The 57,671-nt window shown below is 51.4% G+C and carries 49 protein-coding genes and 1 pseudogene (2 of these 50 cut by a window edge); 29 read left to right on the forward strand and 21 right to left on the reverse strand.

Annotation, left to right across the window (positions count from 1 at the left end):
* Positions 1 to 304: the 5' portion of a PspC domain-containing protein gene (locus tag SE18_RS26835; RefSeq protein WP_083469974.1), read on the reverse strand. Its footprint begins 134 nt before the window's first position; 304 of the gene's 438 nt are visible here — the first part of the coding sequence; the start codon lies at positions 302 to 304; its stop codon lies off the left edge, out of view.
* 447 nt (positions 305 to 751) lie between these two features.
* Between SE18_RS26835 and SE18_RS17175 the strand changes: the two genes are divergently transcribed.
* Positions 752 to 1,345, forward strand: coding sequence for a TetR/AcrR family transcriptional regulator (locus SE18_RS17175; RefSeq protein WP_054535690.1), 594 nt, complete (start codon positions 752 to 754; stop codon positions 1,343 to 1,345).
* A 51-nt stretch (positions 1,346 to 1,396) separates the two neighbouring features.
* Complete coding sequence (locus SE18_RS17180; RefSeq protein ID WP_054535691.1) at positions 1,397 to 2,200, forward strand: MBL fold metallo-hydrolase; 804 nt, start codon at positions 1,397 to 1,399, stop codon at positions 2,198 to 2,200.
* A gap of 388 nt (positions 2,201 to 2,588) precedes the next feature.
* On the opposite strand, the gene hisB is transcribed toward SE18_RS17180, so the two are convergent.
* Positions 2,589 to 3,179, reverse strand: a complete 591-nt coding sequence (gene hisB / locus SE18_RS17185; protein ID WP_054535692.1) for an imidazoleglycerol-phosphate dehydratase HisB — start codon at positions 3,177 to 3,179, stop codon at positions 2,589 to 2,591.
* Between the two features lie 189 nt (positions 3,180 to 3,368).
* On the opposite strand from hisB, the gene SE18_RS17190 reads away from it, so the two are divergent.
* Positions 3,369 to 3,839, forward strand: a complete 471-nt coding sequence (locus SE18_RS17190; protein ID WP_054535693.1) for a hypothetical protein — start codon at positions 3,369 to 3,371, stop codon at positions 3,837 to 3,839.
* A 42-nt stretch (positions 3,840 to 3,881) separates the two neighbouring features.
* On the forward strand, positions 3,882 to 4,994 hold the full coding sequence (locus SE18_RS17195; protein ID WP_054535694.1) for a glycosyltransferase family 4 protein: 1,113 nt from the start codon (positions 3,882 to 3,884) through the stop codon (positions 4,992 to 4,994).
* 96 nt (positions 4,995 to 5,090) lie between these two features.
* On the opposite strand, the gene SE18_RS17200 is transcribed toward SE18_RS17195, so the two are convergent.
* From SE18_RS17200 to SE18_RS17210, 3 genes are all read right to left on the reverse strand, one after another.
* On the reverse strand, positions 5,091 to 6,341 hold the full coding sequence (locus tag SE18_RS17200) for a sensor histidine kinase (RefSeq protein ID WP_054535695.1): 1,251 nt from the start codon (positions 6,339 to 6,341) through the stop codon (positions 5,091 to 5,093).
* On the reverse strand, positions 6,338 to 7,036 hold the full coding sequence (locus SE18_RS17205; protein ID WP_054535696.1) for a response regulator: 699 nt from the start codon (positions 7,034 to 7,036) through the stop codon (positions 6,338 to 6,340). Before SE18_RS17205 ends, SE18_RS17200 begins: the two co-directional genes overlap by 4 nt.
* A gap of 295 nt (positions 7,037 to 7,331) precedes the next feature.
* Positions 7,332 to 8,003, reverse strand: coding sequence for a DM13 domain-containing protein (locus tag SE18_RS17210; protein ID WP_054535697.1), 672 nt, complete (start codon positions 8,001 to 8,003; stop codon positions 7,332 to 7,334).
* Between the two features lie 187 nt (positions 8,004 to 8,190).
* On the opposite strand from SE18_RS17210, the gene SE18_RS17215 reads away from it, so the two are divergent.
* Entirely contained in the window at positions 8,191 to 9,555 is a 1,365-nt protein-coding gene (locus SE18_RS17215; protein ID WP_083469975.1) for an MFS transporter, read from the forward strand.
* 71 nt (positions 9,556 to 9,626) lie between these two features.
* Positions 9,627 to 11,111 (forward strand): S10 family peptidase, encoded by a 1,485-nt coding sequence (locus SE18_RS17220; protein WP_054535698.1) that lies wholly within the window; start codon positions 9,627 to 9,629, stop codon positions 11,109 to 11,111.
* 56 nt (positions 11,112 to 11,167) lie between these two features.
* On the opposite strand, the gene hemG is transcribed toward SE18_RS17220, so the two are convergent.
* The 10 genes from hemG to SE18_RS17270 all read right to left on the reverse strand — a co-directional run bounded on the left by hemG (position 11,168) and on the right by SE18_RS17270 (position 26,787).
* Entirely contained in the window at positions 11,168 to 12,598 is a 1,431-nt protein-coding gene (hemG, locus tag SE18_RS17225) for a protoporphyrinogen oxidase (protein ID WP_054535699.1), read from the reverse strand.
* 87 nt (positions 12,599 to 12,685) lie between these two features.
* Positions 12,686 to 15,235 (reverse strand): hypothetical protein, encoded by a 2,550-nt coding sequence (locus tag SE18_RS27550; protein ID WP_054535700.1) that lies wholly within the window; start codon positions 15,233 to 15,235, stop codon positions 12,686 to 12,688.
* Entirely contained in the window at positions 15,232 to 17,913 is a 2,682-nt protein-coding gene (locus SE18_RS17235; protein ID WP_054535701.1) for an ATP-binding protein, read from the reverse strand. Before SE18_RS17235 ends, SE18_RS27550 begins: the two co-directional genes overlap by 4 nt.
* A gap of 6 nt (positions 17,914 to 17,919) precedes the next feature.
* Entirely contained in the window at positions 17,920 to 19,953 is a 2,034-nt protein-coding gene (locus tag SE18_RS17240) for an ATP-binding protein (protein ID WP_054535702.1), read from the reverse strand.
* A 146-nt stretch (positions 19,954 to 20,099) separates the two neighbouring features.
* Entirely contained in the window at positions 20,100 to 20,744 is a 645-nt protein-coding gene (locus SE18_RS17245; RefSeq protein WP_054535703.1) for a hypothetical protein, read from the reverse strand.
* 80 nt (positions 20,745 to 20,824) lie between these two features.
* Entirely contained in the window at positions 20,825 to 21,619 is a 795-nt protein-coding gene (locus SE18_RS17250) for an RDD family protein (protein WP_054535704.1), read from the reverse strand.
* Between the two features lie 52 nt (positions 21,620 to 21,671).
* Complete coding sequence (locus tag SE18_RS17255; RefSeq protein WP_054535705.1) at positions 21,672 to 22,082, reverse strand: phage holin family protein; 411 nt, start codon at positions 22,080 to 22,082, stop codon at positions 21,672 to 21,674.
* A gap of 95 nt (positions 22,083 to 22,177) precedes the next feature.
* Positions 22,178 to 25,138 (reverse strand): S8 family serine peptidase, encoded by a 2,961-nt coding sequence (locus tag SE18_RS17260; protein WP_054535706.1) that lies wholly within the window; start codon positions 25,136 to 25,138, stop codon positions 22,178 to 22,180.
* 123 nt (positions 25,139 to 25,261) lie between these two features.
* A complete protein-coding gene (locus SE18_RS17265; protein WP_054535707.1) occupies positions 25,262 to 26,050 on the reverse strand; it encodes an anti-sigma factor domain-containing protein in 789 nt (262 codons plus the stop codon).
* Positions 26,050 to 26,787 (reverse strand): RNA polymerase sigma factor, encoded by a 738-nt coding sequence (locus SE18_RS17270; protein WP_236706893.1) that lies wholly within the window; start codon positions 26,785 to 26,787, stop codon positions 26,050 to 26,052. Before SE18_RS17270 ends, SE18_RS17265 begins: the two co-directional genes overlap by 1 nt.
* A 199-nt stretch (positions 26,788 to 26,986) precedes the next feature.
* Between SE18_RS17270 and SE18_RS17275 the strand changes: the two genes are divergently transcribed.
* From SE18_RS17275 to SE18_RS27560, 10 genes are all read left to right on the forward strand, one after another.
* Entirely contained in the window at positions 26,987 to 28,588 is a 1,602-nt protein-coding gene (locus SE18_RS17275) for an ATP-binding protein (RefSeq protein ID WP_054535708.1), read from the forward strand.
* A 106-nt stretch (positions 28,589 to 28,694) separates the two neighbouring features.
* Positions 28,695 to 29,354, forward strand: a complete 660-nt coding sequence (locus SE18_RS17280; protein WP_054535709.1) for a response regulator — start codon at positions 28,695 to 28,697, stop codon at positions 29,352 to 29,354.
* A 110-nt stretch (positions 29,355 to 29,464) separates the two neighbouring features.
* On the forward strand, positions 29,465 to 29,761 hold the full coding sequence (locus SE18_RS17285) for a PqqD family protein (RefSeq protein WP_054535710.1): 297 nt from the start codon (positions 29,465 to 29,467) through the stop codon (positions 29,759 to 29,761).
* Positions 29,762 to 29,763: 2 nt separating this feature from the next.
* The gene (locus tag SE18_RS17290; RefSeq protein WP_054535711.1) at positions 29,764 to 30,879 is read left to right on the forward strand and encodes a radical SAM protein; all 1,116 of its coding nucleotides are present in this window, start codon (positions 29,764 to 29,766) and stop codon (positions 30,877 to 30,879) included.
* A 21-nt stretch (positions 30,880 to 30,900) separates the two neighbouring features.
* Complete coding sequence (locus tag SE18_RS27555) at positions 30,901 to 31,071, forward strand: hypothetical protein (RefSeq protein WP_160319522.1); 171 nt, start codon at positions 30,901 to 30,903, stop codon at positions 31,069 to 31,071.
* A 21-nt stretch (positions 31,072 to 31,092) separates the two neighbouring features.
* Positions 31,093 to 31,917 (forward strand): phosphoenolpyruvate carboxykinase (ATP), encoded by an 825-nt coding sequence (locus tag SE18_RS17295; RefSeq protein ID WP_054535712.1) that lies wholly within the window; start codon positions 31,093 to 31,095, stop codon positions 31,915 to 31,917.
* On the forward strand, positions 31,895 to 32,341 hold the full coding sequence (locus SE18_RS17300) for a S24 family peptidase (protein WP_054535713.1): 447 nt from the start codon (positions 31,895 to 31,897) through the stop codon (positions 32,339 to 32,341). Before SE18_RS17295 ends, SE18_RS17300 begins: the two co-directional genes overlap by 23 nt.
* The gene (locus SE18_RS17305) at positions 32,290 to 35,397 is read left to right on the forward strand and encodes a C25 family cysteine peptidase (protein ID WP_054535714.1); all 3,108 of its coding nucleotides are present in this window, start codon (positions 32,290 to 32,292) and stop codon (positions 35,395 to 35,397) included. The genes SE18_RS17300 and SE18_RS17305 overlap by 52 nt, the downstream gene beginning before the upstream one ends.
* Positions 35,398 to 35,537: 140 nt before the next feature.
* Positions 35,538 to 36,419, forward strand: coding sequence for a sortase (locus SE18_RS17310; protein WP_054535715.1), 882 nt, complete (start codon positions 35,538 to 35,540; stop codon positions 36,417 to 36,419).
* Between the two features lie 30 nt (positions 36,420 to 36,449).
* Positions 36,450 to 38,912 carry an isopeptide-forming domain-containing fimbrial protein gene (locus tag SE18_RS27560; protein ID WP_054535716.1) on the forward strand — a complete coding sequence of 821 codons (2,463 nt, stop codon included), beginning with the start codon at positions 36,450 to 36,452 and terminating at the stop codon, positions 38,910 to 38,912.
* Positions 38,913 to 38,970: 58 nt separating this feature from the next.
* On the opposite strand, the gene SE18_RS17320 is transcribed toward SE18_RS27560, so the two are convergent.
* Positions 38,971 to 39,387: a RusA family crossover junction endodeoxyribonuclease gene (locus tag SE18_RS17320; protein ID WP_054535717.1), complete on the reverse strand. Its 417-nt coding sequence runs from the start codon at positions 39,385 to 39,387 to the stop codon at positions 38,971 to 38,973.
* Positions 39,388 to 39,571: 184 nt separating this feature from the next.
* Between SE18_RS17320 and infC the strand changes: the two genes are divergently transcribed.
* The 4 genes from infC (at position 39,572) to SE18_RS17340 (ending at position 41,677) form a co-directional block, all read left to right on the forward strand.
* A complete protein-coding gene (gene infC / locus SE18_RS17325) occupies positions 39,572 to 40,216 on the forward strand; it encodes a translation initiation factor IF-3 (RefSeq protein ID WP_054535956.1) in 645 nt (214 codons plus the stop codon).
* Positions 40,185 to 40,388: a 50S ribosomal protein L35 gene (rpmI, locus tag SE18_RS17330; RefSeq protein WP_054535718.1), complete on the forward strand. Its 204-nt coding sequence runs from the start codon at positions 40,185 to 40,187 to the stop codon at positions 40,386 to 40,388. The genes infC and rpmI overlap by 32 nt, the downstream gene beginning before the upstream one ends.
* Before the next feature lie 113 nt (positions 40,389 to 40,501).
* On the forward strand, positions 40,502 to 40,858 hold the full coding sequence (rplT, locus tag SE18_RS17335) for a 50S ribosomal protein L20 (protein ID WP_012192160.1): 357 nt from the start codon (positions 40,502 to 40,504) through the stop codon (positions 40,856 to 40,858).
* A gap of 18 nt (positions 40,859 to 40,876) precedes the next feature.
* Positions 40,877 to 41,677: a TrmH family RNA methyltransferase gene (locus tag SE18_RS17340; protein ID WP_054535719.1), complete on the forward strand. Its 801-nt coding sequence runs from the start codon at positions 40,877 to 40,879 to the stop codon at positions 41,675 to 41,677.
* A gap of 465 nt (positions 41,678 to 42,142) precedes the next feature.
* Here the strand turns inward: SE18_RS17340 and SE18_RS28365 are convergent, their stop codons facing one another.
* From SE18_RS28365 to pdhA, 4 genes and pseudogenes are all read right to left on the reverse strand, one after another.
* A complete protein-coding gene (locus SE18_RS28365; protein WP_407928487.1) occupies positions 42,143 to 42,868 on the reverse strand; it encodes a dihydrolipoamide acetyltransferase family protein in 726 nt (241 codons plus the stop codon).
* Positions 42,869 to 43,012: 144 nt separating this feature from the next.
* Positions 43,013 to 43,489, reverse strand: a pseudogene (locus SE18_RS28370) (biotin/lipoyl-containing protein); the annotation flags it as partial.
* 90 nt (positions 43,490 to 43,579) lie between these two features.
* Positions 43,580 to 44,578 (reverse strand): alpha-ketoacid dehydrogenase subunit beta, encoded by a 999-nt coding sequence (locus SE18_RS17350; protein WP_054535721.1) that lies wholly within the window; start codon positions 44,576 to 44,578, stop codon positions 43,580 to 43,582.
* 10 nt (positions 44,579 to 44,588) lie between these two features.
* On the reverse strand, positions 44,589 to 45,566 hold the full coding sequence (gene pdhA / locus SE18_RS17355) for a pyruvate dehydrogenase (acetyl-transferring) E1 component subunit alpha (RefSeq protein ID WP_054535722.1): 978 nt from the start codon (positions 45,564 to 45,566) through the stop codon (positions 44,589 to 44,591).
* A 477-nt stretch (positions 45,567 to 46,043) separates the two neighbouring features.
* Between pdhA and pheT the strand changes: the two genes are divergently transcribed.
* Positions 46,044 to 48,560: a phenylalanine--tRNA ligase subunit beta gene (gene pheT / locus SE18_RS17360; RefSeq protein WP_054535723.1), complete on the forward strand. Its 2,517-nt coding sequence runs from the start codon at positions 46,044 to 46,046 to the stop codon at positions 48,558 to 48,560.
* 465 nt (positions 48,561 to 49,025) lie between these two features.
* Positions 49,026 to 49,175, forward strand: coding sequence for a hypothetical protein (locus SE18_RS27565; RefSeq protein ID WP_160319523.1), 150 nt, complete (start codon positions 49,026 to 49,028; stop codon positions 49,173 to 49,175).
* Here the strand turns inward: SE18_RS27565 and SE18_RS17365 are convergent.
* Positions 49,167 to 50,330, reverse strand: coding sequence for an alanyl-tRNA editing protein (locus tag SE18_RS17365; RefSeq protein ID WP_054535724.1), 1,164 nt, complete (start codon positions 50,328 to 50,330; stop codon positions 49,167 to 49,169). The two genes, SE18_RS27565 and SE18_RS17365, sit on opposite strands and share 9 nt — an antisense overlap.
* 62 nt (positions 50,331 to 50,392) lie before the next feature.
* Here SE18_RS17365 and SE18_RS17370 point away from each other — a divergent pair, with 62 nt between their 5' ends.
* From SE18_RS17370 to SE18_RS17400, 7 genes are all read left to right on the forward strand, one after another.
* Positions 50,393 to 50,878, forward strand: coding sequence for a DinB family protein (locus SE18_RS17370; RefSeq protein ID WP_054535725.1), 486 nt, complete (start codon positions 50,393 to 50,395; stop codon positions 50,876 to 50,878).
* Between the two features lie 6 nt (positions 50,879 to 50,884).
* Positions 50,885 to 51,931 carry a dipeptidase gene (locus SE18_RS17375; RefSeq protein ID WP_054535726.1) on the forward strand — a complete coding sequence of 349 codons (1,047 nt, stop codon included), beginning with the start codon at positions 50,885 to 50,887 and terminating at the stop codon, positions 51,929 to 51,931.
* 399 nt (positions 51,932 to 52,330) lie between these two features.
* Positions 52,331 to 53,359, forward strand: a complete 1,029-nt coding sequence (gene purM / locus SE18_RS17380) for a phosphoribosylformylglycinamidine cyclo-ligase (RefSeq protein WP_054535727.1) — start codon at positions 52,331 to 52,333, stop codon at positions 53,357 to 53,359.
* A 114-nt stretch (positions 53,360 to 53,473) separates the two neighbouring features.
* The gene (locus tag SE18_RS17385; RefSeq protein WP_054535728.1) at positions 53,474 to 53,905 is read left to right on the forward strand and encodes an anti-sigma regulatory factor; all 432 of its coding nucleotides are present in this window, start codon (positions 53,474 to 53,476) and stop codon (positions 53,903 to 53,905) included.
* A complete protein-coding gene (locus SE18_RS17390; protein ID WP_054535729.1) occupies positions 53,902 to 54,483 on the forward strand; it encodes a SpoIIE family protein phosphatase in 582 nt (193 codons plus the stop codon). The genes SE18_RS17385 and SE18_RS17390 overlap by 4 nt, the downstream gene beginning before the upstream one ends.
* Before the next feature lie 20 nt (positions 54,484 to 54,503).
* Complete coding sequence (locus SE18_RS17395) at positions 54,504 to 57,158, forward strand: GAF domain-containing protein (RefSeq protein ID WP_054535730.1); 2,655 nt, start codon at positions 54,504 to 54,506, stop codon at positions 57,156 to 57,158.
* A 116-nt stretch (positions 57,159 to 57,274) separates the two neighbouring features.
* On the forward strand, positions 57,275 to 57,671 hold the 5' portion of the coding sequence (locus SE18_RS17400; RefSeq protein ID WP_054535731.1) for an LCP family glycopolymer transferase. Its footprint extends 920 nt past the window's final position; 397 of the gene's 1,317 nt are visible here — the first part of the coding sequence; its start codon is at positions 57,275 to 57,277; its stop codon lies off the right edge, out of view.

Consider the following 57,671-nt stretch of genomic DNA (forward strand, 5'->3'; position numbering starts at 1 on the left):
CGTTGCTGGTTTGGGCGTTGTTGACCGCAGTTTTGACCTTGTTGAACACATTGGCTGCTTGGTTGCGCATTTCATCAAGCCCGCTGTTGATGCCTGGGCTTGGCAAGCCTGGAGCCGTCACGACTGGCAAAACTGCCCAAAGGATGATGTACAACAGAATGCCTGAACCACCAGCCAAGGTTACCAGCACAAAGGCCAAGCGTACCAAGGTTACATCAAAAGCGAAATATTGAGCCAAACCCGTACACACACCAGCAATCATTTGATCTTGTTGAACACGCACTAAGCGATTTGAATTTTGCATTGTAGTAACTCCTTATTTGGGTGCAACTCATCGTTGCGTATCTGCTATCTAGGACGCAAGCCACTAAAAAATTGTTGCAGCACGTTTTGTAAATTGCCAAGCAATCTGGATTTAGGCATTTGCAATTCTAGCAATGCTTGATTTTTTACCATCGTTGCGTGTTTCTGCGACCGAGGGGCAGGCAGTAGCTTTAATTCTTTCAAGGGTTGGTTGTCAACCATCATTGCTGATCACCACCCTTCCGTCCCGCCTCAAGGCGGGAGACGCAGTAGGTCCCCCTAAAATCGGCTAGTTGGATTATGGCAACTTTTTCTCTATTCGAATTTGGATAATCGCACTCCTCATGGGCAGCTGTAATGGATTATGCTGAAATAAATTTAGTTATTGATCGTGGCTCAAGCAAGATAGATGCTTGCATAAAATACGAACGTATGGTATTTTATCAATATGAGTCGTAAAGATAGTGCCAAAGAACTTATTTTGAATCAAGCAGTGCAGATGGCTTCGGTTGCTGGTCTAAATGGCCTAACGATCGGGAGCTTGGCTGAGGCTGTTGCAATGTCCAAGGGCGGCATCAGCGCGCACTTCAAATCGAAGACCGAGCTGCAAGTTGCCACCGTTGAACGGGCTGCTGAGCTATTTCAAGCGGCAGTGCTTGGCAACGTGCTGGCCGAACCAGCTGGCATCGATCGGCTGTACAAGCTGTGCGATTCGTGGTTTAGCTTTTTGCAGCAAGGCATTTTTCTAGGCGGCTGCTTTTTAACCAACGCCGTGCTTGAGCTTGATGATTTGGCTGATTCTGAAGCGCGGGTTCCCGTACTGCGCTATTATCAGGATTACCTTAATTTTATCGAGCAGAGCATTGCTGAAACCGTGGAGCTTGGCCAATTTCGGGCCAATACGCCAATCGCCGCGCTGGCATTCCAATTCCATGGCATCCTGATCGCGGCGCTGGTTTGGCGGGCAGTGCGCAGCCACGAAGCCCAATTTACGACAGCCCGCGCGGCAATTGGCAATTTAATCGAAAGCTATCGCAGCTAAAATTTTTTAGCTTGAATAAAAAACGAACGTCCGTATTGTAAAGGGATCAATATGCAGATCAATGTGACCTATGTTGGGACAGCGACCGTTTTGTTGGAAATTGATGGCCTGCGGATTTTGACCGATCCCGTGTTCGATCCTGCTGGTAGTTCGCAGGTCACTCAGGTGGAGCCAAACCTTGAATTTGGGCTTTACAAACAGCAATCAGCTGCCTTGCAACCAGCAGAACTTGGGACGATTGATGTCGTATTACTCTCGCACGATGATCATTATGATAATTTGGATACTGCTGGGCGGGCATTTTTGCCGCATGCCAAGCAGGTATTGACCACCGAAGCGGGCAGCGGGCGCTTGCAGCAACAAGGCGCCACCAATGTGCAAGGTTTAGCTGAATGGCAATCGATCACGCTGACCACAGCCCAAGGCTTGCCATTGACGATTACTGCTGTGCCAGCCCAACATGGCCCCGTTGAATTGCTGCCGATCATTGGCGACGTGATTGGGTTTGTTTTGGAATATCCTAATTTTGAGCATGGGCCAATTTACATTTCAGGCGACACGGTTTTGTTTGCTGGTATTCAGCAGATTGCTGAACGCTATGCCATTGGCACGGCCTTTTTGCATGTCGGGGCGGCCCAATTTGCGCCAACGGGGCCAACATTATTTACCTTTGATGCAGATCAAGCGTTGCAAGCAGCCCAAGTGCTTAATCCAAAAACCCTGATTCCAATTCATTTTGATGGCTGGCAGCATTTTAGCCAAGGTCAAGCTGAAATCGAACAAGCTTTTGTTGCTGCGCGTGCTATTCAGCCGCAATGGCTAGCTCTTGGGCTTGTTACAGCATTAGAAGTCTGATTATTTTGTAACCCAATCCCGCCCTTTTTGTTCGCCACGAATTTTATCCTTCATCCTTCGTTTTTCCACCCTTCCGTCCCGCCAGCGGGAGACGCAGGGGGCTTTAATCCCCCTGCACCCCCTCATATTTAGGTTGTGGATTCTTGTTATGCTTCTATAACTCCAATTTCGCGATCTTCGCGATCTTCGTGGTTCCTCATTGCTGATCCCTGATCCCGCAGTTTTCCACCCTTCCGTCCCGCCAGCGGGAGACGCAGGGGGCTTTAATCCCCCTGCACCCCCTCAAATGACAATTTAGGGTAAAACGGCATTCGTTGATCAACCTAACAATCTGTATTTGTAATCGTGGTTTATCCCACGGGCAACGGGGCTGAGGGCGAGAAAAGGCTTAAATCACGCCTTTGGTGCTGGGAATCGCATCGCCCAAGCGTGGATCATGTTTAGCGGCGCTATCGAGGGCGCGGGCCAAGGCTTTGAATAAAGCTTCTGCTTTGTGATGGTCGTTGCGGCCATATTCGAGCTTGGCGTGTAAGTTCATGCGGCCATGAATCGCAATGCTTTCAAAAACATGCTCAACTAAATCGCAGGTCAAGCCGCCGATGCTGGGGTTTGTCCAGCTGAAGTTGAGCACATGAAACGCTCGGCCACTGAGATCGAGCGCCACAAAGGCTAGCGCCTCATCCATGGGCACGTAGGCATGGGCGGTGCGGGTGATGCCTGCTTTATCGCCAAGCGCCTGATCAATCGCCATGCCCAAGCAAATCGCCACATCCTCGACTGAGTGATGGTCATCGATATGCAAATCGCCGTTGCACGTTACTTCTAAATCAAATTGGCCATGGCGGGCAAAACTTTCGAGCATATGGTTGTACATGCCAATCCCCGTATTAATGGCAACCTTGCCAGAGCCATCAAGATTAAGCATGAGCTTGATTTGGGTTTCGCGGGTGTTACGTTCGATGGTTGCAATCCGAGCCATGATCATCCTTTCGCTAAAGCTGCCCGATCGTACCTGTTTTGGAGCTTTTTGCCAAACTGCGTGATAACGATTTCACGGGTGTAGCTCATCGCCATCTCATCAAATTTTCATCATAATTTCAGATTGGGGCAGCATACTAGATTGGCCTGAATCATTTTTGGGCTGAAATTTTGTGAAACAGGTGCAACTATGAAGCTTAGCCTCAATCGTCGTTGGTTCCCGTTGTTGGGAGCTTTTGCTGCCTACATCGCGTGGGATCTCGTCGATCATCAAATTCTCACGCCTCGCTCGCCAGCTTGGCTGTGTTATATGATTGATTGGGGTGTGGCTGGGATGGCAGGTTGGTCGATATTTGTGCTACTTGAACGTCAATATCAGCGTGCAATTCCTATGGTCGATTCCACGACGATTAATTTGCCGCCAGCGGTATTCGCCCAATTGACTCAGGCTGCTCAAAGTTTGCAGAGCGAAATTCAAGAGCTACAACAAGCAATTGGCAATTCGATCAACGAAGAGGGGATTCAACAGCAGCGCAATTTGCGCCAAGCTTTGGTTGCCAGCTATCGGGCGCAGGCAATCCTTGAGGAAGTGAGCGGCATTGTTGATAAACCGCAGGTTACGCCGCCACCAGTTGAGCAATTGATTACCCAACGCTCGTAGGCTGTGGTAGCATAGCAGCCATGTTGAGCTACGAGGCTGCCAATGATTGCGATTGATGCGCGTTTGAATGCCTACCGCCATGGTGGCATCGCCCATTACACCCACAAATTATTAACCTATCTGCCACAAATTGCCCCTGAGCAACAATGGTTGCTGCTTGAGCATCGCAAAAGCCAAAAACCATTGGTTAGCGGCCCGAATATTCAGCGGGCGCTGCTCTTTACTCCACCGCATCATCGGCTCGAACAACTGCTTTTGCCTTTGGAAATTGGCCTGCGTCGCCCAAAGCTGTTGCACTCGCCCGATTTTATTCCGCCATTAAAACGTACCTTTCCTGCCGTCATTACTGTGCATGATGTGGCCTTTAAATTGTTTCCCGAGATTTTGGATGCCAATGCCAGCCGTTATTATGGCCAAATTGAGCGTGCACTGGCTTCGGCTAATGCAATTATTGCTGATTCGCAGAGCACCGCCAACGATCTTACCCGCTTGTTAGATGTTGATCCAGCCAGAATTGATGTGATTCAGCTTGCGACTGATATGCAGCCAATCTCAATCGCTGCTGCTGCCCAACGCCAAATTGGCGGCCAAACGTGGCAAGCTGATCAATTTATGGTGTTTGTTTCGACCTTGGAGCCACGCAAAAATATTCCAATGTTGTTGCGTGCCTTACGCATTGCGCTTGATCGCAAGCCGCAAGCTGGCTATCGCTTGGCCTTGGCTGGGCGGCGTGGTTGGCTTGATGCAGAAATCTGGCAAACCTTGGCTGAATTGCATTTGGAAGATGCAGTAACGTGGCTCGATAGCCCAAGCGATGAGGAAATTCGCTGGCTTTTGAGTGCTTGTCGTTTGTATCTCAACCCTTCGAAGTATGAAGGCTTTGGTTTGCCAGCCTTGGAGGCGTTGGCCTGTGGCGCGGCAGTGTTGGTCGCTGATGCCTCAAGTTTGCCCGAAGTGGTGGGCGAGGCTGGCCTCAAGTTGCCAGTCGATGATCCGCTGGCTTGGGCCGATGCAATTGAACGCCTTTGGTCTGATGCTGATCAGCGCCAAGCATTGCGCGAGCAAGCGCCCGCTCAGGCAGCCAAATTTTCGTGGCAACGCACCGCCGAGCAAACCTTAGCGGTCTATCGGCGTGTGCTTGAGCAAACGCGCTAGCTGCATCACAATAATGTTTCTAATCCAAAGCTGAGCTAGATTTTTGCAGAATTCCTGTAGCCTAGCCCCTGACACCTGATCCCTTGTCGCTTCAGCTTACGAGCTATGACCAAGTGGCGTTTGCAGAGTAAAGATAAAGCGTGCGCCATGTTGGGGTTGGCTTTCGACCCAAACATTGCCGCCATGAGCCTCGATGATTGCCCTCACGATTGCCAAGCCCAAGCCAGCCCCGCCATAATCGCGGGAACGTGATTTTTCGCCGCGATAGGTGCGCTCGAAAATATGCGGCAGATCGTCGGGCTGAATCCCTTCGCCAGTATCGCGCACTTCGACATGGACTGTTTGGTTGATTGTTTGGGCTTGAATGGCGATTGTGCCATCGCTGGGCGTGTGGCGTAGCGCATTGCTGATCAGGTTGTATAAGACTCGTTGCAATTTTGGCGCATTCATTAGCACCAAATCGGCAGCGGGATCAACTTTGCCGAGCAGTTGCACGCCGTGAGCAGCAGCATGCGGTTGCAAATTGCTCAGCGTATCGGAGATTAAATCGCCAAGCGAGGCGCGCTCCAATTCCAAGCGCAACACGCCAGCATCAAGCTGGGCCATCTCGAATAAATCATCGACCAAAGTGCTGAGGTTGGTTAATTGGGCATTAGCTGAATGAAGGTAGCGCTGTTGAGTTGCTGGCTCAGTTACCACGCCATCTGCTAAGGCCTCGATCATGGCGCGAACTGCGGTTAGCGGGGTGCGCAAATCGTGGGAGATGGCCGCAATCAAATCGCGGCGCGATTGCTCAAGCTCTTGTTGGCGCTGCGCACTTTGGGCTAGCTCATCGGCCATCTGGTTAAAATCGGCGGCCAGCAAACTCACTTCATCGCTGCCATGCTCAGGGATGCGCAAGGTTAAATCGCCTTTGGCTAAGGCGGTGGCTCCGGCCCGAACCTCGGCCAAGCGCGCCACTAACACATTGCCCACGGCGATGCTAAAGCCCAAGGCCAGCACCAACATAAAAATCAGCACCAGCAGCAACAAGGGCAAATCGTGATCGGTGCTGATGAACATGGCGCGGGCCACACCCTGCAACAAGGCCGCCACCAAAATGCCGCCTAAGCCAATTGCGGCAATAATTTGCGCCCGCAAACTGCGCAACAGCGAGAGCATCCGGCTTTGCAAGGCGATAATTGCCACCACGCCAGCCCCAAAGCCAAGCGAACCAAACAGCGTGATGATACCTTCGAGTTCGCTGATTGGCAGCATGAGGCCAAAGTGGCCAACCAAGCCAACCAACGTCAAGGCAATCGCCAAGGTCAGCAACAAAAGGCTGCATTGCTGCAAAAAGCGTCTCATTGCTCGCCTGCACTGAGTTTGTAGCCCACGCCCCAGACCGTTTGTAAATAGCGCGGGGCGGTTGGGTCGTCCTCGATTTTTTCGCGCAAACGTCGAATATGCACGGTGACCGTGCTGGTATCGGCGGAAAATGTATAGCCCCAGACGAGTTCCATCAGTTGGTCGCGGGTAAACACCCGTTCACGATGGCGGGCCAAGAAATAGAGCAAATCAAATTCGCGCGCGGTCAAGCTAATCGATTTGCTCGCCACTTGCACATCGCGGGTGCGTGGATCGACGCGCAATGCACCTAGCTCAATCGGACGTTCATCTGGTGGCGGAGCATCGGGCTGAGGCTGAACCCGCCGCAACACTGCTTCGACCCGCGCCACTAGTTCGCGTGGGCTAAATGGCTTGACGACATAATCATCAGCGCCCACGCCAAGGCCAATGATCCGATCATTTTCTTCGCTCTTGGCGGTGAGCATAATCACGGGAGTGCGTTGATCGCTCTGCAAGCGCCGACATACTTCCAAGCCAGTCACTTTGGGCAACATCAAATCAAGCACGACCAAATCTGGCGGTTGTTGACGGGCTAAGCGCAGGGCTTCCTCGCCATCGCTGGCCTCAATCACGCTATGGCCTTCGCGGCGCAAATAAAGGCCGACCACTTCGCGAATATTCGGTTCGTCATCAACCACCAAAATATTGGCCATATGTAATTCCTCAAATTGATCCACGAAGGGCACGAAGAACACGAAGGACGGAAACCGCGAAGAGCGCGAAGCATGTTTTTTTGCCACGAATTGCACGAATGGTTTTTTTGCCACAGATTGCCACAGATTCGGAGGATGAGGCTTTTAACTTCATCCCTCATCCTTCATCCTTCATAATTTCGTTCCTCTGCGCCTCTGAGTTAAAACTTACTCCTGTTCTCCCCGTTTTTGATTTTTGCCTTCTGCCTTTTGAATTTAACTTCATCCCTCATCCTTCATCCTTCATACTTTTATTTTACTGGATTGGTGCAACAGCCATCAAGACTTGATATTTTTCGCACCAGATCACGACATTGTTATAGAGCGCAGGGTCGAAATCATTGGGCAAATTATAATTTTGGTTGCCCTCGGAGCCTTTGAGTTTGCTTAATTCAAGGTAGCCTGCTTGCAAATCGCTTGGTTGATGAATGTCGGCGGCCTTGGCAACAAAAATATACATATCTGGGCCTGGCTCGACGTAGAAATCATTGAGCCGTAAGATGATGCTGCCATCTGGTTGTTTATAGAGCTTAGCCATGCCTCGGCTTTCATGGTCGATGCCACGAAATGCGCCAGAACTCAGCATCACTGGCTCGGCTGGCACGGCGCTTGGCTCAACCCGCGATTCAGCAGTTGGCATCATGGTTGGCTCGATCATATCATCGGTCATCGGCATCGGATCAGATGGCTGCATCATATCGTCGGTCATCGACTCGTCGGTCATCGACATTGGCTCGGTTGGTTGCATCATATCGTCGGTCATCGACATTGGCTCAGTTGGCTGCATCATCGAATCGACAGTTGGTTGGGTTGTGGCCATTGGTGCGCTGCTGGTGGTTGGGAACGGCTCATCGATGGTCGTTGGCGCAGTGCCACACGCAGCTAAGCCACCAAGCAGGAGCAACATTGCAAAAGAGCGTAATTTCATCGCTAACCTCCATAAAACTTCTATGCTTTAGTTATAGCGGCTAGCACTTAACCACTGCTTGCGCAAAGCTTACAAAACCCTAAACAAACTATCATTAGACCTAAAGTAGGATATGCATTTATTAGCATAGCAATATACTACGTTTAGCAAGTATTCCAATCTTGAATAACATCACAAAGGAGCCGTCATGGCTGAATCAATGCGCAAGCAACCAAGCGGGATGCTAGCATTTAGCATTATGTGGTTTGGGCAGGTCGTTTCATTGCTTGGCAGCGCCATGAGCAGCTTTGCCCTGACGTTTTGGGCTTGGCAAATTACCGAAAAAGCCACTGCTTTGGCATTGGTAGGCTTTTTCTCGTTTGCGCCGAGTATTCTGGTTAGCCCGTTTGCTGGCGCTTTGGTTGATCGCTGGAATCGTAAAGTTGTGTTGATTCTGAGCGATTTAGCGACTGGCGTATCGACGATTGCGATTCTGCTGCTCTACCATAACGATGCGCTGCAAATTTGGCATTTGTATGTGGCCGGAGCGTTTGCTAGCGTCTTCCAATCGTTTCAATGGCCTGCTTATTCGGCTGCGGTTTCAACAATGCTGCCCAAGCAACACTATGCGCGTGCTAGTGGCATGATGTCGATGGCCGAATCGGCAGCAAGCATTGTCGCGCCGGCCTTAGCTGGCTTTTTGCTCAGCGTCATTGGCATTGGCGGAGTGTTAATTATTGATATTGTGACCTTTAGCTTTGCAGTGCTTGTTGTGCTGTTTGTGCATATTCCGCAGCCCACCCAAAGCGAGGCGGGCGCAGAAGGCAAAGGCAGTTTATGGCGCGAGGCTGGCTTTGGCTTTCGCTACATTTTGGCCCGACCAAGCCTGCTGGGCTTGCAACTGACCTTTTTTATGATTAATTTTGTTGGCTCGTTTCAAGCCACTATGACCAATCCCATGATTTTGGCGCGAACCGATAGCAACTCGGCAATTATGGGCACTGTTCAATCGGCGATGGGGATTGGCGGGGTGCTTGGCGGTTTGATGCTGAGTTTTTGGGGCGGCCCCAAGCGCAAAGTCCATGGCGTGCTTGGTGGCATGGCGTTGACCAGCTTTTTTGGCGGCGTTCTCATGGGCTTGGGCCAAAATGTAGTCGTCTGGTCGATTGCAGCTTTTGGCTTGCTCTTTATATTGCCAGTGCTCAATGGCTCGAATCAAGCAATTTGGCAAGCGAAAGTGCCGCCCGATATTCAAGGCCGCGTGTTTGCAGTGCGCCGCATGATTGCCCAAATTTCGGGGCCAGTTGCCATTTTGATCGTTGGGCCGTTGGCCGACAAAGTGTTTGAGCCGCGCATGGCGGTTGGCGGCGCTTGGGTTGAGATGTTTGGTAGTTGGGTTGGCAGTGGCAAAGGTTCAGGCATTGCTTTGATTATGGTTTTGAGTGGCATTCTTGGGATTGCCGTTGCCGTGATTGCGTATGGGGTGCGCGTCGTGCGCCATGCAGAAGATCTGATTCCCGATCATCAGGATAGCCCAATCAGCAGCCCTGAACTACAAGCAGAACCCGCCTAAAATTGACAATCGATGAGACAAAGCTTGTTACAATCAATTTGAAATGCTTCTAGTATGAGGATTTGCACGCTATGGCAGATGCAGGTAGCAGCGAAAAACGCAGCGATTCGGAAAGCCCCAAGCCACCGCAAGAAGTTGTGAGCGTGACCCACGGGCGGGTCAAAATCAATGGCACTGATATTCCCTACACCGCCACTGCTGGCACAATCGTACTCTACGAGGACGATCCAGAGTTTAAGCAAGCGCCCAAGGCCAAAGCTACAGTCTTTTATGTGGCCTACACCCGCAGCGATATTGATGATCAGACGACCCGCCCAATTACCTTTTCGTTCAACGGTGGGCCTGGCTCGGCCTCGGTGTGGATGCACCTTGGCTTATTGGGGCCAAAACGGGTTTTGATGGCCGATGAAACTGGCAATTTGCCAGCGCCGCCATTCCGCTTGGTCGAAAACGAATATTCACTACTTGACCAAAGCGATTTAGTTTTTATCGATCCAATTAGCACTGGCTATAGTCGGGCGGCAACTGGCGAAAATCCCAACCAATTTCATCAATTTACCAAAGATATTGAATCGATCAGCGATTTTATTCGGCTCTACACCACCCGCGCCAAGCGTTGGCTCTCGCCCAAATATATCATCGGCGAAAGCTATGGCACGACCCGCGGTTCGGCCATTACTAACTATTTGCAAAATCGCTATGGCATGTATCTCAACGGAATTATGCTGATCTCGTCGATTCTCGATTTTCAAACTGTCGAGATGGACCCGGGCAACGACCTTGCCTACATCGTGATTTTGCCAACCTATGCCGCCACCGCGTGGTATCACTCCAAACTTGATGCCAAATTGCAACTGAGTTTGGCCGATACCTTAGCCGAAGTCGAGGCGTTTGCAACTGGCGAGTATGCTACGGCTTTGTTGCAAGGCGATGGTTTGGCTGAAGGCAAACGCCGCTCAGTTATCCGCAAATTGGCGCGCTATACTGGTTTGAGCGAACGCTTTATCGATCAAAGCAATCTACGAATCGATCTGATGCGCTTTACCAAGGAATTGCTGCGCGATCAGCAGCGCACAGTAGGCCGCTTGGATAGCCGCTTTGTGGGCATCGACCGCGATCCAACCCGCGAAGCGTTTGAGTATGATCCCAGTTATGCGGTAATTCATGGGCCATACAGCGCCACCTTCAACGATTATGTGCGCCGCGAATTAAAATTCGAAAGCGATGATGCCTACGAAATTCTGACCTCGAAAGTGCGGCCTTGGAAGTACGATAAGCACGAAAATCAATATGTGAGCGTCACCGAAGCCTTGCGCTCGGCCATCGCGCAAAATCCCTATCTTAAAGTGTTTGTGGCCAGCGGCTTTTTCGATTTTGCCACGCCCTATTTTGCCACTTTGCACACCTTCAATCACCTTGGGCTTGAGCAAACCTTGCGCAACAACATTGTGATCAAACATTACGAAGCAGGGCATATGATGTATACTCATTTGCCTTCGCTGGCAGAGCTGAAACGCGACCTCGAAGCGTTTATCAGCCAAACCAAAAACGTCTAGTTACATACCAATTAAATACCAAGCCCACGGTGATTTCGTTTCACCGTGGGCTTTATTTAGGCGTTGGTTTGCGCGAATAAATCCACAATTGCTTCGGCGGTGGTTTGCGCTTGGCGCACACAATCGGGAATTCCCACGCCACGAAAGCCGCTGCCACAGAGCAACAAGCCCTCTGGGCACAAGGCTTCTAGCTGATCCATGCGTTGGAAGTGACCAACATCATATTGGGGATTAGCTTCATTCCAACGGGCTACGCCGCTCCAAACTGGCTCGGCATCGAGGCCAAAAATTGCTTTAAGCTGATCGCGCACCAATTCAGTTAAGCGCTGATCATCTAAGCGCAAAACTTCAGGATGTTTCGAGCCGCCGACAAAAGCTCGTAGCAGCATATAATCGGCGGGAGCACGCCCAGCAAATTTGCGCGAGTTGATCGTTACGGCGTTGATCAGGCGATGCTCACTGCGCGGAATCACCAAGCCATAGCTATCGAAGGCCATGGTGCTTTCGCTGCGCCGAAAAGCCAATGAAACCGTACCAGTGCTAACATAGCGAATCGCCTGCAAGCGCTCGGCCAGTGTTTCGGCCCAAGGCTGCACCAACTTGGCAGCGGCATAACTTGGCACTGCCAACACCACCACATCGGCATCAACGCGGGTACCATCATCGAGGGTTAATTGATAGGCTGGGGCGTTGGTTGGGTCGTAGCGCAATGCTTGCACCCCGCAATTGGTGCGTAGCTCGACCGTTAATTGGTCAACTAAGGTTGTGATCAGTTGCTCGATCCCGCCGCGCAAGCTGATAAATGGGCTTAATTGCTGGCCTTTGGGCTTGCCTGCTTTAACCTTAGCTGCCCGAATCCCACGAATTACGCTGCCATGGCTGCGTTCGGCCTCGATAAAACGGGGAAAGGTTGCTTCGAGGCTTTGGCGATCTGATTCTGCATTGTGAATGCCCGACATCAACGGCTCGCCCAATTTATCGAGCGCTTCGGCTCCAAAGCGGCGGCGCACAAAATCGGCCAACGATTCATCGGCGTTACTTTGGCGGGCAGGCAACACCAAATCGAGCAACATACGCAATTTGCCCGGCCACGAAAGAATTGGCGTGCGGAGCAGCGGCCAAAACTCAGTTGGTACAACCAAATTAATGCCATCGGGCAATGGCTCGGGCTTGCCCCGGTGCAGCACAAACACCTTATGCCGAGCTGGCTCAGTCGAAATCAACTGATCGTCCAAGCTCAATTCGCGGGCCAATTGCAAGCCCCAAGGTTTTTGGCTAATAAACGCATCTGGCCCAGCTTCGACCAGCAATTCGCCAGCAGCATCGGGCAAGGCGACATGCTTGGTAAGCAATTTGCCGCCAAGCCGTTGATCGCGCTCAAAAAGCTGTATCTTGGCCAGACCTTGTTTTTGTAAATACCATGCTGTACTAAGGCCAGCGATGCCACCGCCAATAATGGCAATTCGTGGCTGATCAGCAACATCCATTGCAAACCTCATCGTAGTGGAAACTACCGCTAGTGTGCAGTGCTTGCGGGTTTCTGTCAATCAGTTGTTGAATGGATCTGGTGAAGATTAGGCAACGTTAAGCGGTAGGATTCTTCGCCCACGCAAGCTGCTGATTAGGACGCAAAGCCCACCCGCCATCAGCCAGAGCAATTGGCCGCCAGAGCTTGGTGGCAATGAGGAGCTTTTGCCAATTACTGGCAGCGCAGGCTCCAAGGTCGCGCTAGGCTCAGCAGTTGGTTGCTCGGTTGGCACTGCGGTTGCAGTTGGTTCTGCGGTAGCGGTAGCGGTTGAGGTCGAAGTTGCTGTAGCGGCAAGCGCTGGCTCGTTTTGCAACGGATTGGTGACGCGAAAACGGCTATCAGCACTCACCGTATTGGCATTGCTTGCGCCAAATTGGGTGCGGAATGAACATGAGCCGACCGAACTGCCCGTAACCACAACTGACAATGAACGATTAGAGCCACCGTTCAAATCGCTTGAATCGCTAGAACCTGGCTGAGCACTAATACACGAGCCAGCATTGAAATTGAAATTCAAGCCAGTTGCCCGTGAGCCACTTGCGTTATTGCCAAACACAACCGTAACATTTTCTTGTGCGCCAGCAGCCAAGGTGATGTTGCCTGATGGATTGACCTCGCCATTGATGATGTGAAACACAAACAAATCAGGCGTTGGCGTTGGGGTTGCGGTTAACGTCGGCGTTTCACTTGGCGTTGGAGTTTCACTTGGTGTTGGTGTTTCGCTCGGCGTTGGTGTCTCGCTTGGCGTTGGCGTTTCGCTTGGCGTTGGTGTGTCACTGGGCATTGGTGTATCAGTTGGCAATGGCGTTTCGGTTGGAGTTGGGACATCAGTTGGCGTATTGGTTGGGATCGGCGTATTGGTCACCGTTGGCGTGTTGCTCGGCGTTGGCGTGTTGGTAATGGTTGGCGTAAAGGTTGGCGTGCGGGTATTGGTCGCCGTTGGCGTGTTGCTCGGTGTAGGCGTGTTGGTTGGTGTAAAGGTTGGCGTGCGGGTATTGGTCGCCGTTGGCGTATTGCTCGGCGTTGGTGTATAGGTCAAGGTTGGAATCGTCGTTGGCGTGCGGGTATTGGTCGCCGTTGGCGTGTTGCTTGGCGTGAGCGTGTTGCTTGGCGTTGGCGTATTGGTTGCTGTTGCCGTGTTGGTTGGTGTCGCAGTTCTGGTTGGCGTTGCGGTTGGTGTGCGCGTTGGCGTACTGGTTGGTTGCGGCGTTGCCGTCGCACAGCCATCACACACAATTGTCCAATTTAAGCTTGCCTGAACTGGCGTTTGATTATCAGCGCTTAGAATGGCCGTAATCGAACAATTACCAACATTATTCGCCGAAATAACTGGCGAAAGCGTAAAGCCTTGATGTGCGCCAAGTGTGATTGGTGCACCACTGTTGCTGATGCTTGAGTCAATACAGGTTCCGCTTACGCTGATATTGACCTGTGCATTAGCTGCTGGAGCATTGCCGGCATTGCCAAAGACCACAAAGACCTGCTTGGTATCGTTGTTTTCCAGTGATGGATTAACTGGATTGACGACTCCATCGACCCGCCAAGCAATGTATAGCTCTGGCGCAGGCGTTGCGGTTGGTGTAGCTGTATCGGTTGGCGTCGCCGTATTGGTTGCAGTTGGCAGCTCGGTTGGCGTATTGGTCGCTGTCGCGGTGGCCGTCGCCGTATTGGTTGCGGTTGGTAGCTCAGTTGGTGTATTGCTTGGCACAAACGGCGTGTTGGTTGCGGTAGCAATGATTGGCGTGTTGGTTGCAGTAGCAGGCACAGGCGTAATAACCGGCACGTCAGTTGGCGTGTTAGTTGGCGTCGCAGGCACAGGCGTGATAACCGGCACGTCAGTTGGCGTGTTGGTTAACGTGGCTGGCACAGGCGTGCTCGTTGGAATCCGCGTGTTGGTTGGCGTGGCAGTTGGCAATGCGGTTGCAGTTGAGCTTGGCAGTGCTGTATTGACCACAGTTGAGCTTGCAGGAACAACCGTCGTTGCCACAACACTTGTGCGCGTTGGCGTGTTGCTTGGCGCTGGCTCGAAGGTTGGTCTGGTTGGATTAATTGTTGGGTTCGCAGTTGGTGTGCGCGTATTCGCGGTTGAGCTTGGGTTTACCCGTGGCGTAGAGCTTGGCTCGGCAGTTAATTCCACGCTTGGCTCAGTTGTAGCCACAGTTGCACTGCCAATCGGAATCCCTTCGGCCTTGGTTGGCGTGGGTGTATTGGTGCTAGTCGCTGTTTTGGCTGCATCAGTTGCTGGCGTTGGTTTGCCAGTTGGCGTTGCAGTTGGCATCAAATCAACAATCCCAATTGGCACAGGCGTTTCAGCAGCAACCAAATTTGGGTTGGCTGGCTGATCGCTAATTTTGCTGCGAATTGCTTCTTGGCCAATTGGAAATGGCGCTGTGCCATTCCACGCTTCATAATTGGCAAACGGTGGCAGCAAGACCTCAGGCCCAGAAGCATTAACTGGGGTTGTCCAGCGCACAACCATTAACGATGAGCAGCCCATGACCAACAACACCGCTAAAATCACAATCGAACCGATCGTTAATAACAATCGGTCGCGTGGTTCTTGGGTATTTGGTTGTGGTAAGGCGCTATTGCTCATGAATTTGCTACCGTTGCCTTCATTAAATCGTAGTTGCTTGGCTCAAGTTGCAGCATTGGAAACTGCATAATAAAGCTTGAACCAACGCCTTGGGTGCTATCGACCCAAATTTTACCACTATTGCGCTCAACTAATTGTTTGGTAATCGCTAAACCAAGCCCAATCCCGCGTTCTTTCGAGGTCAGGCCACTTTGCTCGCCGCCCCGTTGAAAGCGCTCGAACAAGCGCTCAAAATCTTGGCTGGCAATCCCTGGGCCAGTATCGATTACTGCAATTTGAATGCGCTGATCGACAGTTTTGGCTTGCACCGTCACTGTGCCAGTTTGGGTATAGCGGCGGGCATTCTCCAAAAGCTGGGTTAACATTATTTTGAAGTGGTCGCGGTCTACTACAATGTACGGCATGTTCTCTGGAAGATCAATGATCAATTTGAGTTGTTTTTGCTCAAAGCCTTTCTGGAAGGCTTGGGCGATTGGTGGTAACAGCTCGCTTACCAGATGGTGCTCAATTTGTGGTTCCATGTTGCCTGCTTCGATGCTGGCAATCACAATCACATTTTGTAGCACTTCGACCATGCTTTGGCCTTGTTGGCGAATTGTGGTCATAAATTGGGTTTGTTCGTCGGTCAATGGGCCAACGAAGCCGCGCAACAGCAAATCGGCATAGCCGCAAATTGAGGTCAATGGTGTGCGGAGTTCGTGCGAAATTGTGGCAATAAAGTCAGTTTTGGCCCGATCCATTGCCCGTTCTTCGGTCACATCGTGGAGTACCAACACTTCGCCCGATTGCAAGCCTTCGCGTTCAACTGGTGCTGCATTGACGGTCAAAATACGCTGATCGCTGGTTTCGTAAAAGGTTGTAGCCGTGGGCGTGGCAAACAGTTCAGCGCCGCCAGATAATGGCGTGAGGCTGAATTCAGCAAAGCTCTTGCCCAGCAAATCGGCTTCGCTTGCGCCAAGCATCGCCGTGGCCGTGTGGTTGACCAAAATTACTTTGCCATCAGGATCAAGCACAATCACGCCATCGGCGATACTTTGCAAAATTGCCTGCTTGCGGCTGGCTTCATCTTGCACTGTGGTGTAGAGCACAGCATTTTGCATGGCCGTCGCGGTCATGCTTGCAATTGCGCTTAGTGGTTCGCGAATGCTGCTAGCTGCTGGCATGGCGTGATCGTTCTTTACCAACAACGCCCCAATAACTTGTTGCTGGGTGCGCAATGGCAAAACCAACTGTACATTCGGCGCAAGCGGGCGCAAGGCACTATCCAAGGCCGGATTTTCGGTAATCGTTACCATTGGAGCAAGCGTTTCAAGGCTGGTTGCCGGGAATGGCCGCGCAATTTCGCGTACAGTCTCGGTGGTGACATAATGCCAAACGCCTTGCTCAACCACCAAAGCATCAATTTCTGCCTCGGGAATCAAGCGCTGCACAGCGGCAGTCGTTTGAGTTAAAACGCCGTCGAGAGTTAATTCGGTGCCTAGTTGGCGACTGGTGCGATACAAATCGAGCAAGCGATCGGTCATATCATTTAACACCGTCGCGAGCGTGCCAAGTTCATTTTCCTCGGAAACAAAACTGCGGCCTTCTAAATCGCCGCTTTTGATCCGCAAGGCGGTACTGACCAACTCGCCAAGCGGCACGGTGATGCTCCGGGTTACGCGCACGCTGATCCAAATAATTGAGATCAGCGAAAGGATACCAAAGAGGAAAATCAGCACCCGCGCTTGTTGCCATGCCCGATCGATGTTGCTCCGCGGTAGGCCAACCGCAAAATAGCCATTCAGCGCCCGCCGAATCCGCATCGGGCTATACATCACTTGATAGCTGGTGTCGCCGCGTTGAATCGTGGTAAACAACGTGCCACGAGTTTCTGGGTCGGGGTTGGCTTGGCTGGCCTTAATTTGCTCAATCTGCTTGGGGCTGATGACCAATTCAGCTGCTTCTTGCGGCGGATTACTGGTCAAAACGCTGCCATCGCTATTGAGAATTGCGGTGATCGTTGCGCCGTTGCGGGGTGGTAATTCCTCGTTGACGATCCGCTCTAGCGGCTCTGCATAGATAATTGCCCCAACCACTTGCTCGCTGCTGCCGACCGTTAATTTGACCGGAGCAACCACAAAAAACATGGTGTATGGCGGATCAGCGCCGATGCGCAAGAGGCTGGCATATTTATCGCCATAATCATCAACTTGGCCACGCAGCACCGCCTGAATCAAGCTATCTTTGGCCAGTTCGGTGCTCCCAACCAGCGATGGGCTGCGGCTGAGCACGGTTGAACTGGCGGCATCGACCAAGACTTGACCATCAGCATTCAAGGCAATTAAGCGTGAGGGCTTGAAATAATTAAAGGCATTGTTGACGATCTTTTCGACCTGATCAACATCGTTTTTGCTAAATGCCTCGGCAGTGCTCAGCAAATCTTCTTTTTCGTTGGCAGGCGAGGTAACAAGCAGGCGCAAGTTATCGAGAATTTGAGCTTCGATTGTTTCCAAGCCAACGCCAGTATTGGTGGCGCTGGTGCGCAGCGATTGATTAAGTTGGTTCTGCAAGCTTTGGGCATACAGCCAAAAAATAATCACAATCAAGAGACCCGACAAAAATGCTAGCAAGAGCAAATATGGCAGGGTGATTTTATACCGAATGCGACTTTTAAGCCGTCGCCGCAGGTTGACAAACATACAAGGTTATTTCACTGCTGGCTCATATGGAATGGTAAATGAGAATGTACTGCCTTGACCTTCAGTGCTTTCGACCCAAATTCGCCCACCATGGGCTTCTGAGGCAAGTTTGGCAAAGGCTAAGCCTAAGCCGGTGCCTTTGCGCTGGCCGGCAACCTGCACAAATTTATCGAAAATCTTGGCACGGTAGCTTTCAGGAATCCCTGGCCCCGCATCAATCACACTCCAACAGATCGTCTGCTGGTTATTATCGGCTAATTGGCGTACGCGGATTGTAACACTTCCATCAACTGGCGTAAATTTAATCGCGTTGTCGAGCAAGTTTTGCAACACCCGCACAATTTTATCTTGGTCTGCATCGATAATAGGCAAGTTTAATGCCATATCAAGGTTAATGCTGATGTTCAGGCTGCGAGCAGAGTTAATCAAACGTTCAGAAGCGCGATCAACAATTTCGTAGGCTGAGCATGGCGCCCGATTAAGCACCAACTCGCCTGCTTCCATCTTGCTAATATCTAGCAAGGTGTTGATCATGCCGACCATTTCTTGGCTGCTATTGTTGGCAATATCGAGCAATTCACGTTGTTGGTCGTTGATCGGGCCAGCAAAACCACGCCGCACCATGGTCATGCCATTGATGATCGCGGTCAGTGGCGCACGTAAATCGTGCACCAACATACCCATATAATCTTCGCGAATTTGGGCTAGTTGATATTCCTCGCTAATATCGTGAAACACAATCAGCGTGCCAATCACATTGCCAAAATTATTGCGCACAGGCAGCGGCTCTTGTCGCACATAGCGGGTGCGAGGCCGTAGCACTTCAATTTCATAGGCTTCGCTATTCGGCAATTCGTTGACCACCCGCGATTGCTCTTTGATACGGGCCAGAATATCGCTGCCAGCTTCGCCGATAATATGCCGCCACTCCCAGCCAAACAATTCGCCCAGCATCGGGTTGGCAGTCAGCACCACATCATCAGGATCGATCATCAAAATGCCGTCGGTGGTGGAGTTGAGTAGCGCTTGCAGGCGGTTGCGGTTTTGCGAAACTTCGTGAAATAGATTAGCGTTATCGATTGCCACGCCCACCGTGTTGGCCATCGCTTGTAGCCGTTGGGTATCTTCGGCATTAAACACGCCTTCCAACTTATTCAGCAATTGAATCACGCCGATTTCACGATTTTTTACCAGCATGGGCACGCACAACGCTGAGCGCGTTACAAAGCCCACATCTTCGCTAACCCGCCGATAGAAGCGCGGATCGTTTTGGGCATCGAGCACAACGACTGGTTGGCGAGTGGTAATTGCCGCGCCAACTAAGCCTTGGCCTGGCGGAACCCGCACCCCAGCCAATTTTTCCTCGCCAGCTTCGAGCGTCATCACAAAAACCAACTCGTTGGTTGCAGGATCGAGCAGGAGCAACGAGCCAGCTTCAACCTGAAAATATTCGTTGATCTTCTTGACCACCAAGCGATAGACTTGGCGTGGATCAAGCGATGAAGTGATGGTGGCGGCAATATCGTTGAGCGTATTAATTTCTTGATTACGTTTGGCGGTATAGTCTTTGAGTTGCAAGGCCGAAATTGCCAACGCCACGTGGTGGGCCACCAGCTGAGCGGCCTCGATTGCAGCACTTGACCAACGAGCTTTTTTTGGCAACAGCAAAGCCAAAAAGCCAATGAGTTGCTGGCTGGTGCGTAATGGCAAGGCCAACAATTGGGCTTGAGCGCTCTCATCGTCGCTTGGCAGGGTTGGCGTGTTGTGCTCAAGTGTTTGGGCAATCGCCTGATCAAGCAATTTTTGGCTTGCTTTGCTTGGGTTGCCATACAGATATGGCGCAGGCAAAGCGCTATGATGTTCGTTATCGAGCAGCCCTAGCTTAACTACTTCGACCCCAAAACCAGTAGCACACCATTCGGCCACTGTCGCGAGCAAAGTCCCTAGATTTGCTGCGTTGTTGATTGCCTCGGCAATCGCCAACAACTGAAAACCGCCAATTGGACGTGCGTGATGTTGGGTAGTTGCAACGTCAGCCATAGGTGTTGTGCTCAAATCGTAGATTTCAGGCTTCTCTGAGGAAAATTATACTGTAGAGCATGCCCCAAACGCAAGGAGATTTACTAGCAAAATAAACCCCACGCCAGTGTTACGACCAGCGTGGAGCCATGCGACTTAGGCCACAATTACCACAAAATCAAGGGTAAATTGTTTTCAATACTATGTTGGGCAGCAGCACGCAGTTCGTGCAATGCTTGGTGCGCTGCTTGGCCTTCAGCACTGCGCAAGTTGTGCACTTGGGCTTCGAGTTCGGCCAATTCGCGGGCCAAGGCTACTGATGAACCGAATGAGACAACGTCTTCGCTGCCTTCTTCGCCCCATTCTTCTTCGTCGCTTTCTTCGCCTTCGTAGCTCAACCAAATTGGCTCAGCAAAATCGACTGGCAAATAGTAGCCACCTTCACCTTGATGGTTGATCAAGTGTGGGTATTTGGTTTGGCTTTCGCCTTCCCAAATATTGGCCAACACTGGGTCAACTTCATCATCTTCAAGGGTAGCTGGCAAGTTTTCCAAGTCGCTGCCTTTTTCTGAGTGAGCAGCTAAGCGGCGCAAATTGTAGAGATCGGCAAATGTCGCAATGCCGCCGTTGTACACTTCTGCTCCTGGCATTGAAAGCAGGTCAACCTCAACGCCTTCTTCGCGCAACAGGTCTTGAACATCTTCAACCCAAGCTTTTTCTTCTTCAAACATTGCTCGATCATCTTCTGGGCTGACGGTGATCATCGAGCCTACTACTAAATCTAGCTCATGAGTTGGCGTACCATCGGACATGAGAGAAACTCCTTGTTATGTGCAAACACGCCCCTAAGGCGAACTTAGGAGCGTGTCCATTATACCATGCTCGTTGTTAGTTATGCCTGAACAACAATCGTATCGGCAACTTTATCGTGCAAGGCTTGCTTTTGGGTGTCCCACAATGGCCAGAGATAGTCCAACAAGCGGACAATCAGGCCCACTAAGCCAAACAACCCAAGCAAACCAAAGGTTGCTACAGCTGCAGATGAACCGTTTTGAATACCGTCGATTTGGTTAAAGCTGACAATCGTAAGCAGCAAGCCAATAACCCCTAGCCCAATTTCGATCGCCATCCGCTTGGCTGCCGTAACAAAATCCATTGGTTGGTTGTTCCGTCGAATCACGCGAATTCGCAAAAGTTTTTTGCCAACGGTTTGGCCTGTCGTGCCATGCATATAAATGTAATAGCCATAGTTAATCACAAAGCTCAGTAAGCTTAATAGGATAACCATCGCAATACTATTGCCTGTAATCACCCCTGTGCGGTTAATACTAAAGCTTGCACCAAAGCCAGCTCCAGCAAGAATATTGAGCACAATCCCAGGAATTAACAAAACTAGATAGTCAATAACATAGGCCCCAAGCCGATAGAGCCAACTTGCATACATACCAACAGTGCTTGGCACTGCGTAGCCGCCTTGGGCGTAGGGTTGTTGGCCATAGGGTTGCTGACCATAGGGCTGCTGTGGTTGTTGGCCATAGGGCTGTTGACCATAGGGTTGTTGCGGTTGTTGGCCATAGGGTTGCTGTGGTTGTTGACCGTATGGTTGTTGCGGTTGCTGACCATAGGGTTGCTGTGGTTGTTGACCGTAAGGATTGTTAGGATCTTGTGGTTGGTATGGATTACTCATCAGGGCGTTCCTTTCAACACAATCAACGAATGCCTACTTCAACCCATCTTCTCTAGCGGCGACGGCGTTCGCGTTTCTCATCGCCATCACCAACAACAGCGGTCAATACAATACTGATCAACGAAATAACAATTGAGCCAATTAAGGCAGTTGCAAAATCTTCAACGTAAAACTGCAAGCCTAAATCTTGGGCGATCCGCGAGGTCAAAAGCAGCATTCCTGCATTGATCACAAAGATAAATAAGCCAAGCGTCAAAAGTACGAGCGGACATGATAAAAGTTTCAGAATCGGGCGTACTAAAGCATTAATCAAGCCAAAAATTAAACTAACCGCCAATAATGTCTTAATATCAATACTAAGCGGTTGATTGATTGAACTAACGCCGCCACTAATCCCTGGCACAACATAAACAGTGATGCCAATTGCCACTGCATTAATTAACCAACGAACGATTAAACTCATCCCAACAACCTTCCTATGCCAAACCAAATCTAGCAGGCTTGATTATCGCACGCTGGCTTGGCCAAATGCAACCCTTGATTTCCCCCAACTTGATGCTATTGCTCAGCCAACGGACTACTAATTACAATCGTATTGGCGTAGGTTTGATAGGGTGCCATTTGCAAGCCTACATTTGCTGAAACAGCAATTTGTGGTTGGCGGGGATCATTTGTATTGAGCTGCACCAGCCCAAATGCTGGATGTTGCAACCAAGCCATGGCCCCAAAACCTTTGAGCTGAACTTGCATAATTGCCTGTTGATTGGGCGCAATCGTCAAACTGCTTGGCTCCACACCAAGCCATTGCAAACTACTTGCTTGATTACGTAAGTGCCAATTTTGGGTCGTCAGATATTCATGGCTTTGATGACAACCGATGGCCTGCCCTAAGCTCGTCGTGCTATGGGTGCCAATGCCCCAACGACTTGGTACTGAATCCATTGCAGCATATCGATACTCTACCAAACCACTACGCTTAATAATGACTTGAAAGCTATAGGTTGGAGCAGGCGTCACAATATTCTCATCTTGCCACAGAGGTATGGCTTCAAAGCTAGCTACAAAGGTTTCAGGGTCGAGGTTTCCTGCCCGAATAATCCCACCCTTCGAAGGATCTAGATCAGTCCAGAAGGCGGCAAAGGTGGCATTCGGGAGATTATTGGCCGGAAAACAGTTGGAACTTGGGGCTGAGAAGCCAGTTGGATTCAACGAAAGCCAACCATTGGAGCTAAGGTAGACCTTGCTGGCTAATCTCCCAAATAAAGGCGCATGAAAACCCAAATCCAAGGCATCAGTATAAACTTGGTCGTCCTTGAGTTTTAGCTCAGCCAAGCCAGTTGTCGGATATAACGCAACGCTTGGCGCTGGCGTAATCTGCCAATCTTGATTGGGTATCTGGGGCTTAATCGTCAAGGGTTGCGTGCCAAGGTTGCTAAGCGTAAGCGGAATCGTGCGTTGCTCGGCAAAGTTAAGGGTTGCGCTAATGACTGGAATTTCAGCTTGCAGATGGGGAATATCAGGGGTCATTGTCACAAGCTTGGTGGTTTGCAGCGCCAGATCAACGCTGGCGCTGTTTGGATGGTAGCCATTGGCTTGGGCGTTTAGCTGATGGCTATCAATTGTTAGCGTCATCGTGTACCGCCCTGTTTGATCGGTGTAAACTGAAGGGCCATTGCCAACGCTGACCCGCCCATAGACCCCGCGCCCATGCCAAAAATCGACCAGTTGGCCAGTAAATTGGCTGGTGTTGGGCGCTGCTTGTACCACTAGCTCTAGCTCAACGGTCGATGTGCTTGCACCTGCGACAATTAGCACATTGGCCCGATAGATGCCTGCAGCGCTCACTTGGCGGCTATCCAAGGTAATTGGAATGGTTATTTGGGCGTTGGCAGGAACCACCAATTGCTCTGGAAGATTGAGCCATGCCACATCGACCCGTGCAGCGCTGACTGCGGCATAAGCATCGACGCTACCCCAACCATAGACGTTATTCGGGCGGGCAGTGGCCGAATCGCCACACTGGGCTGAATAGCGGGGTACGGTGGTATCAGTTAATAAGGCTTGGGTTGCAGCTAAATTGCCAATGTATTGTGGGTTGGCCGACCAAATTAGGGCGGCAATGCCACTCACATGCGGCGCAGCCATCGACGTTCCATTCATCAGCATGGTTGAGCCATCGGGCCAAGCAGAAGGCACACGCACACCGGGGCCGCTCAAATCGGGATTGGTGCGGCCATCGCTGGTTGGGCCGCGTGATGAAAAATCGGCGATTAGGTTATTGCTATCGACAGCGCCAACGCTGAAAACATTGGGGTTATTGCCTGGAGCGGCGCTGGTGCGACAGCCATCACTGCCCAAATTGCCAGCAGCAAAGATACTCATAATTCCTGCTGCATCCCAAGCGCTGATGTAGCCACTATACCAAGTGCTCTCACCAGCACCGCCCCACGAATTGTTAATGATATGGGGCCGCAAATCTGGGCGCGGATCGCAGGCAATCTGCTGATTGCGTTCGCACCCAACTCTGGTTGGAGCTAGCATCCATTGGGCGCTACGCATCAACGCTGCTTCGTTGCAGGTCCACACATCACATGCTCTGGCGGCAATCCAGCGGGCAGCGGGCGCAACTCCCAACGCCATGCCTTGGCGATCATTCGTCCCAGTCATACTGCCCATCGTATGCGTGCCATGGCCAGCGGGATCGGTCGGTAAACGATATTGATAGGTCGGATCAAACCAGTTGTAATCGTTGCTCAAGCCATTGGGCGACCAGCCGCGATAATTTTTGAGCAAGGCAGTATGGCTGACGGTTACGCCGGTATCAATATTGGCAACCACAATCCCTTGGCCGCGCACGCCCCAATCGCCCCACACCTGGGGGGCATTGACTGCTGTCAAACCCCAGGCAAAACTTTCTGGAGCAGTCGCTGGGGTTGTCGTCAAATGGGGATTATTCCAGATCTGATTGGCTGCGATGCTGGCAACCGCAGGCTGCTGAGCCAAATCCAAGGCCAATTGCTGATCGCCTTCGATAATCAGGCTATTGACAATCCACAGTGACTGAGCGGTTACGCCTTGGGCGCGCAGCTTGTCGAGCAAGGGTGCTTGGGTCTGTTGGGCATGTTCAGTTAATGTTTTGTAGACATAATCGCCACGTTCAGCCCAATTCGTGATTGTACTAGCTTGGCTGAGATCTGCTTGATCGGCCAAAAATACGAGCATTGTTTGGGGCTGATTGGCTGATTTACGCCAGTTGCTCAGCAACGTGGGGTCGATTTTTTGCTCGAAGCTAGGCACGCTCACCCGTAACGCCGGGTTGGGCTGGCGTTGGGTTTGGCTGGCTGGCCAGGCCTCATAGAGCTTAATTGTGCGTTGCGGCTGACCGCGATTATCAAAATTAAGCCCGCTGTTGGTTACGCTGGCAATCGGCACAATAAACTGAACGGGTTGGGTTGTTTGGGCACTGACCGAGGGGAAAAGACTAAACATGAGTAGGCCAATTGATAAAACTCGCCACATAGCACCACCTCACAGTTACAGCATACCCATGATTAAACCATGAATTAAGCGATGCAGCTAGTTTCCAATAGGCCTATTTTTAGATTGCCAGCCAGCCCTAAATTGAGCGTGGCTTGGTCAATTTTAGAGGTTGCCTGCTAAAACGGTGGTTCCTGGAACGGTTTGTGCTCCACCAGCGACTTCGATTGTGACCATTACTTGTTGAAAATCGTTAACCTGGCTATCGGCAGTGATTACCAATTGGGCATGGCCATTTGTGCTAACCGAAAATTGATCACTGGGAATTGGCTCTTGCCCAGCTCGGGCTAACCAAAACTGGTATACCTGGCCTTCGGGCAACGGTTGAAGCCCATCGACGACCAAGACGGCAGTTTGATTGCCTGGTTGCATATACATCGTGCCAACCGCTGTCGGCGATTGATCGGTGCCAGCCAACTGGCGCGAGGTGGTAGTTTGGGCAGCCACAAATGAAACCGCTTGTTCTGCTTTGGCAATGCGTTCATCTGCTTGCACACGCCGAATCCGCGCGTCGGCAACTTCGCGTTCAAGCCCGGCAATATCGGAGCGTAATTGATTATTTTCGCCGCGCAGGCCAATGTTCCAGCCGCCGAGAGCCACCAAGAGTGCCAAGGTGAGCGCCCAAGCAAGCGAAAGTCGCCTAGCTGCTGGACGGGTAACTGGGCTGGTTTGCTTGCTAGCCCGAGCACGGGCCAACAATTGTTGTTTAACCAGTGGGGTTGGTTGCACTTTCGGCGCAGCCAAAGCCAACTGATGAACAGTCCGTTGCAACTGCTGAATTTTTGTGCGCAGCAGTGGATTATTCGCGATTTGAATTTCGACCGATTGTTGCTCGTCGGCACTAAGAATGCCAAGCGCATAACCAATCAAGAGTTCTTCTAATTGTGTATCCATTATTCGTTCCACTGATGTGTACCCAAAAGATCGCGCAGTTTCAATAGGCCAAGCCGGACACGAGTTTTAATCGTGCCTAAAGGATTGCCTAATTTATCGGCAATTTCGCGCTGGGTCAGCCCACTGAAATAGGCCAACTCCAAGGCTTCGCGTTGTTCGGCGGAAAGCGCCTGCATGGCTGAGCGCACAACTGAGCGTTGTTCGCCAAGCCAAACGACTTCTTCAATATCAGCATCGTCGGCAATCGACTCAAGCAATGGTCGTTCTGGATCGTCGTAGGCAGCTTGAGGCCGCGCGGCTCGTCGCCGCAGTTCGTCAATGCTCAGGTTGCGGGCAATGCCAAAGAGCCACGGGGCACAGTTGCCACGGCTGTTATCAAAGGTACTTGCTCGTTGCCAAACCCGCCAAAACGCCTCTTGGGTAATTTCCTCGGCAATCTCGCGTTGGCGCACGATTTTTAGGGCAATCCCCATTACGGTAGCAGCGTAGCGGTCGTAGAGCTGGGATAATGCTTGCTCATCGCCTTGGGCAATCCGTCGAATCAGCACGTTATCGCCCAATGGATCACCTGGCATTGGGCGTTGATTATCGTTAATAGGCACTACGTCCGATGAGTCCGAACGGATGGTTGAAGCTGCCCACCATACCCCAAAACGCTTGAGCGTTTGAGCAAACCATGGTGGCTTGGAGCTGGCTTTAACTGTGCCTAAACGAATGGTTGGTCGTGCAAATACCATCAGTACCTCAATTTGAGTGATGAGTACACACAGCATTAAACACGAAAATCTGGAATTGGTACTCAGCAACATTTGGTTTCATTGCGAATCATTGTATCATACTCATTAATCAGTCCATAAGGCGATTTTCGGCTCCCCTTGTGGCTTGAAACTCGGTGTTATAATTTTTAGCCGAAGCCGCATAGCTGTGGAGTATCCTATGGCCGCGAATGAACCTGGTCTGGTGCCAAGCCCCGAAGATTCATATCAGCGTTTGCGAACCGAGTATGAACGGTTGCAGTTGCTCTATAGCCTCGCTCAACAGTTTGCGACGATGTTAAGTTTGCCGAATGTCTTGCAACATGTGCTTTCGGCCACCACCCGTTTTACCAACGCGGTTCGGGGCAGCATCTTTCTCTATGGCGAGCACGACGAAGTGCAAATGCATTTGCTCTCCGAGCGTTTTCAGCAAGCACGCTTAACCCCTTTTACCAACCGAATTCTGCGCGAAGGCTTGGCAAGTTGGGTGCTGAAACACCGCCAAAGTGCCTTAATTGCCGATACTAACCTCGACGAACGTTGGATCGATTATCCTAGCGATACCTTGGATGTGCGTTCGGTCTTGTGTGTGCCGCTATTACGTGGGCGCCGGGTGCGCGGAGTTTTGACCTTGGTGCATCCTGACATCGATTTTTTTACCATGGATGATGAGGCACTACTGAATGTGATTGCCCAGCATGCAGCCATGGCGATTGAAAATGCCCAACTGATTGCTGATATTAATGATGAGCGGCGCAAATTTGAGGGAGCCTTCACCGCCATGGAAGAAGGCTTGATTTTGGTCGATGGCGATGGCCGTATCCACTTTGTTAATCCCCAAGCTTTGGCTTTTTTCGCGGTTACGCCGCCAGTGCCTGAACATCTCAAAGAGCTTTCACAACCAGTTTTGGCCTTATTCAAAGAAGCCCAACAAACTGGCGATAGTGTGCGGGCCGAGATTGTACTTGAGCAAAATCCGACCACCGATCTGGCCATTCACATTGCCTATATTCCGATTTTCAGCGAGCAAGAAGATTGGTGGACGATTGTGCTCCACGATATTACGCGGCTGAAGGAATACGATCGGCTTAAAACGCAGTTTGTGGCTAATGCTTCGCATGAATTGCGCACGCCGTTAGCCAACATTAAGCTCTATGCGCGCTTAGCCCAGCAAGTTAAGGCTAAAACCAAACTGCCCCAATATCTCGAAACTATAGCAAGCGAAGCTGGGCGCTTGGAGGCCATCGTTGAAGACTTGCTGACCTTGACCCGCTTGGATAGTGGCTTGATGCATAGTAACCCTGAGTGGGTTGATATTATTGAGTTGTTGCGCAATTTGGCCCAAACCTATCGGCCATTGGCCGAAGCGCGCGAACAACGCTTGATTTTTCAAGAATGCACCAGCAATTTGCCTGCGCTATGGCTCGCGCCTGATCAATTTATGCGCGTGGTCGTCAACTTGCTGAGCAATGCGCTCAAGTTTACGCCCGATGGTGGCACTGTCACCCTCTCAGTTGATCGTCAGATTCACGCTGGGCGCGAGGGCACAATTATTACGGTCGCTGATACGGGGCCGGGCATCGCAGCCGAACATCAACAACGCTTATTTGAACGTTTTTATCGCGGTAGCAACCCAACCGAAAGTGGGAGCGGCTTAGGTTTAGCCATTGTTCGCGAGTTACTGGCCTTGATGGGTGGCACAATTTCGGTCGCCAGCACCGTTGGTCAAGGCTCGCAATTCACCTGTTGGTTGCCCTTGGAACAACATAGCCATACCGCATGATTACTCACTTAATCGTAATTCTGTTCGTAAACTCTCACCCCTACAGTGGATATGCATTGTCTGTTTTTTACCTGTTTTCGCATCTGTTCTGAAGAAGGAGTACCCCATGCGGATCCTGATTGTTGATGATCATCCAGTGTTTCGTGAAGGGGTACGTGCCCTGCTCGAAACCCACGATGAGATGGAAGTGGTTGGCGTGCTTGGGCATGGGCGCGACGCTGCGGTAGTGGCGAAAGATCAATTTGTTGATGTAGCGCTGCTCGATGTGAGCTTGCCTGATATGCCTGGCTATGAAGTGTGCCGCACGATTGTTGAAGCATCGCCGCGCACGCGAGTTTTGATGCTGACCGCCAACGATACCAATGATGTGATTCGCCAATCGTTGGCCGCTGGGGCTGCTGGCTATGTGCTCAAAACCGAAGATCCTTCGCGTTTGATTAGTCATATTAGTGCGGTTGCTCAAGGCGAGACCGTGTTGGCTGGCCCAATTGCCCAAAAAGTTGTGCGCCAACTGTTGGAAGGCCCGCAACCAACCGTCTCGACCAAAACCAACGATGCCCTGAATGCCTTGACCGAGCGCGAACGCCAAGTCTTTTTCTTGGCCGCCGAAGGCCGCCGCAACAGCGATATTGCCCAGCAATTAATTCTGAGCGAAGAAACAATTAAAACCCATTTACGCAATATTTATAGCAAATTAGGATTGGGCAATAAAGCTGAATTGCGCTTATTTGCTGTGCAAGCTCGGCTCGCACCACCGCAAGTCTAAACTAAAATTCCCACAATTGAGGGATACAACAGGGCTTGGACGTGGAGATCAGTTCATGCTAAGATGAAAATCATTGCAATTGCTAACCCTTGTGGTTTGAGTAAACACTTATGAATGAGCACGCTCCACAACGATTTGTCCGTGATCCGGCGATTGTTACCCGTAGCATTGGGAGTGAAACGGTGTTGGTTCCTGTCCGACCAAACACCGCCGCCCTCAATGCTATTTTTGCGCTTAACGAAACCGCCGCGCTGGTTTGGCAGGCTTTGGCAACGCCCCAAAGTTTGGCCGAATTGATTGAGCATGTGTGTGCCGAATACGATGTTGAACCGCGCGCCGCCCAAGACGATCTGATTCCGTTGTTGGAATCGATGCTTGCGGCCGCCGTTATTCAGGAGGTTGCCTAAGCATGGAATTATGTGCAGAAACCAACGATGCGGCGTTCAATGTCCGATTATCTGCCTTGGGGCGCGTGCCAGTTTCGATGTCGTTTGAGTTGACCGAGCGCTGTAACTTAAATTGCCAACATTGCTATATCAACTTGCCAGTCAATCATCAGGCTGCCCGCCAACGTGAGCTTTCAACCCAAGAATGCAAACGCCTGCTCGACGAGATGGCGGCTGCTGGCACGCTGTGGTTGTTGCTCACTGGTGGCGAAATTATGGTGCGCCGCGATTTTGAAGAGTTATATCTTTATGCTCGCAACCTTGGCTTTGTGATTTCGATTTACACCAATGCTACTATGGTTACCCGCCAACGAGCTGAATTTTTGAGCAACTACAAGCCGCATTTGGTCGAAGTGACGCTGTATGGCGCAACCGCCGAAACTTATGAAACCGTGACCCGTGTGCCTGGCTCGTTTGCTAAGTGTATGCAAGGCTTGGCGCTGCTGGCCGAATATGAGCTTGACGTGGTGCTCAAAACCGTGTTGCTCAATATTAATTCGCACGAATTTTTGGCCATGAAGGCTGTGGCCGAGCACTATGGCTGGGATTTTCGCTACGATGGCATGATTCACCCACGCCTAAATGGCGATCGTTTTCCCACCACATTACGGCTGACCCCAGAAGAATTGATTGCAATCGAAAAACTCGATCCCCAGCGGGTTGAGGAATGGCAGGATTATTGCAATGGCTTTTTGGGCTACCAAATGAAGGGTGGCGAAAAAACGTTCACCTGTGGCGCTGCCAATAAATCGGGCCATGTCGATGCCTATGGGATGGTCAGCCCGTGTATGATTACCCGCACGCGCGCTGTCGATTGGCGGGCAACCAATTTTATGGATGTTTGGGATGGCTATTTGGCCGAAGTACGCGAAACCCGCAACACCGAAGCCACTGCCTGCCATTCCTGCGAAATGTCACTGGTCTGTACCAATTGTCCAGGTTGGTCGACCTTAGAGCGTAACAGCTTGGAAAATCGCCCAATCGATTGGGTGTGTGATAGCACGAAGGCGCGGGTTTCAGCGTTTGCTGAAAATGCCGACCGTTGGATCAATAATGCAATTTGTCTAGAGGTTCGCTAACCGCGCACCGGAGGATGTCTCATGGCACAACAATCATCGACCAAGCCTGAACGCAAGCCCCGCAAAGCCTATGTCAAACCAACTATCGAAACGGTTGGCCTGCGAATTAAAGAAGATGTGTTGGCGGTGTGCCGCACGACTAGCAGCGCCACATCGGGCGCAAATTGTAAAATCACGCCCTGTTTTAGCTAAGCGCTATTTTTTGCGATGGTGATGCTTTCCATTGGTGGTTGTCGAATTGCCCTTGATCTGCCAGCATGGCCAGCCATGGTCGACCAGCAATTTCAAATCAGCAATGCAACCGCTGATCTTCAGATTCGCACCTGTGCTGCCGCTGACCGCTATCCGCTTGGTCAGCGGCTTTTTCAGGCCGATCAAGTTTGGGCGCTCTGGCAGCACGAGCGGATTCGTAGCATTGTTGGCCAGCCGCCAACCCATGCCGAGCCATTGTGGGTGCTGCAACAAACCGCCGTCGATACATGGTGGCTCAGCCATGATCCAAGTATTAGCGCTGCCGAAGTCTTGTTCGATTATCCAGGCTTGCAGTTGATCTTAATTGAATGGCTGAGCGCACATCAAGGCGGCTTGCTGCATGCATGCGGTGTGGTTGATGCAGGCCAAGGCTTGCTGCTGGTTGGCCCGCCAGGCGTTGGTAAATCAACCTCAGCGCGCCTTTGGCATAGCGCGGGAGCCAGCATTTTGAGTGATGATCGGGTGATTGTGCGTTGGCAGGCCAACCATCTGTGGGCCTATGGCACGCCATGGTATAGCAGCGCTGGTTTAATCGCCGCCCAAGCAGCCCCAGTGCGGGCAATTTGCTATCCCAGCCATGGCCAAACCAACCAAGCCACCAGTTTGAGCAGCGCCCAAGCCTTGCGCCATTGGCTGCCCGAGCAATTTCTGCCCTTGTGGAACCCAATTGCCCTTGACCAAGCCTTGGAACTTGCCGATTATGCTACCAGCAAAGTGGACCAATGGCACTTGGCGTTTGTACCCGAATCTGAGGTAATTAGCTATGTGCGCCAACTCCTTGGCTGAACGCGTGCTCAGCGCCGCCGAAGCCTACGCATTGGCGCAGGTGGTTGTGCAGGCAGGGGGCAGGCTCCAACTCCAAGTGGCGGGCCGCAGTATGCAGCCAATCCTGCCCGACCAAACTTTGGTAACAATTGCTGATTTACCAGCAACTATTAGCTTGGGCAGCGTGGTTTTGGCCAAGGTTGGGCAACGAGTGGTGATCCATCGGGTGCTTTGGCGCAGGCAGCAGCAATATTTGATTGCTGGCGATGCTTGCCCCTATTTCGATGGTTGGATCGAGCGCTCGGCAATTGTGGCCCAGGCTGTTGCTTGGCAAACCCCAAATGCGCGCTTGAGTCTCAATCTGCTTCGGCGTTACGCTCAATGGATTTTGGCGTGGTTGCGCCATGGGCGGCGTTGGTTGATCAAATCGAACTATCTGAGGTAACTATGCTCCAGCGTTGGTTAATTGGCTGTTTAGTTCTGGCGATGTTGCTCATTCGTCAGCCAGTGGTGGCTCACATTGCTACCGCTCCGCTGACGATCCAACGCCATGGCCAGCGTTTGCAGATTAATCTTCAATTGCCAAAACCAAACGTATCCGCCAATGCGATTAAGTTGGCTGGTTGGCAGAATGATGCTACCGCCGATCAACCAGCCTTGCCACGTTCAGCTCACTGGTTAGTTGTGCCAACTGGCTATCGCTTGCAGCTCAGATCGGCTGTCGCCAACGATTTGCAGGCCTATCGCCAGCAACTTCAGCTTAACCAGACCAGTGGTTGGCAGGTTGACCCATTGCAGCCAAGCAAGGCCGTCGCGACCAGCACCCCAAGCACTGCGCTCAAACAAGCCCAGTATCCAGCAGCATGGGCTAGCCTTGGTCAAGTTGTCCAAGTGCGTGAGCAAGTGCTCGTGCCCTTGACGATTTTTGGCGCTCAATGGCAACCAGCCAAACAGCAACTATTTGTGCCAAGCTCAATTGATATTAGCTTGGAATTTGTGGCTGATGCTCCGCAGCGCAGGCTCCGGCCTGATCCGTTGTGGAATGAGCTGCTGCGCCAACAAGTGCTTAACCCCAGTGATCTTACTGATCTTAGCTTGAAACCCCAACTGGCGAGCAGCGTGCCCTTGACCACTGGCTTGCGGGTGAGTTTTGCCCAGCCTGGGATTAGCGAAATTCGCTGGAGCGATTTGCAGGCGGCAGGCGTGCCAAGCCAATGGATTAATCAAGCGGCCAATTTGCAGCTTTGGCAGGGCCGCAAGCAACTGCCGCGTTTGCTTACCGCTACGGGCATGGTGTTTTATCTCCCACCCTATAATCGCGATCAAAGCCACGCAGGCAGCGTAATTGTGCGCTGGAATTCGCAACAAGCAGGCACTGTCTTAGTCAGCGAATCGGTTAATTCTGCTAGCCCAAGCCTCAATTACTACAACGAAACCCTGCGTTTGGAAGAACAAAAACTCTATTTGAGTGCCTTTCCGGCGAGCGGCACAAACCGTTGGTGGTGGCAATATTGGTATAGCCCGGGCGCTGGTCAAACCGCCCAACCATTGCAGATCAATTGGAATCTTGATAGTGCGACTCGTTTTGATCAGCCAGCCCGTTTGCGCTTGCGCTTACATGGCGGCAATTTGGGCAATCGTCATCAGGCCGAAATTTGGCTTAACAATCGCTTGCTCACTACCGTCACCATGACTGGGCATCAATTGCTTGAGCCAACGATTAGCGTACCAAGCGGCTGGCTTAGCCCAACCAACCAGCTAACAATTGCGCCAATTGGCAACGAGCGCGAAACCAGCTTTCTCGATTGGGTTGAGCTTGATTATCAGCGCCAATTGCAGGCGGTTGCTGGCGAATTGCAGTGGTCAAGCACTCAGCCAAATCAAACGATCAGCAACATCAGCAGCGAAAATCCATTGCTATTTGATGTGCAAATGCCCTTTGCGCCGCGGCGTTTGGTTGGCTGGAATTTGCAGCAAGGCCAATTAAGTTGGCAAACGACAGGCAATCGGCGCTATCTAGTGCAAAGCCAACGCCAAACGCCGTTGGGTAGCACATGGTTTAGCCAGCCCGATCTGAGCGCGCTCAACCAACAAGCAGATTATTTGGTGCTTAGCTACAATCCTGCCAATTCCAGCAGTTGGAGTAACGCTCTGCAACCGTTGCTGGATCAACGAGCGCGCCAAGGCCTCAAGCCATTGTTAATCGATGTCCAACATATTTACGATCAATTTGGCGATGGGCGGGTTGATCAGCAAGCAATTGCCGAATTTATCAAATATGCCTATGCCAATTGGCAGGCTCCTGCGCCGAGTTTCGTGCTATTGGTTGGCGATGGCACTGCCGATCCGCATGATTACGCCGATAGTATTGGCCATCCGGTAACCAATTTTATTCCGCCCTATTTGGCTGATGTTGACCCGTGGTTGCGCGAAACTGCCGCCGACAACCGCTATGTGACGGTGGCTGGCAGCGATAATCTGCCCGATTTGTTTTTGGGCCGTATTCCAGCTCGTTCGTTGAGCGATGTCGAGAATGTGGTCAACAAAATTTTGAGCTACGAAGCAACCCCAAGCGATGCAAGCTGGCTGAATAATTTGCTGTTTATCGCCGATGATCCTGATCAATCAGGCGATTTTCCAGCGCTTTCGAATGAAGTTGTGGAGATTTTACCTACGACGATTGATCAGCAATTACTGTATTACACGCCAAATAGCAATCTGACCCAATTTCGAGCCGAGATTGTCAATGCGATCAATAGTGGCCAATTTTTGGTCAATTATGTTGGCCATGCGGGAATTGATGTTTGGGCTGAGCCAGCGATTTTTACTCAGCAATCGGTCGCAAACTTGAACAACACAGCCTTGCCATTGGTGCTTTCGTTGAGTTGCTATGCTGGCCATTATCAACAAAACGATTTGGAATCGTTGGCTGAGATGCAGCTTTTGAAGCAGCAGCGGGGGGCGGTTGGTATCTGGGCAGCCAGCGGTTTAGGCATCGCCCATGGCCATGATCACCTTGATCGGGGCTTTGTGAATGCCATTATCAACGATGGTTGGCGGGTGGTTGGGCCGGCAACGATTCAAGGCAAGCTTGATTTAGCAGCGGCGAATATCTCGCCTGATTTGCTAGATACCTTTACCTTTTTTGGCGATCCGGCGTTGCGCGTGCCGTTGCCAGCGCTGAATACCTGGCAGCCAAGCGCCGATTATTTCGAAGTCTTGCAATATTCGCAGGCCAATCGGCTAACGCCCTTGGCAAATGATCAAGCCAGTTTTAGCCAGATTATCAGCTTTGAGCAGCCGCAGCATGGCCGTGCATGGCTCGATGCTGATCAACAAAGCATTCGCTATACGCCTGATCCCATCTATAATGGGTTGGATACATTCAGCTATCAAGTGCGCAATTTGAGCCTAAACCAAAGTTTGGCGACAACGGTTACAATAAGCGTGACCGCGATTGCGCCGCAGCTCTATCTACCATTGACCGTCGCAGCGCCTTAAGAATTTGCTTTACAATAATGGGTAAAATGATCGCTTTAGTGCGATTTGTAGCCTTTTAGTCCTATTGCGCAATTGTAAAGAGAGCTATATAATTTGCGCCATTCTAGGGATGATTGAAGCATATAGAGTACGAGTTTGTAGTGGTACAACCGCCAACCATCGATTCGACACACGACGATTTGGGCTTGCTTCAAGAATTGCTGGCAGCACCACCACCAGTGCGTTCGTCATTGCATCGACCTGCCCAACTTCGTTCGCTCAAAGAAGAGCGTAAGACTGCACTTCAAGGGTACCGTTTCCGTGGGGTGCTTGATGCTATTTTAGTGCGCTCAGAACGGTTGTTGATCCTTGGGGTGATTGTTTTTTTTGGGTATTGGGTCGTCAATATCTATGGCCGCGACTGGTGGTATGCGCGCAGCAATCCAGCTGCTCCGGCCCCAGTTTGGGAAGCACTTGCGCCTGGAGCTAGTGCCGCCGAGCTAGATCAAGTTTTGGGGCAACAACTCCCAGTTATTGCGCCAGCGATTAGTGCTGCTGCACCAGATTATCTTGAGCCTGCGCAGGCGTTTATTTTACAACCTGCAACACCAACCCCAACGCCTGATCCCATGAGTCTTGTGCCAAAACGGATTATCGTGCCAACAATGCAACTCGATAGTCCAATCCACGAAGTCTTTTTGCGTGATGGAATTTGGGAAGTTGCCGATTATGCGGTAGGCTATCATCATGGCACCGCCTTACCAGGCAAGGGCAATACGGTGTTTGCTGGGCATGCAGGCATTCGTGGCAGTGTTTTTGGCCGACTGAACGAACTTCAGCTGGGCCACGATATTTACGTTGAAACAGCTGATACTCGTTATCACTATCAAGTCCAAACCATTCAACAAGTTTGGCCAAACCAAGTCGAAGTTATGTATCCAACCGAGCAAGCAATCATCACCATGATTACCTGTACTGCTTGGGACACCCAACGGTTGGTTGTCAAAGCTCGGCTGATTGATCAGGCAGCGCTCTCCTCTTAATTGCGGAGGCAATAGATCGAGGGGTTTCGCATGAAATCTTTTTTTCGTCGGCAACGCCCGACATCCCTCCGCGAACGAGGTAAAGGCAAAGTTCGCTGGACAATCTGGGAGTTAACAGCGCTGGTTGTTAGCATTATTATGATGGCAACGCCATTGTTAGCCGCGATTAGCAGTGCTATTTTTCCATTTAATGCTCAGGCTCAAACAACGCCTCGGCCAACATCGCCGGCTACACCAATAACCCCACTGCCAGCAACGGCTACCCAGACCTATCCGGTGCCAACTGAAACGCCGTTGGTCACACCCTGTCCAACCGCAGAACCAACCACCCCGCCAACCGAGACCGCAACAACCTATCCAACGCCGGGTACGCCAGGCACACCAACCGATACACCAAGCGTGACCGATACACCAACGTCCACGAGTGTGATTTCGCCAACCGATACGCCAAGTGTGACCGACACCCCAAGTTTGCCAACCGATACGCCTGAGTTGCCAACCGCAACCAGTGTGGTTACACCAACGATCACGACGGTGGTGAGCCCAACCGCAACGAATGTGGTTAGCCCAACCGCGATTCGGGGTGGCATGGGTGGGAGCACCCGTTTGCACCGACCTTTGGGGCAAACCCCAGATCCGTGTGTAACGCCAACGGTCATTATTATTCCAACTGATACGATTCCGCCAGATGAAACCCCAACCGGTACCATTACTGGCGTCGTTACGCTTACCCCAGATAATCCAACGGTTGATCCTTGTACGACTGCAAGTTGTACGCCAGTTGCAACCCTTCCAACCGATATTGCAACTGCAACCGAAACAACCTTGCCTGCATCTGAACCGATTGCCGTGGCTAAGAGTAGTTCACGGGCACTCGTTCAGCCAGGAGAGACGTTTAGTTATATCATCACGGTAAGTTTCCAAGATAATGGTGATGGCCAAACGTCGCGCTCAGTCACGATTAGCGACCCATTGCCTAGCCAAGTAACCTTTATTGGCGTGCAGCAGCTTGGTACGGCTACCTGTGTTGGCGGCACAACGGTCAACTGTAATGGTACCGTGAGCGCTGGTAATCCAATTGTGGTTACCATCCAAGTGCAAGTAAATGCCAGCGTTGCGCTCGGCACCAATATTGTCAATACAGTGAGCGCTACAGCTGCCAATCGTACGCTACAAGCAAGCGATACGGTGATTGTGCCTGATGGCTTGCCAACCAGCACAATTGGCACTCCTGGTGCAAGCTTCACGCCGATTGTGATTACGACTACGCCAAATACGCCAATTATCGTGACCAACACGCCAGGCAATGGCACGCCAGTCACACCAATTGTCAATACGCCAGTTACGCCGATTGTTAACACGCCAGTTACGCCAATTGTGACTAACACACCTGGTGGTGGTGGTACGCCAGTTACGCCGATTGTTAACACGCCAGTTACGCCAATTGTTAACACGAGCGTTCCGGTTACGACTCGGCCAAACAATACGCCGCGGCCAAATCCAAGTAACACGCCACGGCCAAACCAACCAACCAATACACCACAGCCAAATCAGCCAAGCAATACGCCACGGCCTGATATTACTTCAGTGCCAGCGACCAACGTGCCAGTTGCTACGGTTGTTCCTCCAAGCAACCCAACCGCAACGCCACGGCCAGGTGCACCAATAACTTCGGCTACGCCACGGCCTGGTGGTGGTAGCAACCCAACCGCAACGCCACGGCCAGGCGCACCAGTGGCTTCAGCCACCAATGCACCTGCTGGAAGCCAACCAACCAATGTACCTGCGCCAGCAACCGCAACCCCAACCAATCCTGCTGGGTTTGTCACTGATCCAATCGTGACTGGCTTGCAGTTCCAGAAGAAGAGCGATTGGGGCAGCCGCTTCGCAGGCGAAAGCTTGGTCTATACAATTACGATCATCAGCCCAACCAATTCGTTGAATGCGGGCACGATGCGCGACTTGGTTGTGGTTGATCAATTGCCAAGCAACTTGGAAACCAATGGCCCAATCAAGGTCAGCGACCAAAATGCTCGGGTTGAGCAACAAGGCAACCAAATTACGGTTCGGGTAGGGGTCTTGCCAGCTGGCCAAACCTTGACGATCATGATTCCAGTCAAGATCAAAGATGGTGTGGCAGCGCAAACCAGAATTGTCAACCAAGCCCAGTTGAACTTCACTGGCTTGGCGCAGCCAATCTACTCCAACATTTCGAGCGTCTTGGTGGTTGGGGCTGCACCTGCTGGTAGCACCACAACCGTGCCAAATGCAACCGCTGCTACAGGTGGAGCTGCAACCGCTAACCCCGCAACTGTTACGCCAAATACTGGCGTTGGCAGTGGCCAAGGCAATGGCGATGGTGGCACAGTAACTGATGTTGGGACGAGCAATCCTGCAACCAACATGGGTATCCCAGCAACGGGCTTTGTGCTCTTTGCAATGACGATGTTAGTCCACATTGTGCGGGTTCGCCGCGAGATGACCCGGATCTAACCAAAGCGTCTGAAACTAGCAAAAACCCCGCTCAACCGAGCGGGGTTTTTGTTTTTGCTTATTTGATGAGGACTTCGCGATCGTGTTCAAATTGCCAATCGCTGAGGGCTTCTAACTCGACCTCTAGGCGTGGATGCAAGGGATCGATGCGTTTGACCAAGTGAATATCGACAACCCGATTATCGTTAATCCCAAGGCTGGTACAGATACTATCTTGGGTAATTTTGAGGCCGCCATCAAGGTCGCGGCGTAGCGGCGTTTCAAAATAAAAATCGAGGAACAAGGCCAAATAGCCTTTTTGGGCGAGAGCTAAAAACTGCTCCGAGATCGTATCGCGTTGCTGAAGCATGGCCAAATGGCGTTTGACTTGGCGTTTAAAGGTTTGGGCTTCACGGCTCAAGACGCGGCGATTACCAACCGTCACATATTGGCTATTGATTGATGGTGGTAATGGCAAACTAAATTGAACAACCACATGCCCCTCCAGACAGCGCCAATCGCAAATCTTTGGTTTAGTATAGCACAGGCTTGCCAAACATTTGTGTTATTTTGTTAAGTTTACTCAGGTTAAGCGAGAAAATCTTTGACTTATGGCGAAGATTATGCTATAGTTGCCAAGCCAACACCCTAACGCTGATGAGGTCGCGTTTAGGGCTTTGTTGTGTTTTGATGTCCTTTTTTGGAAGGAGCCTCCTATCAGAGACAAGCTACGAATCAATAATCGGATTCGCGTGCGCGAAGTGCGTCTGATCGACGAAAACGGGGAGCAAGTTGGGATCATCACGACTCGTGATGCGCTCGACATGGCACATGACCGCGATCTCGACTTAGTTGAGGTTGCCCCGAATGCTAGCCCGCCGGTTTGCCGCCTTATGGATTACGGCAAGTACCGCTACGAGCAAACCAAGAAAGAACGCGAAGCCCGCAAGAATCAAAAACAGGTCGAACTGAAAGAGATTCGCATGCAGCCGCGCACCGACACCCATGACTTGCAGGTAAAGGTGAACAATGCTCGCCGTTTCCTCGAAGAAGGGCACAAAGTGAAGTTCTCGGTACGTTTCCGTGGGCGCGAAATCACTCACCCTGAAATTGGCCGCGATATGCTTGAGCAAATTGCTGAAGATTTACGCGATCATGGGGTGCTTGAGCAAAAACCCACGCTCGAAGGTCGGGCCTATTCGTTGATCATGGCCCCATCACCAAGCAAAACGCAGCCTGCGAAACGTAGCGACAAACCGGCTCCACCATCATCATTAGGAGATATTGATTTCGATGCCGAAGATGAAGACCAACAAGCAGGCTAAACGCCGCTTCAAAATCACTGGCACCGGTAAAATTATGCGTACCAAGGGTGGCAAAAGCCACTTCCGCCGCCGCAAATCAACCCGGGTCAAGCAGGCGCTCGATAAGATGTTCCCAGTGAGCCCATCAGACGTGAAGCGTCTGCAACGCTCATTGCCTTACGGCCTGAAATAGTTCGTTCGTCGGAAAAGTAGTGCTGGTTCGCAGCGGGATCAGGGTTACAAGCTTGCAATGCTCCTGTACCGTCTCGCCAGCACGTTGTCTGTACTCACTTTGGAGGTATCTCGATGGCACGTATCAAACGTGGCATTATGACGCACAAGCGTCACAAGAAGCTTTTGAATCAGGCCAAGGGTTTCCGCGGCAGCCGTTCACACAACTATAAAACCGCTCACGAAGCAGTAATGAAGGCGCTGGCCTATGCCTACCGCGACCGCCGTAACCGCAAACGCGATTTCCGCCGCTTGTGGATCGTGCGGATCAACGCTGCTGCACGCTTGAACGGTTTGAGCTATAGCAACTTGATCAATGGCTTGAACAAAGCTGGGATCGTAATTGATCGCCGCCAATTGGCCGACTTGGCTGTACGCGATGCTGCCGCCTTCACGGCAATTGTCGCTCAAGCTAAGCAAGCTTTGGCCTAGTTCAAGGCACGGTGCTGTGTGAGCGACCTCATTACCAGCGCTGCGAATCATCACGTTAAATACCTGCGCTCATTGGTGCGTTCCCGCAAGGATCGCCACAACGAGCGCAGGTTTGTTGTTGAAGGGGTACGCTTGGTTGCCGAGGCGCTGAACGTTGGTCAACCAAGCGTTTTGCTGTATGTGCCTGAACAATTGGCCAGCACCGAACGCGGCCAACAACTGCTCGATCAGCTGGCTGCATTGCCTAATGCTTTTGCAACCACCCCGGCAATTTTGGCGGGAATTAGCGATGTTGAAACGCCGCAAGGGATTATTGGCGCTGTGCCAATGCCCCAAATCAACAGCCAACTAGCGTCGTTAATTGTGATGCTCGATGGGGTACAAGATCCTGGTAATGTTGGCACGTTGTTGCGATCAGCAGAAGCAGCTGGCGTTGGTCAAGTGCTGTGTTTGCAAGGCACTGCCGATGTGTGGAGTCCCAAGGTTGTGCGCTCGGGCATGGGCGTGCACTTTCGCTTGCCCATCGTCGATGGCCTTCAATGGGAAACTGCTTTGCCTTTGATTGAACATTGTCCCCAACGCTTTGCTGCGGTGCAAGATTCGGCATTGGCTTATGATCAGGCTGATCTGCGCCAACCAAGTGTGCTGATTATCGGCAATGAAGCGAATGGCGTTTCGAGCACAACCCTCAGCTATGCCAACACCATTACTATCCCCATGCTTGGTGCGCTCGAATCGTTGAATGCTGCGGTTGCAGGCAGTGTGCTGTTGTTCGAAGCCGCCCGTCAACGCAGGAAAAGTATGAAGGATGAAGGATGAAATTGATCCACGAAGGTTAAGTTTTTTCGCCACGAATTGCCCGAATAAGTATTTTTAGCCAAAGATTGCACAGATTGTTTTGATGATGTTTCTATTTCCCAAAGCCAATAGCCAATAGCCCAACTTCTCTGCGCCGCTGCGTTAAAAATCCACAAAGATGACGTTTAGCCACGAATTGCACAAATTGCCCGAATAATTATTTTCGCCACAGATTGCACAGATTTGTTTGATTCTTGATCTAATCCCCAGCCCCCGATCCCTATGTTCTATGTTCTATGCTCTCTGTTCTCTGTTCTCTGTTCTTCCCGATCCCCAGCCCCCAACGACCGATCTCCAATTCCTCTGTTCTATGCTCTCTGTTCTATGTTCTTCTTCATCCTTCATCCCTCTTCCTTCATCCTTAAAAAAAAGCCCCTCGCCCGCCGAAGCGAGCAAGAGGCAATATTCAAGTATGCTGCAATTCGCTTAGAGCAAGAGCTTGAATGGATTTTGCAACAAGTTCTTGAGTTCGACCAAGAACTGAGCAACGGTTGCGCCATCGGTTGCGCGGTGGTCGGCTGAAACCGTGAGATTCATCAAATGGCGAATCACAATCTCGCCATCGCGAACAACTGGAGTGGCAATGGTGCTGCCAACCGCCAAGATTGCGCTTTGGGGTGGCGTGATAATCGCGATGAAGTTGGTGACATCGAACATCCCCAAGTTGCTGACGGTGAACGTACCGCCTTGGAGATCGTCGAGGCCAGCCTTGCCTTCGCGGGTGCGGCTAATCACATCGCGCATTTGGCTCGAGATTGCGCCGAGGCTCAAGCTATCGCAATTGCGCACGACAGGAGCCAATAAGCCTGCATCGGTTGCCACGGCCACACTGATGTGAACATCTTTGTGAACCAACAATTTATCGCCAGCAAAGGTTGCATTGAGTGAAGGGAACTTCTTCAAGGCAATTGCACAACCCTTGAGCAGCAATTCGGTGACTGAAAGCTTGCCACCGTGAGCTTCACGCAACTTGGGCAAGAGTTCTTGAATTGCATCCATTTCAATCGTTGACGTAACGAAGAATGGTGGCACTTGTTGTTGGCTTTCGACCATGCGCTTGGCAGCGGTTTGGCGCAAGCGCGACAGTGGCTCTTCGCTGTAGACCGCATTTGGTGCTGGTGGGGCAAAGACCAAGCCAACTGGTGCTGGCACTGGCGATGCAGTTAGCGCAGCAGGCGCAGCTTTTGGTTCGCTAGCAGCAGGTGCTGCAGCGGCGGCTGGAGCAGCTTTTGGTGCGCTGGCAGCTGCCAAGACATCTGCTTTGACAATCCGGCCATCAGGGCCTGAGCCTTTGAGGCCTGTCAAATTTACGCCGCGTTGTTCGGCCAAACCGCGAGCAGCAGGCGTTGCCACCAAGCGGCCTGTCGCTTCAGCGGGCGCACTTTCAGCTGGTGCTGCTTCAACTTTTTCTGGTTGAGCGGCGACTGCTGGAGCGGTTGGGGCTGCTTCGGCACCTTCGCCAACTGCTGGCGCATCGCTGGCTGGGGTAACACTGGCGTTGGCTTCTGCCGATTCCTCGGCTTCGTCATCGCCTGAGCCATCGTCAATTTCGGCAATTGGCGCGCCGACTGGCACGGTATCGCCTTCATTGACTAAGAACTTGATAATTTTGCCGGCCTCAAAAGCCTCGATTTCAATCGTGACCTTATCGGTTTCGACTTCAGCAATTGGTTCACCACGCGAAACTTCATCGCCTGGCTGTTTCAACCATTTGGCCAAAGTACCTTCGACCATATCGTAGCCCATTTTGGGCATTTCTAGTTTCTTCGCCATCGTGACCTCGTGTGTTGGTGGCTTGGCGGGCAGCTTTGGAACTCGTGAAACCGTTTTCTTTAGCTGCCTGCCGAGCCACCTAACCTCAAACTACTGCTGCCGAATCTTTTGGGTCTTGCCTGCCAGCACATTCTTGACTGCTTGAATGACTGAATCGGCGTTTGGCACCACGTGGGCTTCCAAGTTTTTGGCATACGGCATTGGCACTTCGTCAAAGCCTACGCGCCAAATTGGAGCGTCCAAGTGATCAAAGCCTTCGGTATACAAGCGAGCGGCAATTTCCGAGCCAACGCCAACTGATGTCCACTCTTCGGTGGCAATCACAGCGCGGTTGGTTTTGCGGAAACTTTCCAAGACTGGCTCCATATCGAGCGGGCGAATGGTGCGCAAGTCGACCAAGGCTGCGTCGATGCCTTCGCTGGCCAAGGTTTCAACTGCTTGTTGGCAATAAGGAATCATGCGGCCATAGCCCACGATCGTCACATCTTTGCCATCGCGCAACAAGTTTGATTTACCAATCGGAACCGTGTAGCTTTCCTCTGGCACTTCGCCCTTGATGTTGTAAATCCCAGTGTGTTCGATGAAAATCACGGGATCGGGATCTTCGATGGCGGCCTTCATCAAGCCTTTGGCATCGTATGGTGTGCCGGGCACAACCACTTTCAAGCCGGGCATGTAGGCGTAGTAGTTATCGAAGGCTTGCGAGTGGGTGGCGCTCAATTGACCGTAGCCGTTGGGCATGCGGAAGACAATTGGGCAGGTAAACTGGCCACCGAACATATAGTGCAATTTGGCAGCGTGGTTGATAATCATATCCAGCGCCAAAATTGCAAAGTTGGTGGTCATCATTTCGACGACTGGGCGTAAGCCGTTCATGGCTGCGCCGATGCCTAAGCCAGCGTAACCAGCTTCAGCAATGGGCATATCTTTGATGCGTTCGGGGCCAAACTCTTTTAAAAACCCTTTGGTCACACCGTAAGCGCTATCGTAGTGAACAACATCTTCACCAATGATAAACACCCGTGGATCGTTGGTCATTGCTTCGCGCAAGGCTTGGCGCAAGGCTTCCGAATAGGTTATAACGGGCATTGATATCTCCTTAGAGCGGCTTCGAGTAGATTTCGGTCCATGCTTCGCTCAGGTCTGGGGCAGGGCTTTCTTCGGCAAATTGCACCACTGCATCCATTTCCTTTTCAACTTCTTTATCGATTTGTTTGGCTTGTTTTTCAGTCAACAAGTTTTGATCGATCAGTTTTTGCTTGAGCAAAGCAATTGGGTCACCTGAGCGCCGAGCGTTAATGTCGTCGCGAGTACGATACATTTGGGGGTCGGCAGCTGAGTGACCACGCAGACGGTAGGTCATCGCTTCAAGGAAATAGGGGCCTTCGGTGCGAGCATGGTTGACAGCGTGAAGGGCGCGAGCACGCATTTCTTCAACGTCGTTGCCATTGACCCGCTCGCCTGGCATAAATGGCGAAGCTTTTTTGTGAATTTCGGTGACCGAGGTGTGCACGCTCAGCGGCGTACCCATGGCAAATTCGTTGTTTTCGCACAGGAAAACGATTGGCAATTTGTAGAGCGCTGCCATGCTGACGGCTTCGTAGAACTCGCCGCCATTGGTTGCGCCATCGCCAAAGAAACACATGACGACGCCATCTTGATCGGCTTCGCCAAGTACTTCACGCTTGTATTTGATCGAGTAGGCAATGCCCATGGCCAACAGCAAGTGCGCACCAACGATGGCGTAACCGCCCCAGAAATTTTTATTTTTATCAGCAAAGTGCATTGAGCCGCCTTTGCCTTTACCGGTGCCAGTGCTGCGGCCAAACAATTCAGCCATCAAAGGTTTTGGTTCGAGGCCACGAGCAAGGGCGTGACCATGGTCGCGATAGTGAGTTACTAAGTGGTCTTGTGCTTTCAAGGCACCAATCGCACCAACCGCGACTGCTTCTTGCCCAACATATAAGTGCAAGAAGCCACCGATCCGAGCACGGGTGTACTGCTGCTGGCAATGTTCTTCAAACGAGCGAATCAGCACCATCGTGCGGTAATCGGCAAGTAAATCTTGCTTTTCCATCAAGGCTCCTTTATCGAGGGTTGCAGAAGAAGAAAAGCCATACCATGGCCGTTCTATCAACACGGATAGAACGTCTTTTAAATAAGGAATTAAGGTGATTATTGTCGTCGTTGACAGGGCCTTTTATACCATTGGCTATTATAGCATATCGCATTGCATGCCGTCAGATAGCTTTATTTTTAGACACAGTGCGTCATGATGAAAATCAAAAGGCAAAAGTCAGAAGGCAAAATAAATCGAATCTATTTCAAATAAATACGAGGAATATCTATGATGAGCTGAGCATCGTGACCTCAAGCACTTGATTAGACCTTAAACTATTGTATTTCATCCATCGTTTTGTTGCGACTCGGTAGTGTCAAGTAAAGCCTTTTTGATTTTTGCCATCTGATTTCTGCTCTTTGCCTTTTGCCTTCTGACTTTTGCCTTTATAATGCTGATTGGCTGAAACTACTAGATACGATGAGGTAAAACGGCATGCGAGTACCGCTTTCGTGGTTACGCGAATTTGTTGATATAACGATGAGTCCTGAAGAATTGGCCGAGCGGCTCACGCGGGCGGGCTTGGAAGTTGCCAGCATTGATTATGTTGGGCTGCAAGCGCCAAATGGCTCGGCTTGGGCCCCAGATTTGAGCAGCGCCACCCCACCAGATTATATTCCGTGGGATCGCGAGACAATTTTTGTGGGCCAGATTGTTGATGTGCAGCCGCACCCCAACGCTGAACGCCTGAAGTTGCCCAAAATTGCCTATGGCGAAGGCCGCGAATTGACCGTGGTTACTGGAGCGCCCAATATTGAGTTTGGCATGAGCGGCCAAAAAGTGGTGCTCGCCACCAAAGGCGCGCGCTTGCTCGATGGCCATAGCGAAACCCGCCAATGGTTGACGCTCAAGCCAACCAAACTGCGCGGCGTGCCTTCCGAAGGCATGGTTTGCTCGGAGATGGAATTGGCGCTCTCCGACGAACACGAAGGCATTATCTTCTTGCCCGATGATGCGCCTGTTGGCACGCCCTTGGCCGATTACTGGGGCGATGCAGTGTTGGAAATTGAAACCACGCCAAATTATGCTCACACCTTGAGCATTCTGGGGGTGGCCCGCGAAGTTGCGGCCTTCTCTGGGGCCGAATTGCGCATGCCCAGCTTCGATTTGCCAACCAACGGCCCAGCAATCGCCGACAAAATTCAGGTCGAGATTGTCGATTCGAGCATTTGCCCACGCTTTGTTGCTGGCTTGATCGAAGGTGTTACCATCGCCCCCTCGCCGTGGTGGATGCAGCGCCGCTTGCGCTTAGCTGGTCAACGCCCAATCAACAACATTGCCGACATTACCAACTATGTGATGTTGGAACTTGGCGAACCAAGCCATGCCTTCGATGCCGACCAAGTTGCCCAAGGCCGCTTGATTATTCGTCCGGCTGCTACTGGCGAAAAGCTCGAAACCCTCGATCATGTTGTGCGCGAATTACGGCCAATCGATACAGTTGTGGCCGACCCCAACGGCCCTTCGAGCTTGGCTGGGGTGATGGGTGGCGCAGCCTCGGAAATTAGCGATAGCACGATTAATGTGTTGTATGAAGCGGCCTTGTGGAATCCAATTGCGATTCGACGCACCGCCCAACATTTCAAACTCTTCTCCGAAGCCTCAAAGCGCTTCGAAAAAGGCGTTGACCCAACGCTGCCACCACGGACAGCGATTCGCGGTTTGAACTTAATTCAGCAAATTGCTGGCGGCACGATTGCCAATGGCTTGGTTGATGTTTGTCCTGAGCCGTTCAGCCGCCGCGAAATTGAGCTAGCCTTGGGCGAAGTCAAACGCATTTTGGGCATTGAGCTTGCGCTAACCGAAGTAGCCACGTTGCTGAGCCGCTTGGGCTATGAATGCGCCGTGGTCGAATCGAGCCGTGGCCCAGCCTTGCATGTGCTGGTGCCAGCCCATCGCACCGACGTTGAAATCGAAGCCGATTTGCTCGAAGATGTGGCCCGTATGTATGGCTACGATGAAATTCCTGAAGCTTTGATGGCTGATACCTTGCCAACCCAGCGCGCCAATCCATTGTTCGAAGCCACCGAACGTTTACGCGATATGTTGGTGGCTGCGGGCTTAGATGAAGCAATTAGCTATTCGCTCAGCAACGAAACGCTGCAAAACTCAATCTATGTGAGCGAAAATGGTGCAACTGCTGCCCAATTTGTGCGTTTGGAAAACCCATTAACGCCTGATCGCTCGGTGATGCGGCGTTCGATTTTGCCCGAATTGCTGAACATTGTGGTTGGCGATTTGCGCGAACGCGAACGGGTAGCCTTGTTTGAAATTGGTGCTGTCTTCGAGCCAGTTGTTGGCCAACTGCTGCCCGATGAACCACGCAACGTAGCACTGATTTTGGCGGGCACACGTCAAACCAGCACCTGGAGCCAGCCCGAGCCAGAGGGCTTCGATTTCTTCGATCTCAAGGGCGTGATTGAAGAAGTGTTGCGTCGCCATGGCTTGCGCGAACGAGCCAGCTTCCAAGTGGCGAGCGATGAGCGTTTGCACCCAGGCCGCAGCGCCAAGATCGTCGTCGATGAGGTTGAAATTGGCGTGTTTGGCGAATTACATCCATTAGTGCGCGACCGCTTTGGCTTCAGCGTGCAACGGGTTTGTGTTGCCGAATTAAGCGTTGATCAACTGCTCAAGGTCAGCAGCCAAACCAAGTATGCCAGCATCTCGCGCTTCCCTGCCACGGTGCAGGATTTGGCCTTGGTTGCCAACGACGAGCTAGCCGCCGACCTGATTGCCAAAACCATCAAGCAATATGGTGGCGAATTCTTGGAAGATGTGCGCTTGTTCGATGTCTACACAGGCTCGCCAATTCCTGCTGGTCAGCGCAGTTTGGCCTTCCGCCTACGCTTCCGCGCGCCCGACCGCACCTTGGCCGATAAAGATTTGCTCAAAACTCGTGAGAAGCTGCTCAAACAGCTTGAACGTGAACTAGGTGTGCAAATTCGCAGCTAAACCACTTGAAGCCCCACTGCTCTAGCCAGCGGTGGGGCTTTTGAGGTTAATAGCTAACATCAATTTGATACCAGCAACCCTCGCAGTATAATCTAGCTGATTGTTACTCCAAGCAAAAGTGAGGGTTAAGCACTGCTTGCTGGTTGCCACAACATTCCTGTCACACTCAACAACTTCAATAACGAAATAATCCTGCAATATAAATCAGCCTATAAATGATCAAGTTTTAAATTATTGAAGCTTATGTGTGATTAATGAAATAAGATCATTGAAAATAATCTCTGAATTTGTTAATTAATTGTGCGCACAATTTTTAGTGTATTTAGTATGATCTTGATGAGCTAAGTGAAAGAATTATGTTGCAAAGGAGGATTATGCCCAGATTGCGCCAAATGCGGCTGATCTGCTGGCGAATCTTTTTTTGTCAGCAGTAATCGAATTTAGGATCTTGAAATCGAGCAACCATTGCATGAGCCACAATTTGCTGTCGCTGCGAGTGGGCGATATTGGTATCGCGTGATTGGCCCACGCTTGGCCCACTATCCGCTGCAACCAGCCCGTAATTATTCATTAAACGAAGCCTATTTGTGGCTCATGCAGCAAGCCTTAGCTTAATGTGCTCAGCGCCAAATCGAGCGCTGCGGCTAAATCGTTGGCCTCAGCAATACCACCTTGGGCTTGTTGCGCGCTGCCACCACCTTTGCCGCCAAATGCGCCAACCACTTGACGTAAGATTGCGCCGCAATCAAGGCCTTGGCCAGCAAAAATCAATTGAGGTTTGCTGGTAGCCACGCCAAACAGGGCAACCCCGCCAGCTTGCGCTACCAAATTCGCCAGTTGGCGCACGCTTTGTGGCTCGCGCTGCCAAATTTGGGCAACTACTTTTAGTTGGCCAATCGTTTGGGCTTGCTCTACCAGTGCTTTGGCCTCAAATTCGAGCAATTGTTGCTCGGCATGCTGAAACTGTTTGCGCAACTGTTGCTCTTGCTCGCGCAACCGCTGCACCGCTTGCTCTGCTTGGTTAGGGGCAACACTAAAACTTGCAGCAATTTGGCCAAGCATGGCATTCTTCCAACGCAAATCGTGCAATGCGCGCCCACCACAGACAAATTCAATCCGTAGGCTATCGCCGCGTTTTTCGCTGCGCCGAATATGAATCTGACCAACTGCACCAGTAGCATTGGGATGGGTTCCGCCACATGCTGAATGATCAAAATCGCCCGCCGAAACCACCCGAATTGCGCCTGTAACTGTGGGAGCTTTGCGCAAGGCGATGCTAGCTAGCTCCTCGGCGCTGACAAAACGGGCCAAAATCGGCAAATTTTGCCAGATGATCTGGTTGGCCAAATCTTCGGCCTCGGCAAGTTGCGCAGGGCTGGCGGCGCTGGTTGTCAAATCAATCGTCACATACTCGGTGCTGAGATGAAAGCCCACCGTGCGCCAATTGAACAGCTGATCAAAGGCCGCTGAGAGCAAATGCTGGCCGTGATGCTGCTGCATATGGTCAAATCGCCGTTGCCAATCCAAGCTACATTCCACATTCGTTGCTTCGATTGGCTCAGCGAGTGTGTGCCAAACCACATCATGTTCATCAAGCTGCACATCGACCACCGCCACCCCGTTAATCCAGCCATTGTCGGCGGGCTGGCCGCCACTTTCTGGATAAAACGCGCTGCGATCAAGCGCAATTCGTTGCTGCTCGCGAGCAACAATCTGGGCTGACCATTCGCGCAAATAGGCATCGTGCCAATACAATCGTTCAGTGCTCATCAATGGCTCCTGCAAAACAGAATATGCTATGATAGATCAATCTGTGTAAAGGAGAAATGGCGATGACGAGTAAAGCTGCTGAGTATTATGCCAAAGAAACCGAGCGGGTTTGGACGCTGGTTGGCGAGCATACCGAGGCCGATTTATATAAGCCGATTCGCAATGATGGCTGGAGCACATGGGACATTGTGGCCCATATTGCCATAACCTCGCGCCAACTTTTGCGTTTGGGCCAAAAACAACAACAGCAAGCCCAAACAGGCGATACAACTCCCATTTTTGCCCCCGATTTTGATGTTGATCGCATGAATATTGAGCAAGTTGAGGCTTGGCGTGGCAAGAGCTTTGCCGAAATTCGCCAGCATTGGGATAAAACTGGGGTGCAATTGGCCGATTATTGCGCTAGCTTGCAACTAGCCGATTTGGCCTTGCCCGTTGAGTTTGTCAAAAAGCAGCACATGACGCTTGATGAACTATTAAATAGAATTTCACTGCATATTCGCCTGCATCGCACCGAAATAGAAACGGGCCTTAGCTCGCTAGAATGAGGTTTCATGATTCTCGTTGATGCACACCTCGATTTGGCCTATAACGCGATTAACCTTGGCCGCGATTTGACCCAAACGGTCGATGCTGGCCGCCAACGCGTTGCCGAACATACGCCCGAATGGATTGCCGAAGCTGGCACGCTTACCACGACCTTGCCTGAAATTGGTTTGCACCAGCCAAGCATTGTGTGTGGCACGATTTTTATTTTGCCCGCCGATGCCCAAACCACGCTTGACGGCGTGGCGTATGCAACCCCCGACGAAGCTCATGATCAAGCGTGGGAGCAACTGAATTGGTATAAGCAGCAGTGTGCAGCTGGCCATTTACATTTTATCGATAACCAACAAGCGCTTCAGGCTGTCCAAGCTGGCGCACTGCCTGGCTTGGTCTTGTTGATGGAAGGCGCCGACGGTTTGCGCACGCCTGCTGAGCTGATCGAGTGGCACGCTGCTGGCTTGCGTTGGCTTGGGCCTGCCTGGCAAGCAACCCGCTATGCTGGCGGCACGGGCCAGCCTGGCCCCTTTACGGCTGCTGGATTTGAACTGCTTGGTTTAATGCAAGAGCTTGGGGTTGCGCTCGATGCTAGTCATCTGGCCGAGGAAAGTTTTTGGCAAGCAATTGAGCATTTTAATGGGCCAATTGCTGCCTCGCACTCCAATTGTCGCAGCTTGTTGGCCGCAGCCGAGCACCAAGATCGCTACCTAAGTGATGCCATGATCAAGGCAATTATCGAGCGTGATGGCGTAATTGGGATTGCGCTGTATAACCGCATGCTGCAGGCCGATTGGGATGGTAGCAAAAACCACGTTAATTTGGCACATGTGGTAGCGCAGATTGAGCATATCTGCCAGCTTGCAGGCAATAGTCGCCACGTCGCGCTTGGCTCCGACCTCGACGGTGGCTTTGGGGTGGAAATGATTCCAGCAGAAATCGATCGCTGGAGCGATTTGCCCAAAATTGGCCAAGCCTTGGCGGCACATGGCTGGCAAGAAACCGATATTGCCAACCTCATGGGCCAAAATTGGCTGCGCTGGTTCCAAACAATTTTGTAAGGCTAGCGGAGTGTTTCGATCCACGAAGGCCATGAAGCACACGAAGGACGAAACCGCGCAGGGCGCGAAGATCGCGAAGGTTGAGTTTTCTTCGTCATAGATTGCCCAGCTTGGCGCAGAGTATGCTTTCCCAAAAGCCCATAGCCATGCTTTCTCTGCGCCTCTGCGTTAAAAAACAGACCATTTTTAGCCACGAATTGCACGAAGGGTCAGTATTTTAGCCACAGATTGGCACAGATTCGTAGGATGTAGTTGCTGATCCCTGACCCCTGAATCCTGATTCCTAATCCCTAACTCTCATTTTGCCTTCTGCCTTCTGCCTTCTGATTTTCTATGTTCTATGCTCTATGTTCTATAATAAGCCAACAACCAATCAATACGGAACTGGAGTAGACAACCATGACCACCTATAAGGATGCTGGCGTTGACATTGCAACCAAGATGGATGCGATCCAACAGATGGGAGCCGCAGTGAAGGCCACCCATACCCCAGCAGTGTTGGCCGGTTTAGGCGCGTTTGGCGGCTGTTTTGACCTTGCTGAGGTTAATACCAAGCATGCCCAACCGGTGTTGGTGGCCTCGACCGATGGCGTTGGCACCAAAACAGCGGTTGCCGCCGCCGTTGGCGATGTACGCACGATTGGTGCCGATTTAGTCAACCATTGTATTAATGATATTTTGTGCCAAGGCGCAACGCCACTCTTTTTTCTCGATTATATTGCCGCCTCAAAACTTGAACCAGCCATGATTGTGGCGGCGGTTGAAGGGCTGGCTGGCGCTTGTCGCGAGGCAGGCATTGCCTTGCTTGGCGGCGAAACTGCCGAAATGCCAGGAGTTTACCACGATGGGGCCTTTGATGTAGCAGGCACTATTGTTGGCGTGGTGGATCGGGCCAATATGCTCGATGGTAGTGCAATCAAGCCTGGCGATGTGGCGATTGCGTTGCCTTCGACTGGTTTACACACCAATGGCTATTCGTTGGCGCGCAAAGTGTGTGCTCCATTGGGTTATGCCAGCCAACCAGCAATCTTGGCTGGGCAAAGCGTTGGCGAGGCCTTGTTGGCTCCGCATCGAGCCTATTTGCACGAAGTTCAGGCCTTACGCCAGGCTGGGGTTGCAATTCATGGCTTGGCGCATATCACTGGTGGTGGCATTTGGGATAACATTCCCCGCGTCTTGCCTGCCAATGTGACGGTTGAATTGGTGCGTGGCTCGTGGCATGTGCCAGCGATCTTTCAATTAATTGTCGAGCAAGCAGCGTTGGATGAGCACGAAGCCCATCATGTGCTCAACATGGGCTTGGGCATGATTCTGTTTATTGCCGCCGAACAGGCTGAGCAAGCGCTGGCAACCATCAGCGATGCCCAACTGGTTGGTCGGGTTGTTGAGCAAACCAATCAGGCGCGAGTAGTGCTAGTAGATCGCTAGTAACTGTGCTATACTGCCAACCATAGTTTGCCAAGCGTGGTATGAAATTATGGTTGGCAAACGAAAGCTAGTTGTCATCTTCATCACTATCGCAGCCAAAACGGAAACGCTATAATGAGTCGTGAACCTCAGACCCAGACGATTGCTCGTGAGGTTGATGTCTACATCGCTGTCAGCCGTGGACGCGAATTATCGCGCGCCTTAGGCTTTGACGATGTTGATCGGACGCGAATTGAAATTGCGATTCTTGAATTGACTCGGAATATTTTGGCGCACGCCGAGCGCGGAAGCCTAACAGTTCGCGAAATCGAAGCCAACGAGCAACGTGGTATTGAAATCGAGGCAAGCGACAATGGACCCGGCATCGCAGATACAGACCTTGCCTTACGTGATGGCTATAGCACCAAGCAAACCCTTGGCACGGGATTGCCTGGGGTTAAACGGTTGATGGACGAATTCGAAATTGAATCCCAAGTGGGTGTTGGTACGGTCGTTCGAGCACGACGATGGCTTCCTCGTCGGCGCGAACGCGGAGGACTAAAATGAGATTAAATTGGAGCGCCCAAACGCGCAGCAAATATGGTCAATCGGTCTCTGGCGATGGCTATGCGGTAATCGAAAACCAAAATAGCATTTTAATTGCGGTGATCGATGGTCTTGGTGGGGGCGCTGAAGCAGCGAAGCCAACCAAATTAGCCTTAGAAGAATTGCATCAACATTCAACTCGCCCACTCAAAGAATTGATCGAGCGTTGTCATAAAGCGTTACACGGCACGCGCGGCGCAGTCATCGGCCTATTGCGCCTCGAATTCGATCACCTGCGGGCTAGCTATATTGGCGTAGGTAATATTGGTATCCATGTCATTAGCGATCGGGTGATTAAGCCTATTTCCAAAAATGGCATCCTCGGGCATAATCAATTACCTAGCTTATTGGAAATGACCTATACCTTTAACATTGGTGATATTTTTGTTTTGTATAGCGATGGGATTTCGACCCGCATGATTACCGATTCAGCGCTGCATCATGCAATTGACAACCCAGAATCATTGGCGCTTGGCTTGATGGAACGCTATGGCAAAACCACCGATGATGTAACGATTTTAATTGCCCAAACTCAGTAATCTTGCCTCAAGGATGCGCTATGCAGAAAACGTCTACGCCTCAATTGCGTCAATTTCTGATTGATAATGCCGAGCAAGTGATTGCACGTTGGGTTCAACGATTGAGTAGCGTTGTGCCCAACAATGGCAGTCAATTTCCCTCGGTGCATGTGCGACGTTTATATGAGTTGCTGTTGACGTTACCTACAGAGCAAACCGACATCGAAGTGGCCTTGGTCGAGTTGGGCATCGATTGGCAAGCGTTTGAATTAACCACCTTGATTCAGCTGAGTTTTCAATTGCGTCCAGCAATTGTCGATGTGCTGCAAACTCACAAACTTACGCGCTGGCAATCGTCAAACGAGCTTGATCAATTGGTTGAGCGCTGTACGATTTTGCTGACTAACCACCACAACACCACGGTGCAAGCTGAATTGCGCGAACAGGTGGCCCAAGCAGAATATTTGCTCGATCATCAGGCCCAAATGGCTTCTGAATCCGATTATTTTGCCTTGCAAATGTCGACACTCTATGAGCTTTCGCAAGCTATGAGCGCCTCGCTCGATCGCGAAATTCTCGAAGATATTGGCCCGCGGATTCTTTCAGCGTTCACGGTAGAACGCTGTGCGATTGTGCTGCGCATCGATGACGATACCTGGCTGATCGAACATGCTTGGGGCGAAGATTGGGCAGGGTTAACTGGTCAGCCGCTTGATCCGCAAAACTTGCCCGAGGCGCTCAAATTGGCGACTGCCCAAGGTATGGTGCAACTCCAACCAGTAATTGAGCCTGCTAGCACCTCGTGGATGATTGCTGGCCAAGGCGCGCTGTTTGTGCCGCTGCGTCAAGAAAAGCATGTACTTGGCTGTTTAGTGGCTCAAGGCTCAACCCTGATCGAACGCATCGACGATGTGATGATGAATCTTTGGCGGACTGTCGCTAACCAAGTTGTGGTGACGCTGCAAAATATTCGCTTGTATAGCACAGTACAGCAATTAAACGCCGACCTCGAACGCAAGGTTGCTGAGCGTACCGCCGAATTGAGCGAAGAACGCGACCGCCTCGAAGCGATTGCCGATATTGCCCGCGATATTTCGACCCTCGAAATTGATGTGCTGCTCAATCGGATTTTGCAGGCGCTGGCCAATTTGACTGGCGTACACCATGGCTCGGTGATGCTGATCGATGCAGCAACTGGCTTGTTGGTCGATCGCGCAACCTTGGCTGGCATTTCGCATGTGCTTGGCTCGCGGCGCTTCCAAATTGGCGAAGGCTTGGTTGGCTGGATCGCCCAACATCGCCAGCCAGCCTTGGTTAACGATGTGACCAATGATGATCGTTGGGTTCAAGTTGATGCTTTTGGCCAAGAAGTTGGTAAAAATACTGGCTCACTGGTTGGCATGCCGCTGATCGCTGGCGATGATATTGTGGGCGTGCTGATGCTCTCGCATCCAACTCCGCACTTTTTCAATCAAAGCCATATGCGCTTGCTCAAGGCGATTGCTGGCGAGATTGCCATTGCCATTTATAACGCGCAACTGTATGAATATTTGGCAGAACGCACAATTAAGCTTTCGACCATGTTGCGCCATCAAGAAGAAGTTTCGAGCCAGAACAACGCTATTTTGCAATCGCTTAACGATGCGGTAATTGTGTTCAATCTTGATCGCAATATTATTTTGGCCAACGCTGCCGCCGAATCGATTCTTGATCGGCCACTTGATGAGTTGGTGACGCAGAGCTTCGATGAGTTGCTTGAATCGTTGCAGATCAAATTGTCTGGCGATCCGCTGGGCATGGTGTTGAGCAACCCCGATTCAGCCCAAACCCAAGATATTATCATCAAACGTGGAACCCAATCGATTAGCGTGACCTTGGTTCCGGTGATGACAGAGCGCGGCGAGTTGCTTGGAGCTTGTTTGATTGGCCGCGACATTACTCGCGAAGTCGAATCGGATCGCTTGAAAACTGAGTTTATTGGCACGGTTTCGCACGAGTTGCGCACGCCGATGACCTCAATCAAAGGCTATACCCAATTGCTGGCCATGGGTTCGCTGGGCGAAGTTAACCCGACGCAAAAGGAATTTCTCAACACGATTGCCCACAACTCAGAGCGCATGATCGCCATCATCAACGATTTGCTGGATATTACCAAAATTGAAACTGGCAGCGTTGAATTGCAATTGGCGCGTTTGATGATTGCCGATGTGATGAGCAGCGTGGTTGGCAATGCCCGAGCCGAAATTAGCCAACGCCAGCAAGAATTCTCGCTGAGCCTCGCGCCCAACTTGCCAACAATTTGGAGCGATATGGAGCGGATTCGCCAAGTTGCCTCGAATGTGCTTTCGAACGCGATCAAATATACACCCAATGGCGGCAAAATTAGCGTGCGCGCCTACGAAATTAATATCAACGATATTCCAACCAAGCAGCGCGAAGGCTTGCCAGCTGGGCGGCGCTACATTGCTTTGGCGGTGAAGGACAGCGGCGTGGGCATCGATCCTAGTGAGCACGAAAAAGTGTTTGAGCGTTTTTATCGCACCGAAAACCCCTTGAAGATTGAGGCTGGCGGCACTGGCTTGGGACTTTCATTGGTTCGCCCGTTGATTCAACTCATGGGTGGGCGAATTTGGCTCGAAAGCGCGGTTAATCAAGGCACAACCTTCACCTTTATTATGCCAGTGGCCGTTGATTAATCGTTGTTGAATCAGCTTGATTGAAAAACGTAGCTGCTACGTAGGCTACGTTTTTTGCATCTTCTGGGCGAGCAACCTATAATCAAGCGACGAACAAGCATCCTCAAGGACCTTGCATGGAATGTCAAGACGTGCGCCGCCAACTTGCGGCAGGAATTCGTCCAGCGGTACGCCCGCCGGAACGCGCTCAACTCGGTTTCCACATCGCCAATTGTGCCGATTGCTTTGCGTTGCTCGAAGTATTCAAAGTTGAAGAGCAACGGCAGTTATTAACGAGCCTGCTGGCTGAGCCAGTTGTTGCCATACCAAGCGCTCACATAGCTCAGGCCAAATCAGGCACGCGGCGCTGGCCATTGGCAGTGGTTGCTATGCTTTTGCTGCTGGGTTTGGGCGGCGGTTGGTGGTGGTGGAGCACGCCTGCACAAGTCGTTGGGGTGCAAGCAGAGCCAAGCCCAAGCCCACAATCAGTCGCTGCTGGCGGAGTGGGCGAGCCAAACAGCGTTCTCGTGATTC

It is taken from the genome of Herpetosiphon geysericola, assembly GCF_001306135.1.
GTDB classification, from domain to species: domain Bacteria; phylum Chloroflexota; class Chloroflexia; order Chloroflexales; family Herpetosiphonaceae; genus Herpetosiphon; species Herpetosiphon geysericola.

What these genes read in the sequence shown, in the direction of transcription:
- SE18_RS17175 (WP_054535690.1), top strand. Translation starts at nt 752, where the DNA reads ATGAGTCGTAAAGATAGTGCCAAAGAACTTATTTTGAATCAAGCAGTG.
- SE18_RS17365 (WP_054535724.1), bottom strand. Translation starts at nt 50,330, where the DNA reads ATGAGCACTGAACGATTGTATTGGCACGATGCCTATTTGCGCGAATGG.
- SE18_RS17295 (WP_054535712.1), top strand. Translation starts at nt 31,093, where the DNA reads ATGCTTTCCATTGGTGGTTGTCGAATTGCCCTTGATCTGCCAGCATGG.
- SE18_RS17195 (WP_054535694.1), top strand. Translation starts at nt 3,882, where the DNA reads ATGATTGCGATTGATGCGCGTTTGAATGCCTACCGCCATGGTGGCATC.
- hisB (WP_054535692.1), bottom strand. Translation starts at nt 3,179, where the DNA reads ATGGCTCGGATTGCAACCATCGAACGTAACACCCGCGAAACCCAAATC.
- SE18_RS17190 (WP_054535693.1), top strand. Translation starts at nt 3,369, where the DNA reads ATGAAGCTTAGCCTCAATCGTCGTTGGTTCCCGTTGTTGGGAGCTTTT.
- SE18_RS17210 (WP_054535697.1), bottom strand. Translation starts at nt 8,003, where the DNA reads ATGAAATTACGCTCTTTTGCAATGTTGCTCCTGCTTGGTGGCTTAGCT.
- SE18_RS17395 (WP_054535730.1), top strand. Translation starts at nt 54,504, where the DNA reads ATGCAGAAAACGTCTACGCCTCAATTGCGTCAATTTCTGATTGATAAT.
- SE18_RS17350 (WP_054535721.1), bottom strand. Translation starts at nt 44,578, where the DNA reads ATGCCCGTTATAACCTATTCGGAAGCCTTGCGCCAAGCCTTGCGCGAA.
- SE18_RS17390 (WP_054535729.1), top strand. Translation starts at nt 53,902, where the DNA reads ATGAGATTAAATTGGAGCGCCCAAACGCGCAGCAAATATGGTCAATCG.
- SE18_RS17220 (WP_054535698.1), top strand. Translation starts at nt 9,627, where the DNA reads ATGGCAGATGCAGGTAGCAGCGAAAAACGCAGCGATTCGGAAAGCCCC.
- SE18_RS17245 (WP_054535703.1), bottom strand. Translation starts at nt 20,744, where the DNA reads ATGTCCGATGGTACGCCAACTCATGAGCTAGATTTAGTAGTAGGCTCG.
- SE18_RS17250 (WP_054535704.1), bottom strand. Translation starts at nt 21,619, where the DNA reads ATGAGTAATCCATACCAACCACAAGATCCTAACAATCCTTACGGTCAA.
- SE18_RS17260 (WP_054535706.1), bottom strand. Translation starts at nt 25,138, where the DNA reads ATGTGGCGAGTTTTATCAATTGGCCTACTCATGTTTAGTCTTTTCCCC.
- SE18_RS27560 (WP_054535716.1), top strand. Translation starts at nt 36,450, where the DNA reads ATGAAATCTTTTTTTCGTCGGCAACGCCCGACATCCCTCCGCGAACGA.
- rplT (WP_012192160.1), top strand. Translation starts at nt 40,502, where the DNA reads ATGGCACGTATCAAACGTGGCATTATGACGCACAAGCGTCACAAGAAG.
- SE18_RS17235 (WP_054535701.1), bottom strand. Translation starts at nt 17,913, where the DNA reads ATGTTTGTCAACCTGCGGCGACGGCTTAAAAGTCGCATTCGGTATAAA.
- SE18_RS27550 (WP_054535700.1), bottom strand. Translation starts at nt 15,235, where the DNA reads ATGAGCAATAGCGCCTTACCACAACCAAATACCCAAGAACCACGCGAC.
- SE18_RS17270 (WP_236706893.1), bottom strand. Translation starts at nt 26,787, where the DNA reads ATGGTATTTGCACGACCAACCATTCGTTTAGGCACAGTTAAAGCCAGC.
- SE18_RS17375 (WP_054535726.1), top strand. Translation starts at nt 50,885, where the DNA reads ATGATTCTCGTTGATGCACACCTCGATTTGGCCTATAACGCGATTAAC.
- SE18_RS17285 (WP_054535710.1), top strand. Translation starts at nt 29,465, where the DNA reads ATGAATGAGCACGCTCCACAACGATTTGTCCGTGATCCGGCGATTGTT.
- SE18_RS17240 (WP_054535702.1), bottom strand. Translation starts at nt 19,953, where the DNA reads ATGGCTGACGTTGCAACTACCCAACATCACGCACGTCCAATTGGCGGT.
- SE18_RS17290 (WP_054535711.1), top strand. Translation starts at nt 29,764, where the DNA reads ATGGAATTATGTGCAGAAACCAACGATGCGGCGTTCAATGTCCGATTA.
- SE18_RS17265 (WP_054535707.1), bottom strand. Translation starts at nt 26,050, where the DNA reads ATGGATACACAATTAGAAGAACTCTTGATTGGTTATGCGCTTGGCATT.
- SE18_RS17180 (WP_054535691.1), top strand. Translation starts at nt 1,397, where the DNA reads ATGCAGATCAATGTGACCTATGTTGGGACAGCGACCGTTTTGTTGGAA.
- SE18_RS17370 (WP_054535725.1), top strand. Translation starts at nt 50,393, where the DNA reads ATGACGAGTAAAGCTGCTGAGTATTATGCCAAAGAAACCGAGCGGGTT.
- SE18_RS17385 (WP_054535728.1), top strand. Translation starts at nt 53,474, where the DNA reads ATGAGTCGTGAACCTCAGACCCAGACGATTGCTCGTGAGGTTGATGTC.
- hemG (WP_054535699.1), bottom strand. Translation starts at nt 12,598, where the DNA reads ATGGATGTTGCTGATCAGCCACGAATTGCCATTATTGGCGGTGGCATC.
- SE18_RS27555 (WP_160319522.1), top strand. Translation starts at nt 30,901, where the DNA reads ATGGCACAACAATCATCGACCAAGCCTGAACGCAAGCCCCGCAAAGCC.
- SE18_RS17205 (WP_054535696.1), bottom strand. Translation starts at nt 7,036, where the DNA reads ATGGCCAATATTTTGGTGGTTGATGACGAACCGAATATTCGCGAAGTG.
- SE18_RS17215 (WP_083469975.1), top strand. Translation starts at nt 8,191, where the DNA reads ATGGCTGAATCAATGCGCAAGCAACCAAGCGGGATGCTAGCATTTAGC.
- purM (WP_054535727.1), top strand. Translation starts at nt 52,331, where the DNA reads ATGACCACCTATAAGGATGCTGGCGTTGACATTGCAACCAAGATGGAT.
- SE18_RS17255 (WP_054535705.1), bottom strand. Translation starts at nt 22,082, where the DNA reads ATGAGTTTAATCGTTCGTTGGTTAATTAATGCAGTGGCAATTGGCATC.
- pheT (WP_054535723.1), top strand. Translation starts at nt 46,044, where the DNA reads ATGCGAGTACCGCTTTCGTGGTTACGCGAATTTGTTGATATAACGATG.
- pdhA (WP_054535722.1), bottom strand. Translation starts at nt 45,566, where the DNA reads ATGGAAAAGCAAGATTTACTTGCCGATTACCGCACGATGGTGCTGATT.
- rpmI (WP_054535718.1), top strand. Translation starts at nt 40,185, where the DNA reads ATGCCGAAGATGAAGACCAACAAGCAGGCTAAACGCCGCTTCAAAATC.
- SE18_RS17280 (WP_054535709.1), top strand. Translation starts at nt 28,695, where the DNA reads ATGCGGATCCTGATTGTTGATGATCATCCAGTGTTTCGTGAAGGGGTA.
- SE18_RS17300 (WP_054535713.1), top strand. Translation starts at nt 31,895, where the DNA reads ATGTGCGCCAACTCCTTGGCTGAACGCGTGCTCAGCGCCGCCGAAGCC.
- SE18_RS17275 (WP_054535708.1), top strand. Translation starts at nt 26,987, where the DNA reads ATGGCCGCGAATGAACCTGGTCTGGTGCCAAGCCCCGAAGATTCATAT.
- SE18_RS17200 (WP_054535695.1), bottom strand. Translation starts at nt 6,341, where the DNA reads ATGAGACGCTTTTTGCAGCAATGCAGCCTTTTGTTGCTGACCTTGGCG.